Raw genomic sequence first — 56,734 nt, 5'->3', positions numbered from 1 at the left:
AGCCTTGAAGAAAAGACAAGGACACTTCAGGTGGAAGCACTCGTGCCTAATCCAGACAATGCCTTGAAGCCCGGGCTTTTTGCCCATGTAATACTCTATACAGGCGCCGAAAGAAATACTGTCCTTGTACCCATTATCTCCCTGCTTTACGAAGGCGAAGCGATAAAGGTATTTGTTGTTGATGGCGGCAGGGCAAAGGAAAGGTTTGTAAAGGTCGGACAGAAATACGGCGAGATGATGGAAATCGTAGAGGGGCTAAAAGCAGGAGAGACAGTTGTTATAGCAGGACAGCAGAACCTCTCTGAAGGGGTAAAGGTGAATGTGGCTCGCTGATACATCCATAAAACGTCCTGTATTTGCAACAATGGTAATCGCAGCCTTTGTCATATTCGGGGTTGTGAGCTATCCCGGCATAGGTGTCGATTTATTCCCGAAGGTGGATTTTCCTATAGTTAACATCACAACAACATTGAAAGGCGCGAGCCCAGAGATAATCGATATAGATGTAACGGACAAAATAGAAGAGGCCGTAAATACCATTAACGGTGTGAAGACAATAAACTCCTCAAGCACGGAGGGCGTTTCAACGGTTTCTGTGGAATTCGTTCTCGAAAGGGACATTGACCTCGCTGTTCAGGATGTGAGAGAGAAGATATCCACTATCAGGTCAAAACTACCCAGGGACATTGACGAACCCGTAATAGAAAAGGTCGATCCAGATGCCACTCCCGTACTATGGCTTGCCCTTACAGGAGAAAAATCACCGAGGGAACTTTCCACTTATGCTGACGAGGTATTGAAAGAGCAGCTTCAGAAGATAAGCGGTGTGGGCGCTATCAGGCTTGCCGGTTTAAGGTTGAGGCAGGTGAGGATATGGCTCGATTCCGACAGGCTCAGGGCATACCAGATAACGGCACACGATGTTATACGGGCGCTTCAACGGGAGAGCATTGAACTCCCAAGCGGAAGGATCGAAAGCAATACGAAAGAATATTCCATTAAGGTAAAAGGTGAGTTTCTGAGGGTTCAGGAATTTAACGACCTTATTGTTGGCTATAACAAAGGGGCACCTATAAGGTTGAGGGATGTTGGCCGCGCAGAGGATGGTATAGAAGAGAAACGCTCTATTGCAAGGTTTAATGGTCTGCCTGCTGTTGGCATGGGAATACAGAAGCAGTCAGGAACCAACACCGTTGAGGTTATAGACAGGATAAAAAAGGAGCTTGTAAATATCAAGAAATCTCTGCCTTCAGGGATGAAACTTGAAACGAGTTTCGACCAGTCCACATTCATAAAGCGCTCCATCAACGAAGTACAGCACCATCTCATATACGGCGGTGTCTTCGCTGCCCTTGCAGTTCTTTTGTTTTTAAAGAGCATAAGAATTACGCTGATAAGCGCACTTGCCATTCCAATATCCATAATAGCCACATTTGCCATAATGAAGCTCTTTAATTTTACATTCAACAACATGACCATGCTCGCGCTTTCGCTCTCGGTTGGAATCCTTATCGATGACGCAATTATTGTTATCGAGAATATCCACAGGCATATAGAGGAAGGAATGCCTCCGCGCGAGGCTGCTTCTTTTGCCACATCAGAAATAGGGCTTGCTGTTGTGGCAACAACCCTTGCAATAGTCGCCATATTTTTGCCCGTTGCTTTTATGAAAGGCCTCGTGGGCAGGTTTTTCGTGCAGTTTGCCCTCACTGTTGTTTTTGCAGTAATGGTGTCGTTGTTTGTTTCTTTTACCCTGACGCCTATGCTGGCATCACGCTACCTCAGAAGTCAGAAAACAGAACACAGAAAACAGAGAAACACTTTAATAGATAAATTTTCAGACAGCTTTGAGATTGTCTACAAAAAGACAGAATATCGTTACAGAGAACTCTTGAGGATTGCCCTCAATCACAGAGCTAAGGTATTGATAATTGCAGCGGGTATTTTTATCTTCAGCCTCTTGATCACGAAGTTTTTAGGCAAGGAATTTGTTCCTCCCGAAGACCAGAGCCATTTTATCGCAAGGCTCCAGGCACCTTCGGACTACTCTGTCGAAGAGGTGGACAGGATGTTCAAGAAGGCGGAGGATATCATAAGAAGCCTGCCAGAGGTCAGAACAGTCTTCTATGCACAGGGATTCGGACTCACAAGGGAAATAAACAAGGCATCCATGTTCATCGGGCTCAAGCCAAAGGCAGAAAGGAAAAAAAGTCAGGAGCAGATAAAGGCAGAGGTTAGAAAGAGATTGAGGAAAGATATACCGGGACTCAGGGCATCTGTAGAGGATGTGTCCCTCATCGGCGGCGGTGTGAGGAATGTCCCCATACAATACAGTATCAGGGGCAGGGACCTGTCATCGCTCCAGGCATATACGAAGCAGATCGTGAATGAATTCTCAAAACTGCCCGGGATTGTCGATGTGGATACATCCCTTGAAATCGGAAAGCCGGAACTGAGGGTGTTTATCGACAGGGATAAGGCTGCGGACCTCGGCGTTGACATTGCTACAATTGCAGAGACAGTGAATTTCCTTATCGGTGGCGAAGTGGATGTAACCAAATTCAAAGATGAGGCAAAGGGAAGAAGGTATGATGTAAGGGTAAGGCTTAATCCAGAGGACAGGACAGACCCCGGCGATATTGGAAAAATTTATGTACGCTCAAAGGACGGAAGGCTTGTTGAATTATCGAATATCGTTAAGGTGCAGGAGGCAGGAGGCCCCAGCGTTATTAATAGAGTAGACAGGCAGAGGGCCATTTTTTTATTCGCAAACCTCGAGATAAAGCCCCTCGGACAGGCAAAGGCAGAGCTCGATGCCATATCCGCAAAGACACTGCCCTCTGATTACTCGGGCATATACAAAGGCGCTGCAGAAATGATGGAGGAATCTTTCTACTTTCTTATGTTCGCCCTTCTGCTCGGCATTATACTTGCCTATATGATCCTTGCATCCCAATTTGAAAGCTTCGTTCATCCCATAACAGTCCTTCTTTCCATGCCCTTCTCCTTTATCGGCGCCTTTGGAGCATTGCTTGTTACAGGAAAGACTCTTAATATCTTCAGCTTCATTGGACTTATCCTCCTTATGGGGCTTGTGAAGAAGAACGCAATCCTTCTTGTTGACTACACAAATACGCTGAGAGCAAGGGGCATGGAAAGGAGGGAAGCTATCCTTGAAGCAGGCCCTGTGAGATTAAGGCCGATATTTATGACAACATTTGCAATGGTCTTTGGCATGATGCCCATTGCACTGGGTATCGGCGAGGGCGCCGAGACAAGGGCGCCAATGGCAATAGCTACTATAGGAGGACTGCTTACCTCGCTTTTCTTAACCCTCGTTGTTGTTCCTGTTGCTTACGATCTGTTTGATGACGTTCAGCAGAAGTTCATGAAGAAGCCAAAGGTCACGGAGGAAAAGGCATGAGTGCTATTTTCATATCCTGTGTGCTTATACTCGCAATTATTCCTTTTAACCTTTTACATGCAGAGGACAATAAAAATATCATAACCCTTTCTGAAGGACTGAAGATTGCGACGGAAAACAACAGGCTTGTAAAAATAGCATTCAGTGAAAGGGATATATCGTATGAAGACACAATTATTTCACGATCGAAACTCCTGCCGAATATCAATGCGAATATGAGCCAGACCTTCCTGTCCCGCCAGCCCGGAGCGCACATGGGTACGCAGCAGGTTTATACTTCAGAAAGGGACTACCTGTCTTACGGCATCAATGCATACCAGAGCATATTCTCATTCGGAGAAAACATATCACGATATGAGGCGTCGAAATCAATCCTCGATGCAAAAAACTCAACATAGACCTGATAAGGAACCTTGTTTCCCTAAACTTTATCATCGCATACTTCGATGTGCTGGAATCAGAAAAGATGATAGCTGTCGCTCAGAAAGAGGTTGAGCGCCTCGAATCCCATCTGAATGTTGCCCGCAATCTATTCAATGAAGGTGTTATCACAAAAAACGACCTGCTTCAGGCAGGGGTCAGGCTTTCAGATGCAAGGCAGCGTCTTTTAACTTTCAGGAACGCGAGGGCAATTAACGCATCGAGGATTAACAATATAGGGTGGATACAACTACACAGAAAACCGCTACCAGCTCCATGAGGATAACTGGTCTCTCATAATGGGCGCCAATCTTAATATCTTCAGTGGTGGAAGCACAAAGGCTGAAGTGTCAAAGGTCAGATATAAAAGAGAGAGGCTTTTCGAACAGAGAAATAAACTTGTTGATGACATAAAACTTGAGGTGGAGAAGAATTATCTCGATATGAAAAATGCTGTGGAAAAGATTCAGGTGACAAAGGATGCTGTTGGGCAGGCCGGGGAAAATCTGAGAATTAATAAAATCAGGCATGAAGAAGGTATAGGCACAGCAACCGATGTGCTCGATGCAATAACGCTTCTGACCATGGCGGAGCGAATTATTATAGGTCAATGTATGAAATGAAAAAGGCAGAGGCAGGGTTTATGTATGCCATAGGGCAGGATCTGGTTTCAGCATATAAGTGATATTCCGGAGGTTTAAATGGATGAAGTAAAAGCAACTAACAACAAAAGAAAGAAAATCGCAATCATCATTTTCAGCGCCATTGTTCTGATAGGTGCGGTAACCCTATATTTTTACCTGAGCTATAAGGCTGCACACATTACCACTGATGATGCCTTTGTTGAGGGCAATATACACACAATTGCGTCTAAGGTTCCCGGCACAGTGAAGATGATCCATGTGAAAGACAACCAGTCTGTTAAGAAAGGAGACCTTTTGTTGGAAATAGACCCGGCAGATTTTGATGTGAAAGTAAAAGAAGCTACAGCAGGACTTGATGCAGAAAAGAACAGGCTTTTGGAGACAGAAAAGAAGATAGAGGTTTCCAAGAGGAGATTATCGGAGCTGGAAGCCTCTGTTGAGACAGCAAAGGCAAACCTGCAGCTTCAGGATGCAAATCTTAAACAGGCAGAAAGAGACATAAAGAGGGCCGAAGTACTCTTCAATAAAGATGCTATTTCCAAAGAGAAGCATGAAAGGACGAAGACAGCCTATGAGGTATCTAATGCACAGCTCAAGGCTGCCAAAGAGCAGTTGAGGCAGGCAGAGAAGGCTGTCGAGACCCAGAGGACAGTGATAAGACAGGTCGAGACCGAGAGGTCAGTTTTGCAATCTTCAATACGCCAGAGGGAGGCGATACTGGAAGCAGCGCGGCTAAATTACGGATACACAAAGATTTATGCGCCTTCCGACGGCTATGTCACGAAAAAATCTGTAGAGACAGGAAACCAAATCCAGGAAGGGCAGCCATTAATGGCGGTTGTGCCCCTGAATGATTTGTGGGTAGCTGCAAACTATCGGGATAATGTTCGGGCCTATTATAGGCCCCCTCCTCAGAGGCTGGATCACAGACAACTGGTCATGGCACTGGATATTCTATATCAATGTCCCCATAGGCATAATCTCTATACTCATGACTATGTTCTTTATAACAGACCCTCCTTATATGAAGAGGATGAAGATGAAGATAGACTACTGGGGGCTTGCATTCCTCGCCATTGGCCTCGGATGTCTCCAGATAGTCCTCGATAAAGGAGAAAGGGAGAACTGGTTTCAATCAGGATTTATCGTGACGCTGGACATAATATCCGTAACTTCATTAATACTCTTTGTAATTGTAGAGATGTTCGCAGAGCATCCCATTGTAAACCTCAAGGCATTCAAAGGCATTTCATTCAGCACAGGGAATGCAGTCATGTTCTTTGCCTTTTTCAACCTCTTCGGAAGCATAGTCCTGCTTCCCATATATCTCCAGACATTAATGGGATACACGGCAACCCTCGCAGGATTGGTGCTGGGGCCCGGCGGTATTGCGACAATGGCATCCCTCGTCATTGCAGGCAGGCTGGCGAACAAGGTTAATCCAAAGGGGATTCTGGCATTCGGGATAATAATATGCGCATATTCAACCCATCTTATGTCAAAATTCAATCTTTATGCAGATTTCATCACGGTGGCATGGCCGAGGGTTGTGCTCGGCCTTGGAATGGGTTTTTATTTATCCCCCTGACAACGCTCACAATGTCAGGAATAAAAAAAGAGGATATGGGGAATGCCACTGCCATATTTAATCTTCTGAGGAACCTGGGCGGAAGCTTTGGTGTTGCCTTTGTGACCACAATACTATCAAGGCGCGCCCAGTTGCATCAATTTCATCTTGCAGAACACCTGACTCCATTTGATACAGCTTATCAGATGGCATCTCATCAGAGTGCGCAGATATTGCAATATCGGGGATTTGAAGGCTCTCTGTCAGAGTATGGGGGTCTTGCTACGCTATACAAGCAATTAATGAAGCAGGCATCAATGATGTCGTTCAACGATGCCTTTTATCTGACAAGTTTGATATTGATATGCATTGTTCCCCTTTTGCTGCTGATGAAAAGGGGAAAGACCGCACCATCGGCAGAAATGCATTGATATGGTATAATCATCCCATGAAAACTGTATGTATCGAAAAATTAAATCCAATCGTCTCGCAAAGGGTATCCCCATTTATTGATGAGATACTTAAGGGATACGGGCCGGAGCATATACATTCCATGCACATCGTCGGAAGCTCCATCACGCCTGATTTTGATAAGAAGACCTCTGATATAAATTCCGTCATTGTTCTAAATGAGATGGACATGGGCTTTGTTAAATTCATTGCGCCACTGGGGAAAAAATACAGCAAGAAGGGAATTGCCGCGCCTCTCATCATGACGCCAGAATATATACAGGGCTCCCTCGATGTCTTTCCCATAGAGTTCCTCGATATAAAATTCATTCATAAAACCGTTTATGGAGACGATATATTCGAGGGAATAGGAATCAGCAATTCCCACTTAAGGCTTCAGTGCGAGCGGGAGATAAAGACAAAGCTCATCGGCCTCAGACAGGGCTATATATCTTCCCTCGGAGATAAAAACCTCCTCGCCGGAAGGCTCGCCCAATCCATTATAGGATATATGCCCCTTTTCAGGGCGATCATTTATCTGCTCGGAAAAACTCCTCCTGTGCAGAAACACGATGTCGTTACCGCCCTTCAGGATATGACAAAGGTCGAGACAGCTATCTTCGAAAAGATGCTCTTGCTGAAAAGAAAGAAAATAACCCTATCCAGAGATGAGCTCGATACCGCCTTTGATCACTATTACAGGGCAACAGAGACCATAGGCAAGATTATAGATGAACTCCGGGCATAAGTCAGAAGTCAGAGGCCAGAAGTCAGAAGCCAGACTATTTTTGTCAATATTTTACTGCCTTTTGTCTGTCCTCTGTGTTCTGTCCTCTGTGTTCCGTTCTTTTGCCGCTACGCCTGAGCCGCCATCCACTCCTGCAAACTATGTAGTTGACCTTGCAGGAATTATAAGAGACGATGCAGAGGTAAAACTAAACGCATATCTGAGAGAGCTTGAGCAAAAGACAACGGCACAGGTTGTTGTTCTCACAATTCAAAGCCTTGATGGAGAAGACATTGCAGGATTTTCTCTGAGAATGGCCGAGAAATGGAAACTCGGACAGAAGGGGAAGGATAATGGGATTTTAATAACTGTTGCAGTGCAAGACAGGAAATACCGTTTCGAGATAGGGTACGGGTTGGAAGGCATTTTGCCTGACAGCCTCGTTGGCTCCATAGGAAGGCAGTACCTTGTCCCATATTTCAGGAAGGGCGATTACAGTACAGGTATATTTTATGCCACCATTGCTGCAACCAAGATAATCGCTGCCAATGAAGGCGTTGAGATAACAGGGATGCCTGAAATAAAGGTAAAAGGCAAGAGGGTAAAGGGGATAGGGCTTTTTGATGCTATTGTAGTCTTCGGTATTTTTGCAGTATTTGTTTTTCTATTTATAAAACATCCTCGCCTTCTCCTTCTGCTCCTGTTAAGTTCTTCCATGGGCGGCAGACGAGGCGGCTGGTCAGGAGGCGGAGGCTTTGGTGGAGGCGGTTTCGGCGGATTCGGAGGAGGCGGAGGAGGATTTGGCGGAGGAGGTGCGTCAGGGGAATGGTAAGAAGGCATAACTATAATATTCGGTAATGATACAGACAACCAATACGCCTTCAAGCTTTTTGCAATGCGATGAATTTATCAGATTACCTGTTATATTATTTAATGCAAAGGTTATACTGAAATGGCCTTTAAATGGCGTGAGGGTTCGGCACAAGGTATCGCTGCAAAATGCTTTTCAGCGCATCGGTTGTCTGTATGAGGCGTAAAAACAGCACAATTTAGATAAATATAAAAGTGAAAGGAGGTTTTTATGAGCAATGGATTAAAGATTGCATTGGCTGTTGTTGGAGCAATTGTCTTAATAGGCATTGTTTTTGTCGGTTGGGGTATCGGTCAGTACAACAGGGTCATTGGCATGGATGAACAGGTAAAGGCGCAGTGGGCGCAGGTTGAAAACCAGTTAAAGAGGAGATACGACCTGATCCCCAATCTGGTAGAGACTGTAAAAGGGTATGCAAAACACGAGAAGGAGATTTTCGAAAATATTGCAGAGGCGAGGACTAAGTATTTTCAGGCAAAGACCACAAAGGACAAGATTCAGGCATCCAATGCACTTGAAGGCGTATTGTCAAGACTGCTTGTATTAAGGGAGACATATCCCCAGTTAAAGGCCAATGAAAACTTTTTGAAACTGCAGGACAGCCTCGAGGGAACAGAGAACAGGATTTCTGTTGAGAGAAAGAGATACAACGAAGCTGTACAGACAATAAATACATACAGAAGGACTGTCTTCGGAAGGGTCTTCTCTGCAATAGCAGGTGTTGGCGAGGCAGCATATTATGAAATCCCGGCTGCTGAAAAGGAAGCGCCGAGGGTGAAATTTTAAATAAGTCGAACGATTTTATATGTCAGGCACGGCTCAAAGACGCCTCTTTTCGCCATACCTGACCTATATTCCTGGATTAGAATCGCTCAGTTTGGATTTAAATTTGCTCTAAATTTATGAGTGTTTTAATTATATGCCGAATAAAATAGACATACCTGTCACGGGAATGACATGCGCTGCATGTGCTGCTGCCATCGAAAGGGCATTGCCGAAGCTGGATGGAATAAAAAGCGCTGTAGTTAATTTCCCTGCTGAGAGGGCAACTGTAGAATTTATTGATCCGGAAAAGCCAGTCCCTTTGCAAAACATGATTGACAGCATTAAAGGCGAAGGCTATGGGGTGTCCACCATTAAAATGGACTTTGCCGTAAAGGGGATGACCTGCGCTGCATGTGTTGGAGCAGCAGAGAGGGCATTGAAGGAGCTTTACGGAGTCATCGATGTCACGGTTAATCTCGCTGCAGAAAAAGCCACTGTCGAGTATATCCCCACAATAGTTGGTTTTGAAGATTTCAAAAAGGTAGTGGCAGAGGCAGGCTATACTGCTCTACAGATAACAGAAAAATTCGTTGATAGAGAGCGCGAGCAGAGGGAAAGGGAGTTTCGGGCATTAAAAAGACAATTCATTGTTAGCGCCATGCTTGCAGCACCCATTATTATCGGAAGCATGCTCACAATTCCTGTATTATCAAACTGGTATCTGTTATTCCTCCTTGCAACGCCTGTACAGTTCTGGAGCGGAATGAGGTTTCACAAGGCTGCCCTTTCAGCCCTCAGACACCGCACGACAAATATGAATACCCTTATAAGCGTTGGAACAACATCGGCTTATGTCTATAGTCTCGCTGCCACATTTATGCCGCAGTTGTTTTTCAAAGGCGGAGTAACTCCCCATATATATTTCGATACATCTGCAACCATAATAACCCTTATCCTTCTGGGCAGAATGCTTGAGGCACGTGCAAAGGGAAAGACATCAGAGGCCATAAGAAAACTCATGGGGCTTCAGGCAAAGACAGCCACTGTTTTAAGGGATGGTATTGAAAAGGAAATACCTATAGAGGAGGTGACAGTAGGAGACATAGTGATTGTCAGGCCCGGAGAGAGGATCCCTGTTGATGGCGAGGTTGTGGAAGGATATTCGACAGTGGATGAATCTATGCTTACTGGTGAAAGCCTGCCTGTGGAAAAATCATCCGGAGATAAGATATTCGGCGGCACTGTAAATAAGGCAGGCAGCTTCAAGCTCAGGGCATTGAGGATTGGCAAAGAGACAGCCCTTGCACAGATAATAAGGCTTGTGGAGGAGGCGCAGGGAAGCAAGGCACCCATTCAGAGGCTTGCCGATAAGGTCGCCTCCATATTCGTTCCGACTGTAATAGGGATTGCAATCGTTACTTTCTTTGCATGGTTCGTCTTTGGCCCAAAGCCGTCATTTACCCTTGCATTGATGAATTTCATAGCAGTTCTGATCATAGCCTGCCCCTGTGCATTGGGTCTCGCAACACCCACGGCAATAATGGTCGGTACAGGCAAGGGGGCAGAGAAGGGGATACTTATAAGGGATGCAGAGGCTCTGGAATTATCTCATAAGATCGAGGCCGTGGTATTGGACAAAACAGGAACAATAACCAAAGGCGAGCCAGAGGTGGTTGAAGTTATAGGTGTTAATGGCACATCGCCTGATGCCATCCTCCAGATTGCCGCATCCGCTGAAAAGCTGTCAGAACATCCACTTGGTCAGGCAATAGTGAAGAAGGCAAAGGAAAATAATGTGCGTATCACAGGGCCGTCTGAATTCTCCGCGATACCCGGAGGTGGTATAAAGGCAAGAATAAGTCAGCAGTCAGAGTATATCGAAGTTTTCATCGGCAACGAAGGCATGATGCAGAGGGAAGGTATAAATGTCTCGACTGTAAAGACATTGTCTGATAAAATATCATTTGAGGCCAGAACCCCTGTCTTTATGGCTGTAAACAACGAGATTAAAGCGGTCTTCTCCATTGCCGATACAATAAAGGAAGGCTCTGTGGAGGCAATAGAATCGCTTAAATCCATGGGCATAGAGGTCGTGATGCTTACGGGTGACCACCAGAATACTGCACGGGCAATTGCACAGGAGGTTGGGATCAACAGGTTCTTTGCCGAGGTCCTGCCAGACCAGAAGGTGGAGGCTGTAAGGAAGATAAAATCAGAAGGCAAGATAACGGCAATGGTGGGTGACGGCATTAATGATGCACCGGCCCTTGCAGAGGCAGATGTGGGGATTGCCATAGGCACCGGCACTGACATAGCCATCGAGGCATCGGATGTAACCTTAATTAAAGGTAATTTAAAAAGCGTTGTTGACGCCATTAAATTAAGTAAGCTAACAATAAAAACAATTAAGCAGAATTTATTCTGGGCATTTTTTTATAATGTAGTGGGAATCCCGGTTGCAGCAGGTTTCCTTTATCCATTTGGAGGCCCGCTGCTAAACCCCATGATTGCTTCGGCAGCAATGGCGTTCAGCTCTGTTTCTGTTGTGAGTAATTCTTTGAGACTGAGGAAGAAAAATATATAATTGATCATATAATTAGGCAGGAAGGGAATCATATCAATGCAGAGAACGGTTTATGTGGCTGACGATGTTCCGACGAATATAGAGCTGATTGAAGCTGTTTTCAGAAACGATTCCAATATTGCCATCAAGAAGGCAGGGGATGGAAAGGAGCTTCTTGACTCAATACAAAAGGACGGACAACCTGACCTGATCATCCTCGACCTCATGATGCCGGTGATGGACGGTTTTGATGTCCTTAAGAAATTAAAGGATACCAGAGAAAAAAATTACTTCCCTATCATTGTTCTGTCTGCGCTTGCCGATAAGCAGAGCATTATAAATGCCCTGAACCTGGGAGCGGACGATTATGTGACAAAGCCATTTTTTGTGGAAGAACTCAAGGCAAGGGTTTATAACATGCTCAAACTGAAGGAGCGCGATGAATTCTTAAATACCTCCCTCGATATCATGGAATCAAACCTCCTCGAAAAACTCCAGATGCTGGAGCACACCCAGATCGAGATTATAATAAGACTCGGCAAGGCGTCGGAATTCAGGGACGACGAGACAGGAAGGCATATCGAAAGGATATCTGATTACGTGAATCTCATAGCCGAGGAAATCGGCATGAACCACGAACAGAGCATGATGATGAGATATGCGTCGCCAATGCACGATGTTGGAAAGATAGGCATACCCGACGGCGTGCTTCTTAAGCCTGGGAAATTGACAGATGACGAATTCAAGATAATAAAACTACATACAGTCATAGGCGGAAAGATTTTGGGAGGCACAACCCTTCCCCTCCTTGAGCTTGCCAGGGAGATTGCATTAACCCACCATGAACGGTGGGACGGCAACGGCTACCCGCTCGGCTTAAAAGGAAAGGATATTCCAATATCCGGAAGGATAGTTACTGTTACGGACGTATTCGATGCCCTCACATCTGACAGGATATACAAGGCTGCATGGCCTATTGAAAATGCGCTGGATTATATAAAAGAGCAGAGAGGAAAACAATTTGACCCGGATATTGTCGATGCATTTTTTAGTGTGGCAGACAATATAGTACAAATCAAAAAGTCAAAGGCTGATACGTCCGCTGTCAAACCTATAATTCAGCAGATCATTGACGGCGATGTCAGCATTGAAGAATTAGTGGAGCGGTGGCGGTAACCCCTCAACTTCTAATAATCCCCCTCGGAGGTCTCGAAGAGATCGGTCTGAATATGACCGTATTTCAGTGCTCAGACGACCTCATCATAGTTGACGCAGGCTTGATGTTCCCGGAAGAGGATATGCTGGGTGTGGACTTTGTTATACCTGACTTTTCCTACATCCTCGAAAACAGGGAAAAGGTAAAGGGTATAATCCTCACCCACGGTCACGAAGACCATACAGGTGCACTGCCGTTTCTCCTTAAGGAGATCAATGTGCCTGTTTACGGCACTCCACTGACCCTTGCGCTTGTTAAAGAGAAATTAAGGGAACACAATATAACAGACATTCCACTTGTTCCCATAAAGCCGAGGGATACCATCAGCCTCGGTGTATTTGATATAGAATTTATGAGGGTTACCCACAGCATTGTCGATGGTGTGGGATTGGGAATTAAAACACCACTCGGAAATATTATCCATACAGGCGACTTCAAACTCGACCCGACACCTGTTGACGGAGAGTTAATGGACTTTTATAAATTCTCGGAATACGGGGAAAAAGGGACGCTGCTTATGCTATCTGACAGCACCAATGCAGAAAAGGGAGGATTCACATTCTCGGAAAAAGAGGTGCGCCGGGCATTTGAGGACATATTCTCAAAGAAAAAGGGAAGGATAATCATTGCAACCTTTGCATCGAATATACACAGGATCCAGCAGGTAATCGATGTGGCGCTACAGTATGGAAGACGCATAATAATGTGCGGCAAAAGCATGGTAGCCAATTCACAGATTGCCCTTGACCTCGGCTATCTGAAGATGCCCGAAAACACATGGGTGAGGCTCGAAAACCTGAAAGACCTGCCTGACGATAAGGTAGTAATAATAACCACAGGCAGTCAGGGCGAGCCCATGAGCGTCCTTTCACGAATTGCCATAGATGAACATAAGCACATAAAGATAAAGGAAGGAGATACAGTCATACTCTCTGCAAAGATGATCCCGGGCAATGAGCGATCCATAGGAAGGATCATAAACCACCTCATGAGAAGGGGTGCCGATGTCATATACGAAAAGGTCTCGGAGATACACGTATCGGGACATGCCTCAAAGGAAGAGCTGAAGCTCATGATCAATCTCGTAAGACCAAAATATTTCATGCCCATACACGGAGAATACAGGCATCTCAAATACCATGCAAAATTAGCGGAGAAATCAGGCATACCTCATGAAAATATATTCGTTATGGAAGACGGAGAAATCCTCGAGATAACAGAGACAGGTGCATCAAAGAACGGAAAGATAAATTCGGGAAGGATATTTATTGACGGCAAGGGCATAGGCGGTGTGGAGGACATGGTTCTCAGGGACAGAAAGAGACTTGCGCATGATGGAATAGTCATTGTGCTTGTGGGAATAGAAAAGCTCACAAAGAAAATTGTCTCGGGTCCCGAGATAATATCGAGGGGATTTATTTTTGAGGATGCATCTCCGGATATAATAAACGAGGTCAGAGATTTGATGACGAATACGCTTACGGGTCTTGAAGACGATATAATCTCGGATATCGGCCTTATTCAGGCAAAATTAAGGTCCACGCTCAAAAAATATCTGAGAAACACAATGGACAGAAAGCCCATGATAATGCCTATAATAATGGAAGTGTAAATGAAATCTAATTTAGGAAATTTTTATATGCTGTGCGCTGCTCAAAGCCTTTAAAAAGTGTTGATTCAAGTGCGCCTGCGAGATAATAAATGCATTATCTAACAAGTATCCGATGTAGTAGATGACGGATACAAGATAGAAGTCTTTACAAGTGCGTGGTTTAAAGTCTTTTCGCAGCGCACAGCATATATTTTATTTTATAATTGCTAATTTTATTATGAGAAAGATCCCGTATCTCCACATAATTTTATTTATAGTCACCTTTCTAACAACCTTGACTGCCGGTGCATTGCAAAAAGGTATCAATATAATCAAAGAGCCTATCAGGATAGTAGAAGGACTGCCCTTTGCAGGCACATTGATGACCATACTTCTGTGCCATGAACTGTCACATTACATGGCATCAAAGAAGCATCACACAAAGGCAACCCTGCCGTATTTTATTCCTGCTCCATCGATAATAGGAACATTCGGCGCATTCATAAAGATGAAATCGCCTATAATCACGAGAAAGGCGCTTATCGATATAGGCGCATCAGGGCCGATAGCAGGGTTTATTGTTTCTGTCATAGCCTGCATTGCGGGGCTCAGCATGTCAGAGGTAGTTTCTCTGTCGAATGCCGAAGGAGCATTGAGTCTCGGAGATTCGATTTTATTTTCTTTTTTATCCAGAGTGACATTGGGCATTGCGCCTGACAATCATGACATTCTCCTTCACCCTGTCGCATTTGCCGGATGGATAGGACTTTTCGTTACATCGCTGAACCTCATCCCCATCGGACAGCTTGATGGAGGTCATGTTGCATTTGCAATCTTAGGGGAAAGGCACAGGTATATATCCATAGTCCTTGTTGTAGTCCTTGCTGTACTGGGTATCTTTTACTGGGAAGGCTGGGCATTGTGGGCCGTATTGATGCTTATCCTCAGAATCAAGCACCCGCCTGTGCTTTACTGGGAAGTCCCGCTCGATCCCAAGAGGAGATTCATAGGAATCCTCACATTTATAATCTTTGTCATCACATTCATACCTTCGCCTTTTAAAATCCTGCCTTAAAATATGAGGTGCTTCAACATACTAAATTTCAATAATATTTTCTTGTAAAATTCGAACGGTTGATTGTCTTCTCCGTGTTGGATATAATGTAATCAATTGTGGAATAAGTATAAAAATTAATGTTGGGTATATAATAGAAATGACGGCATAATATATGAAAGTTCCACAGCCAATACAATATCAAGGAAGCAAGAGGGTTCTTACTTCAACTATTCTCTGATATTTTCCTGATAAATTTTCGAGACTTGCAGAACCATTTGCTGAAACGGCTGCTATTTCAATAGCTTGCGCTGCGAGAAATAGAGCTGATTCGTATTGGATAATGGATGGCATCCCTCAACCAATGTCTTATGCAATTCCCAGTGAGATAATTGCTCCTTATATTGAGGTAATCACATTTGAAACAAAATAGACTATAGAATCAATAAGATTATTTTTTATCCCTATTAAAAATTTATAATTAAAAACCCATGAAATTCATCGAGATCACAAGCCCTGCGAATCCAATAATTAGAGAAGCCTTGAAGATAAAGGAAAAGTACGCCAGATACAGGTATGAGGCATTTCTGATAGAAGGACCGCATCTTATGGAAATGGCAGCAGCATCTCCTGATGTGGAGATAAAAAGGGTGTTTTTTACAGAGGGATTTTCAGCTAAAAGGGAAGGGCAGAGGCTTTTAAGGCAGGTAGCAAAAAAGGAAGCTCAGCTAATAGAAACATCAGGACATATCCTGTCAAAACTTACCGATACGGAGACACCGCAAGGGATTGTGGCTATTGTATCCTGTAAAATAGCGAACTTGGATAAACTCAGCTTTAAAGGAATCCCTTTTCTTGTTGTCTGCGACGGCATTCAGGATCCCGGAAACCTCGGCACAATTATCAGGGCATCCGATGCAGCAGGCGCTGATGCGGTAGTAATCCTTCCCGGGACATGCGATGCCTTCATGCCAAAGACAATAAGGTCGACTGCAGGAAGTTTATTCAATATCCCGATTGTTTACACTGAGCAAGAAAGCTTTTTTAATTATCTCGATCTTAAAAATATTACGTTATATGCAGCAGATGTTCATGCTCAGACACCTATTTATGAATTTAATTTTAAACAACCTGTTGCCATTGCCTTTGGAAATGAGGCCCATGGTGTCAGCGAGGTATTGCTCAAAAGGGCAAAGGGTTTAAAAATTCCAATTGTAGGAAAGGCAGAAAGCCTGAATGTTGCCATGGCTGCGTCTGTATGTTTGTATGAGGTTGTAAGGCAGAGGTTGGATTAGAGTTTTTCTGATTAACATTTTTCAGCGTAATTGGTTATACTAACTTATATTAAAATAGGATCGAAAGGAGAGTTTTGTATGCAGGTTATTCTTAAAGAGAATGTTAAGGATTTAGGCCACATTGGTGATGTGGTGAATGTCAAGGACGGACATGCAAGGAATTTTCTGATACCGAAGGGGCTTGCAGTTGAGGCAAACCCTAAGAATATCAAGGCGCTGGAGCACGAAAAGAGAAAGATCCATGAGCTTGCAAAAAAGGCAAAGGCATCTGCCGAGGAACTGGCGGCCAGGGTTTCTGGAACATCTGTCACAATAAAGGCCAAGGCAGGGGAAGAGGATAAGCTATTCGGTTCTGTTACGGCCATGGACATTGCCGATGCACTGAAGAAGGAAGGCATGGACATTGACAAAAAGAAGATCGTACTGGATGAGCCCATAAAGAGGCTTGGAAGTTATATGGTTAATGTGAAGATCCATTCTGGTGTTACAGCACATCTCAATGTTCAGGTAGTAAGCGAGTAAATGAGTAAATGGGTAGAAGAGTAGATGAGTAATTAAGAAAAAGTTAGCAGAAATTAATTGAAATCTCATTAACTCATATACTCATGCACCCATCAACTTCATTTGGAGGCAACATTGAGAGGGGTTGATTTAGGCTCAAGAGATATGCCAGGAGATATGATTGACAAACTGCCTCCACAGAATATAGAAGCAGAGCAGTCTGTCCTTGGCGCTATTATATTTGATAACGAAGCACTGCCAAAGGCTCTCGAAGTACTGAGTTCTGACGACTTCTACAAGGAAACCCACAGGCGTTTATACAATGCCATGCTCAGGCTTTTTGAAAAAAATGAGCCGATAGACATCGTAACCCTGACGGATTATCTGAGAAGGACTGACGAGCTTGAGGCGGTGGGCGGTATTTCGTATCTTTCGCATCTCGCAAACAGTATTCCAACATCTGCAAACATACGGTATCACGCAAAGATAGTCCGTGAGAAAGCCCTTTTGAGGTCATTGATACAGGCAGCCACGCACATTACTTCGAAGGTTTACGAGGACAGTCTCGATGCAGATGAGATGGTGGATTATGCAGAGAGGATGATATTTGACATTGCGGACAAAAGGACAAAGACCTCTTTTGTGAGCCTGAAGGATGTTATCAAAGACACCTTCAAGATGATAGAGCACCTCTATGACAAAAAGGAGGCCATTACAGGTGTTCCTTCTGGCTTTAAGGACATCGATGAACTTACATCTGGATTCCAGCCAGGAGATTTGATAATCATAGGCGGAAGGCCCGGTATGGGCAAGACCGCCTTTGCCCTTAACATAGCCCAGCATGTTGCCATTGATCTAAAAGAGCCTGTAGCGGTTTTCAGCCTTGAGATGTCAAAGGAGCAGTTGGCCATGAGGATGCTGTGTGCAGAAAGCATGGTCAATGCATCCTCTGTGAGAAAAGGGTTTATAAGCAAACAGGACTGGCCCAAACTGACAAATGCAGCAGGAAGGCTTGCTGATGCCCCCATATTCATAGACGATTCCTCTGCCATTACAGTGCTGGAGGTTCGTGCCAAGGCGAGGAGATTGAAGATGGAGCATGGAGGATTAAGCCTCGTTGTGGTTGACTATCTCCAGCTCATGAGGAGCAGGGGCAATTTTGAGCGCAGGGAGCAGGAGATATCTGAAATATCAAGGTCTTTAAAGGCCCTTGCAAAGGAGCTCAAGGTGCCTGTTGTTGCACTCAGCCAGTTAAACAGGGCGGTTGAACAGAGGGGTGAGAAGAAGCCTACGCTTGCAGACCTCAGGGAATCAGGCGCAATCGAGCAGGATGCAGATGTGATTATATTCCTTTACAGGGATGAAATCTATAATAAAAATAACCCTTCCAACAAAGGCAAGGCAGAGATTATTATTGCAAAACAGAGGAACGGACCTACCGGAACGGTCAATCTCACATACCTTGCAGACAGTACACGGTTTGTTGATTTTGCTGGTATGTCCTACGAATCAGAAGAGGAAGTTTATTAGAGCTATGCATAGGAAACCGGCAGTAGCAGGACAATTTTATTATGGCACTGCATCGAGACTAAAAAGTCAGGTAGGGCAATACATCATTGAAGATGCAGCAAAGGAAAAGGTCATAGGCCTCATATCTCCACACGCAGGATTGATGTATTCAGGGCATGTTGCAGGTGCTGTATATTCCTCGATACAATTTCCAAAGACCTTTATCCTCATAGGCCCGAATCATACAGGGCTTGGGGCGAATGTATCCATGATGGCTTCAGGGCAGTGGGAGATACCAACAGGGACATTTTCCATAGATGAAGACCTGAGTAAAAAGATATTGCAAAAAGTGGCTTATGTATCTGAGGATATGCAGGCGCACATATTTGAACACTCCCTTGAGGTGCAATTGCCTTTTATCGCTTATTTCTCGGAAACCGTTAAGATCGTCCCCATAACCGTAATGCAAGCTTCGCTTGAGGAGTGCAGAAAGATCGGGGAAGGGATTGCGGATGCTGTAAAAGAAGTCGATTACGATGTTGTGATTACTGCAAGCTCTGATATGAGCCATTATGAGCCCGATGATGTTGCGAGAAGACTCGACAGCCTTGCCATCAACGAGGCCCTCAATCTGAATCCTGAAGGCTTATATAACATCGTTCACAAGGAGAGGATCTCCATGTGCGGCTTCCTGCCTGCAACCATAATGCTCTATGCTGCAAAGGCGCTTGGTGCAAAGGAGGCTAGGCTTGTGAAATATGCCACTTCAGGCGATGTGAGCGGCGATTATGAACAGGTTGTCGGATATGCAGGGGTAATAGTTAAATGACCGGAGTTGTTTTAGCCGGAGGCAAAAATCTAAGATTTCCCACGCTGAAGAGTTTTATAAAAATCGATAACTCCACAATTATAGAGAAAAACCTTGCCTTGCTTGGAGACATCTTTGATGAAGTGTTTATCAGCACTAATATGCCGGAGAAATATTTTTATCTCGGCGTGCCGCTAATCGGCGATGTGCTTCCTTCAAGAGGGCCCATGTCAGGGATATATTCGTCGTTAATTAATGCAAAGAGTGATTGTATTTTCGTTATTGCCTGCGATATGCCCTTTGTGGAAATGGATATTGTTTCTTTTATTTGCAAAAAACACTCCCCCTTTTGCCCTGATGCTACAATACCTATTTATAATGGAGAACCGCAGCCCCTGCTTGGTGTATACTGTAAGACGGCTCTCCCTTATCTTGAAGATCGTGTGCTGAGCGAAAAGACTTCGATGAGGCGTTTGTTAAGCGAAATTAACACTAATTTTATTGGAGAGTCTGATATAATGACAATAGACCCGGATGGCAGGTCTTTTGTTAATATAAATACTACGGAAGACTATGAAAAGCTAAGGAGGTAATACATGTTCGGTCTTGGAATGCAGGAGCTGATAATTGTATTGGTGATAATCCTTATCCTGTTCGGAGCAAAGAGATTACCCGAATTAGCCGGTGGTATAGGCAAGGCGATCAAGAGCTTTAAAAAAGGGATGTCCGAGCCTGAAGAGATAGATGTGACCCCTAAAAAGCCTGCATCAGAAAGTAAGGAAGGAATAGAAGGGAAAAAGGAATAATGAACAGAGGTGCTGTTGCAGAAATAAACTTAGGTGCTATTTCCAACAACCTCAAAGTCATAAAGAACCTGTCCAAGAATAGTCCTGTCATAGCTGTTGTAAAGGCAGATGCCTATGGTCACGGAGCAATTGATGTTTCCAGAAGACTGGTCGATGATGGAGTGGAGTATCTCGCAGTGGCCTTTGCAGAAGAGGCAAAGGAATTAAGAAATGCAGGCATAAACAGTCCAATCCTTGTGCTTTTTGATCCAGATATAAATGATATTTTCACGTATAACCTCATCCCTGTAATCCGCGACAAAAAGACAGCCGCTGCATTATCAAAGGAGGCTGAAAAGAACAACCGGAGCATTAGCGTGCATATAAAGATCGATACAGGCATGGGCAGGCTTGGCTTTACAGGAGATGCAGCGAGTGAGATATCGGAGATAGCGAATCTGAAGGGCATAATTATTGATGGCGTCATGAGCCATTTCTCAGAAGCAGACCTTTTGGATACATCCTTTGCCAAGATGCAGATCGAGAGATTCAATTCCATTAAGACAGAACTGTTAAATATTGGTCTGCCCAGATCCCATAATGTACGGCTTTTTCATATAGCCAACAGCGCTGCTATTATGACACTGCCTGAATCCCATTTCGATGCAGTGAGGCCGGGTATTATGTTATATGGATACTCGCCGGTGCAGCAGTCAACAAAAACCCCTGAACTAATTCCTGCAATGACTGTTAAAACAAAGATATTAGCATTGAGGAGACTACCATCGGGCACTCCCATAAGCTATGGCAGAACATTTATTACAAAGCGCGACAGTCTTATAGGCGTTATACCTGTTGGCTATGCAGATGGTTTCAGCAGGAGATTCTCGAATAATGCAGAATTGCTTGTGAGGGGCAAAAGGGTTCCTGTAATAGGCCGTGTTTGTATGGATCTGACCATGCTTGATTTGACCGATATAGAACAAGTCGAAGAAGGGGATGAGGTTGTAATTATCGGAAGACAGGGAAATGAATCCATCGATGCAGCAGAGCTTGCTTTCAGGGCTGATACGATTCCCTATGAAATATTGACATCGCTTGGAAATATGGCTAAGAGGGTTTATAATATATAATAACTGAAATGGAAAATGGAAAGGAGGTGAAGGATCAATGGTGAGGATTCCTTTCATGAAAGAGGTTGCATGGTATCTTGTCTTTGCGGTGTTTATTATAGGTATTGCCCCAAAGGTTGAGGCAGGTTTTGCTCCGTCAGAGGCAATTGCACTCTCAAAGGTTGACAGGGCTGCTGATTTAGAAAGAATACAGAAGGTGCTCGAGACAAAGATGATCAGGGAAAGGCTTGAAAAATTGGGCTTTACCCAGGATGAGATTAATAGCCGACTTTCTCAGCTCAGCGACCAGCAGATACACCAGCTTGCCCTTCAGCTTGATGACCTGAAGGTAGGAAAGAGCGACGCCCTCGGTGTTATTATTGCCCTTCTTGTGATAGCGATACTTGTTATAATAATATTGCAGTTGACGGGTCATAGGGTTGTAGTGACGAAATAAGATTTTAGGCTATGGGCGAAAGGCGGAAGACAAAAAGAACCGGTCAAAAACTAATTGGTAATTACCTATCGCCTATAGCCTTTTGCCTTTTGCCGGTTATATTATTTTTTCTTTGCTCGTGTTCGACCGTCGATGTTCAGTTCAATTCAAAACCCATACTCATTAATAAAGTTCCATTCTATCCGCAAGACGACTATCAGTGCGGGCCTGCGTCCCTTGCAGGGGTTTTGAATTATTGGGGTGTGAGTGTTACGCCTGATGATGTGGCAAAGGATATATACAGCGCATCTGCAAGGGGAACGCTTAACATTGATATGTTGTTATATGCTAATAAAAAAGGCCTCTATGCCCTGCAATATATTGGAAGCTGGGATGATCTTAAAAAAAAGATAAATAATAAATATCCATTGATTGTCCTTGTGGACTATGGTTTTTCTGTATATCAGGCCAATCATTTTATGGTTATTGTCGGTTATAATGATGACGGCGTTGTTGTTAATTCGGGCAAGACAGAGCATATGTTTATAGACAAGGAGAAGTTTCTAAAGGCATGGAAAAGGACGAATTATTGGACATTGCTGATAAAACAGAAGACAGAAGTCAGCAGTCAGCAGTCAGAAAAATAAAAAGATTTTTTATTGTATTCTGTGCTCTGTATTCTATATTTTTAACATCATGTTCTTTGCCTCGCATAATTATCCTCGACGACCCGCTGACCCCTGAAGAGCATATAAACCTTGGCGTTGCGTATGAGAAAAAGGGAGAAGTTGATAATGCCATCGAGGAATTCAAAAAGGCATCGAAGAAACTCCCCGTTGCTTATCTCTATCTGGGCAATGCATATATGCAGAAAGGCAATCTCGATGAAGCAGAGAAATATTATAAAAAGGCAATAAAAAAACAGCCCGACCTTGCCGATGCCTATAACAACCTTGCATGGCTTTATTATAATAAGGCTAAAGGCTCAGGGCTAACGGCTGAAGATATAAATGAAATCCTTAAAGAGGCGGAAAGGCTTGCGCTGAAGGCGCTGCAACTGAACTCTTCAAATGAAAACTATAAGGATACCCTCGATAAGATCAGAGAATTAAAATCTAAAAATGGGCTATAACGTTTTACTTATAATTTTTCAAGGAGGATTTTTATATGCTTGCTGAAAGGGTAAAAAAGATTAAGCCTTCACCGACCCTTGCTATGGATGCAAAGGCAAAGGCATTGAAGGCACAGGGATTGGACATTGTGAACTTTGGCGTTGGCGAGCCTGATTTCGACACTCCTGAACATGTTAAAGAGGCAGCAATAAAGGCAATAAGAGACGGCTTTACAAAATATACTCCTGTGGGAGGAATAGATGAGCTCAAGGAGGCAATTGTCCGGAAGTTCAAGAATGACAACAATCTTGAATATTCAAAAGACGAGGTAATCGTCTCCTGCGGTGCAAAGCACAGCCTTTATAACATTGCACAGGCCCTTTATGGTCCCGGCGATGAGATAATAATCCTTTCTCCATACTGGGTATCTTATCCTGATCAGGTATTGCTGAATGACGCAACTCCTGTGTTTGTAAAGACATACGAAGAAGACAGTTTTATGTTGAGGCCCGATGTCCTTGAATCAAAGATAACAAAAAAGACAAAGGCAATAATACTCAATTCCCCATCGAATCCTACTGGTCTTACATACGATAAAAAGACCCTTCAGGCTATTGCTGAAATAGCACTTAAATATAATGTCTACATAATCTCGGACGAGATATACGAAAAGCTGGTGTATGACGGTGTTAAGCATACCAGCATCGCCTCGCTTGGCAAGGAGATAAAGGATAAGACCATTGTAATCAACGGACTCTCAAAGTCCCATGCCATGACAGGATGGAGGATTGGCTATGCAGCAGGGCCAAAGGATATTATAAAGGCCATGACCAATATACAAAGCCAGTCAACGTCAAATCCCACATCCATTGCGCAAAAGGCTGCAGTGGCAGCATTGACAGGGCCACAGGATTTCATATCCGTGATGCATGCAGAATTTGATAAGAGAAGAAAATTCCTTGTTGACGGTCTTAACTCCATAGATGGAGTAAGCTGCCTGAAGCCAACAGGTGCCTTTTATGCATTCCTCAATGTTTCAAGGCTCTACGGCAGAAAGACCGGGTCAAGGCAGATAAATTCCTCCCTTGACATGGCAATGTATCTGCTTGAGGATGCAAATGTGGCGCTGGTGCATGGAGAGGCATTCGGTGATGACAGCTATATAAGGATTTCGTATGCAACATCCATGGAGAATATAAAGAAGGGACTTGACAGGATAAAAGAAGCGGTGTCAAGACTTGCATAGCAGTTTTTGTTTATGAGAATAGTTGCTTATTCAACCGGATGAGGGGGGAATCTTCATGCCGAATGAGTTGCCGTCAGCAATCGGGTATAACAGAAGAAAGGTTGGATAATTAAGTGGCTATGTCCAATAAAAAACACAGCCGAATTTGTTTAAAGATGTCTGGACAACATCAGGTATCTTTTCGAGCCATTATCTGTTGGAACGCCTGCCGCAGGCAGGGGCTAAAATCAGCGTAAATAATAGGGTCAGCGTAAATAATAGGGTCAGCGACCGATTTCAGAAGAACAAAAAAGGACTGGCACATTATCAATTGGGCAGAGGGCTGGAGATATAGATTGTGGAGGGAACGAATTGCAATGAAAACCGATCAATGGCAGAATAATAATGAGGAATGAAGCGATGAAGGCAGAAGAACTTATAAAATCTCAAAAAGCTGTTGAAAAATGGCGTAAGACTCACAGCAATATAGACTCACTGAGAAAAGCGTATCTGGTAAGCATACCAAAACAGGTATGGGCATCAATGGCTTTTGAAGGTGAGCCGGTAAGTCTGAAAATGCTGGAGGAATATATGGAAAGCAAGGATGTTCGGAAGGATAAGAAAGGCAAGTGATGGTAAAACTTCATCCCCATGCAAAAGAAAGACTCTTGGAGCGTGGAGCGACTGAAGAAGAAGTTATTGCAACAGTGGAAAAGGGTAAGACATTTCCTGCAAAGTTCGGACGTACAGGCCTTCAGGCGAAACTTTCATTTTGGCGGAATATGGCGCAACAGACAATATGCAACGAAACAGATTGAAGCAATTGCCATAAAAGAAAACAACGATTGGATAGTTGTTACCGTAATAACAAAATATTTTTAGAGAGGAGGAATGAAAAATGAGACTAACCTATGATCCGAGATATAACATAGCTCATATAATATAAGGCTGCACGAGAAAACAACCGAGGTCGAGACAATAAAGATAGGCGATGAAATTAACATAGACATCGCTCCTGACGGCACTATTTATGGGATTGAATTACTTAACGCTAATGAACAACTAAAAAAAGAGGATGCAGGCAAGCTCTTTGTAATCAACGAGGCGACAGGGGAAAAGTCGGAACTGGCCTTGTCCTGATAATTATTACGATAATAAACTCGGAGAAGCTTTCTTGGAGGTGCGATATGAAGGAATTCAGGAGAATAACATTCAACAAAGAGATTATGGGTGGACAGGCGTGTATAAGGGGAATGAGGATACCGGTTTCTTTGATAATAAATCTTGTCGCAAACGGCATGACAACCGAAGAGATAATCAAAGAATATCCTGATCTCGAACCGGAAGACATAAAGGAAGCCCTTCAGCATGGCTCATGGCTTGCCAAAGAGGAGCTGCATCCTGCGCTTAATTAAACCGCATGAAATTTATTGCTGACATGGGGATTTCGCAAACGACGGTACAGTGGCTAAAAGAGCAGGGATTTGATGCCGTTCATGTTAGAGATATGGGCATGCACCGATCTCCAGGCCCCCATTTGACAGGGTGTTCCACCTGTGTTACACTATATTCGAAGGTCAAAGGAGGTAAAGATTATGCCTGCAAAGAATCCGAGAATAAATATAGTTGTTGAGCGTCCGCTATATACCGCTATTCATGACATGGCGGAAGACAGCGGTATTTCTATGGCGATGGTGGTGCGGGATCTGATCAAAGAGGCTTTGGAATTGAAAGAAGACGCAGCCCTCGCGGCGTTTGCTGATGAGCGGATGAAGTCATTTAACAGGAAAAAGGCATTATCGCACGATGAAGTGTGGGGCTAAATGCCTTATACCCTTAAATATCATCAGGCCGTCAGAACTGATGATATTCCGCTTCTAAATGCTGATATCAAATCACGTATCAGGACTGCGATAGAAACGCGCTTATCTGTAGTTCCTTATGAATATGGAGAACCGCTCAGGAAAACACTTAAAGGATACTGGAAGCTGCGAGTTGGCGACTATAGGGTGGTATTTTTAATAGAGGAACAGAATGTGCTAATCATCGGCATCCGGCATAGAAAAGAAGTCTACAGGTTGATGAAGAAACGTATTGAGGAAAACAGGTAAGATATTAAATCATGCAATCTGAAAAATTTCGTTCAGGTTATGTTTCTTTAACGGGCAGGCCTAATGTGGGCAAGTCTACCTTGCTCAACACTATTTTAGGCGAAAAGGTCGCCATTGTCTCGCCCAAGCCCCAGACCACGAGAAACAGAATAATTGGCGTAAAGACGCTGCCTGATGCCCAGATAGTATTCATAGACACGCCGGGCATTCATAAGCCGAAGCATAAGCTGGGAGAGCTTATGGTCAAACAGGCTAAGGAATCTGTGAAGGAAGTGGATGTCATCCTCTTTATGGTCGAGCCTGAAGAGCCTGGCAGCGGAGATAAATTTATAATCGATATTTTGAAGGATATGGGGAAGCCCGTATTCCTGCTGATAAACAAGGTAGATACCATAAAAAAACCTTTGGTGCTTCCTGTTATTGAGGTATATAGCAAGCTCTACCCATTTAAAGAAATTATTCCTATATCGGCACTCGCCGGAGACGGAATTGATGCATTGATTAAGACTATCGTGAATTACCTGCCTGAGGGTCCTAAATATTACCCCGATGATGTTCTGGCCGACCAGCTTGAGCGCTTCATGGTCTCTGAGATAATCAGGGAAAAGATTATCCAGCAGACAGAGGATGAGATACCTTATTCTGTTGCGATAGAGATAAACCAGTGGTCTGAGAGAGAGGACGGAGTGGTTTTCATACAAGCGAATATTTATGTTGAAAGAGAGGGGCAGAAGGGTATTATAATAGGGAAAGGCGGTGCGAGGTTGAAAACCATCGGAACGAATGCAAGACTCGAAATAGAAAAACTCCTCGGGACAAAGGTCTTTCTGGAGTTGTGGGTAAAGATAAAGAAGGATTGGCGCAGCAGCGAGCGCATCCTGAAGGAATTGGGGTTTCGGTAATGCTCATACAGATGAAGGTTGAAGGCCTATTGTTCGATCCGAGAAGCGGCATGTATATCCTGCTTTTGCATCAGATAGACGGCAACGAGACGCTCCCCATATGGATAGGCAAGCCAGAGGCGGATGCCATTGCCCTTGCCCTCGGAAAGGTGCTTACACCGAGACCACTCACCCATGACCTCATAAAGAATGTATTCGATGGATTTAATGTCAAGGTCACGAGGATAGTTATCACAGAGATAGTCGACAACACCTACTATGCCCTTATCTATGTAAACGACGGAAAGAGGGAGATAACCATTGACTCAAGGCCTTCTGATGCGGTTGCAGTAGCGCTCAGGGTAAGTGCACCCATTTTTGTGGAGGAAGGCGTCCTTGAGGTGAAGATGGCCGATGAGCTTGAAGAATGGCTTAAAAACCTCAAGCCAGAAGACTTTGGGAATATTATGTAGATGTTAAAGAGAACGGAAGGGATTGTTTTAAAGAGTTCTCCATTTGGAGAGGCTGACCTCATAGTTACCTATCTCACCCGCGATTACGGGTTATTAAAGGTATTTGCAAAAAGTCCAAGAAAGATAAAGAGCAGGTTCGGGAGCAGTCTCGAACCGCTCACGTATTCCAGAATCTCATTTGTCGGCAAAGAGGATGCAAACCTTCCCAGATTAACCCAGTCGGATATCATAAAGGCATTTCACTTATTGAGGGATGAGTTGAAATGCTTCCTCGGTGTTTCCGAGATGCTCGAACTCAGCATCAGGTTTCTTCCAGAGAAGGAGCCTAATTTTAAGGCCTTCAAGCTGCTCCTTGATACTCTGCTGAGACTTGAGTCCGATTGCAGTAATAAGCTGTATTATCTCTATTACAAGATAAGATTCCTTGAGATCACAGGCTATTCGCCGAGGTTCGATGCATGCGGCAGATGCGGTGCGAACGGAAATGGGCATCATCACTTCTACGTCTCCCACGGATCCATAATGTGTGAAAGATGTATTGGCGACAGGGAAGGCTCCATAAGGATGACAGACGGTACGCTCAAGTTTTACAAAAGTCTTCTTAAATGGAGTCTATCGAATATAAACAGGGTAAGGGCCCCTGAATACTTCCTTTCGGAAGTGAACAATGTCATAAATTCCCATATTGCATATATTTTAGGTTTGCCGAAATCTTTTAGATTCCTGCCAAGTTCCAGCAATATGCCTTGACATAAGGGCATGAGTTAATTTATAAAAATCTGTTTATGGTTGACAGGTCGGGAGCCGGATAGGGAGGTTGGACAGGGATGGAAAAATGGGATCCCTTTTCGCTAAGGGAAAGGATAAACAAACTCTTTGAGGTTTCTCAGATGAGCAAGGGGCTGACTGATTCACCCACATGGGCGCCTGTTGTCGACATTTATGAAACATCAGAAGATTTTGTGGTAAAGGCAGAACTGCCTGAAGTCTCCGAATCCAGCCTTAATATCACGGTTGAAGGAAATGTCCTCAGGATAAGCGGTGAGAGGAAATTTCATTGCGAGGGAAGGATCTATTATCAGGTGGAGCGGGCTTACGGTGTATTTTCGAGGTCATTCCACCTGCCTTCGGATGCGGATCAGGAGAATATAAGAGCAGTTCTTAATGACGGCATTCTTAAGATAGTCCTTCCCAAGAAGGTTAAGGACTTGCCGAGGCATATAGAGATAAAATAATTTAGGAGATTGCAATACTATGGGACAAGATAATACGGGCCAAAGAAATACAGGGAGGATACGAATTGCGATTGCCGGCGTAGGTAATTGCGCAAGCTCCCTGATTCAGGGGATAGCCTATTACAAGGCATTAACAGAAGACAATACTGGCAAGTCCCCCGAAATATCCAATGGACTGATGCATTACAGTCTCGGCGGATACCTGCCGGGAGATATAGAAGTGGTGGCTGCCTTTGATGTGGATGTCAGAAAGGTAAATAAGCCTCTGAAGGAGGCTATTTTTGCAAAACCCAATTGCACAAAGGTTTTTTTCCCCGGTCTTCCCGATTATCCTGTTACTGTCCGGATGGCTGAAGTCCTCGATGGCATATCGCCTCATATGGACGATTATCCTGATGACAGGAGGTTTATTGCATCTGACGAAAACCCGTGCGATGTCGTGAAGGTTTTGAAGGACAGCGGCGCAGATATGCTCATCAACTACCTGCCCGTAGGGTCGGAAAACGCTACAAGGTATTATGCAAATGCCTGCCTTGAAGCTGGTGTCGCTTTTATTAACTGCATCCCTGTTTTTGTGGCATCCGAAGACGGATGGATAAAACGTTTTGAGGAGCGAGGCATACCCATAATCGGAGATGATATAAAATCACAGATAGGCGCAACCATCATTCACAGGACTCTGGCAAAGCTCTTCATGGACAGGGGGGTAAAGATAAACCATACGTATCAGTTGAATGTGGGAGGCAATACGGATTTTCTCAACATGCTCAACCACAGCAGGCTTAAGTCAAAAAAGATATCAAAGACAGAGGCAGTACAGTCGCAGGTTACGCACCGGTTAACCGACGATGATATACACATAGGCCCCTCGGATTATGTGCCGTGGATGAATGATAACAAGGTATGCTTTTTGAGGATGGAGGGACAGGGCTTTGGCAACATCCCGATGCATGTGGAGCTGAGATTATCGGTTGAGGACTCTCCCAACAGTGCGGGAGTCGTGATAGATGCCATACGGTGCTGCAAGATCGCAAAGGACAGGGGTGTAGGGGGTCTCCTCATTTCCCCCTCAGCCTATTTTATGAAGCATCCGAGGACCCAGTTTTCGGATGAAGAAGCACGGGAAATGGTGGAGGAATTTATAACAGGTAAGAGGGAGAGATAGCGTGATAAGTGCTAAACTGGGGCATTTCCTCGATAAACCCCTTGCACCTATAGCAAAGAAAATATCCATAAGTCCAAATATCCTTACCATACTCGGTTTCCTGATTACAGCAGCCGCTGCCGTCAGCATACCATTTAACCCTCTGACCGGCGGGCTTTTAATACTCCTCGGCGGCTTTTTTGACATGCTCGACGGCATCGTTGCCCGCACAAACGGAAAGAGCACCAAATTCGGTGCGCTTTTAGACTCAACCCTCGATAGATACTCCGATTCCTTTATTTTTATTGCTGTTGCATGGTACTTTTTCGATATGGACGATCTTGCAGGCGTGATATTTACTGCGGGCAGCCTCGTGGGGGCATTGCTCATAAGCTATGTAAGGGCAAGGGCAGAAGGCATTGGGGTTGAATGCACCACCGGGCTCATGGAAAGGCCTGAAAGGGTGGTGCTCTTAGCCTTCGGCTGTATAGCAGGATGGTTATTCCCGGTAATTGTCGCTCTGTTTTTCTTCAGCCATGCCACTGCAATCCAGAGAATCCTCCATGTATATAAGATGACACGCCTGAGTAAATGAGTAAATGAGTAAATGAGTATATAGGTCTACGAGTTAAAAATATTTTCTCATTCACCCATTTACCCATCCACTCATTTGCCTGCATATTTTTTATTGCTTTTTGTTAAGAATGGTAAAATTTATAATTATTTTTAATGGGAAGGTCTTATATGCAGAAATTGGATATAGATGAGGTAAAGCCCTCCATGGTACTTGCTGCAACAGTAAAAGACAAAGACGGCAATATCCTGTTTCTTAAGGGAGTGGAACTTACCGAAAGGCATATTATCATATTGAATAACAGGGACATAAAGAAGGTGGTTGTGGAAGGATGCCCGGTAAAGAGGGAAACCGGTGCGGCTGAAAGCTCTTTTAAGGAGATAGACAGGCGGTTCAGTACCGCAGGCTCACACCCGATGGTCTTAAAAATAAAGGACATCATAAAGGAACTCCTGTTTTGAATACGGTCGGTATGCGGACTAACTCGGCAATATAGCTGGGATATAATCAAAAAAAGTAATACGGTCGGTATGCGGACTAACACACATTCATCAATTAACGATAGACTCTTTAACATAAAAGACCTTCCCACCATTCCTGCAATTCACAGCAGGATACTGAAAATAACGGAGGATATAAACTACTCTGTCGACGATGTGAGCAAACATATCGAGAAGGATCAGGTGTTATCCAGCAAGGTATTGAAACTGGTTAATTCTCCCTTCTACGGGCTTTACAGCGACGTGGCAACCATCAGGAGGGCCGTAATACTGCTCGGTTCAAACCTCATCAGAGGCATAATATTAAGCACATCGCTTTTTGATGTTGCGGACAAGACGCTTCCGGGGCTATGGGATCATTCGTACTGTTGCTCCACTGTCGCCGGTTTTTTAGCAAAGAGATTTAACCTTATAACCATCGAGGAAATAATGACAGGGGCGCTGCTCCACGATATAGGCAAGGTCTTGATGAAAAAACAACTGCCGGAGGAGTCAAAGGAGATAGAGGCAGCGGTAAAGAATAGCGGGATAACCACGCTGGATGCTGAGAAAGCAGTTATTAAAATATTACCCATGACGATGCCGGATTATGGCTTGCCGAGACATGGAACCTGCCGGGGATAATAAAGGATATCATTGCATACCACCATAAGCCTGGTATGTGCGGTGGACATGCACGGGAGACGGCCATTGTGCATCTTTCCGATATCATTGTAAAAGGTATAGGGGTTTCTTACAGCGGAGACCTATTTGTTCCCATGCTCGACGAGGCCGGATGGAATATCCTCTCATTGTCTGAGAGCGATCTTGTTGATATATATTGTGGAAGTTATGGACATCATACAGGCGGACAAGACATTTTCCAGATATATACACGGTGGAAAAGATGGGAAATAAAAAAATACACGAGGCGTTTTTCAGAATGTCCGAGATCTTTGCCGATTCAAAGGGCATGGACGAGATGTGCAACGCCATTGCCAATATGATTACATCCTTTCAGGGCTTCCATAGATGCATAATTATCATGAAAGGGGAGCATAGCGAATTTAAAATAGTCGGAATATCCGAAACTGGAAGGGACAGGGTTCTCGAATTCATGAATGCAAGGTGTACCGGCGATGGCGCATCGTTTATCAGGCAAATCTTGAAAAATAAAGACACTGTAACAGTCTGCGGCATACCCAAGGAACTCGGTGTATCATCGGTGCAGGCAAAGGCCATTGTATGCCCCTTAATCTACAGGGGAGAGGGCAATGGCATTTTGATAGCGGAAGCGGATGATTTCGATGATGCTGATGTCAAATTGATAGATGCAATATCCCGATATGCTTCCATCGGGACAGAAAACCAGATGCTGCATATGGAGGGATTGGAGAGTCGCGTAGGGCTGGTTCACGAAATAGAGACCCTCCACCTGATGTATGAAATAGGCAAGGAGATATTGTCTAATCTTAAGACCGATGAAATAGTAGAAACAGTTGTTCAGATGATAAGGAGGATAATTCCTTGCGATGGCGCCACAGTCGCCCTTTTTGACAGCGACAGAAATGTTTTCCATGTCGGCACGTCATGGGGTACGGGCATCGATAAAGAGAAGGAGATTGGAAAAGACGACAGTCCTTTTTATTCGTCTCTGAAGAGCGGCAGGCCGTTCTACCAGCATGATATAACCCTTGACTTTCAGGCATATCCGGGGCAGGCAGAGTGGGCTTCGGAGAAAAATGTCTTTTCTTATTTCTGTGCGCCTTTAAGCGTTAAGTCGAATTTTCTGGGAGTGCTTATATTGTCCAGCGTAAGGCCTGCATGGTTTACCAGCGATCACATAAAAGCTGCAGAAAAGATCGCCACGCAGGTAAGCATAGCCCTGGAGAATGCACGGTTAATGGAGGATATAGAGGAAATATTTTTAGGTACTGTTACTTCCCTTGTATCGGCTATCGATGCAAAGTCCAGATGGACAAAGGGACATTCCCTGCGTGTAGCAGACTATGCCATGAAACTCGGAAGCAGGGTTGGACTTAAAAAGGACACCCTTGAGAAGCTCCAGTTGGCAGCAATACTGCACGATATCGGAAAGATAGGTACATACGAGGCAATACTTGATAAGCCAGGCGATCTGACATCGGAAGAAGTTGAGTTGATCTACAAACATCCATCGCAGGGGGCTGAAATTCTTATGCCCCTGAAATCGCTCAGGGGTATAATACCGATTATGAAGCATCACCATGAACGATATGACGGCTCAGGATACCCTGACGGCCTTGCAGGTGATGATATCCCGCTCGAGGCGCGTATTTTGGCCGTGGCTGATGTATATGATGCCATAACAGCAGACAGACCTTATAGGGCCGCAATGACCCGCGAGACAGCCATAGGGGAACTTAAATCCGGAGCCGGAATTCAGTTTGACCCTACGCTGGTGAGATTATTCGTAGACATATTAAATGGATAGCGAGCTTACCCGCAGCTTGTGCGGTTTAGCGAGCGAATAGTAAAAACAATAATTCCTTGCATTAAAATTACATGCAACTTGCTGCATGTAATTTTCAATCAGGGCTAAATTATGATATACTTTTCTTAAAAAGGAGGCAGGATGAACAGCCAGTCATGGATACTGATTATGAGCGTAGGCTTTTTCATAATGACGCTCGGCTTTATCGCTGCCATCGGTTTTCTTATCTATGCCTCTCTGGAGATAAGGAGGGCGGCACAGACATTCAAAGAATTTCTGAAAAATACCGAGGAAAGGATTAATCCTGTACTTGAGGAGACGGAACAGACCCTAAAAAGCCTCAGAAAGGTGAGCGATGATGTGGGAACAGTTACAGAGAATGCAAGGAATTTTTCAGGGGCACTGTATGAAATTGTGGATAATCTCAGGGCGCTCAGCAGTATTGTACATGATGTAAGAGAAGGGATGTCATTAAGGGTTCTGGGTGTAAAGGCGGGCATTAAAACAGCCCTGAATGTTCTAATTAAAGAGTTAATGAGCAAATGAGTAAATGGGTAGAGGAGTTATGAGTAATGTTTCACTCATTAACCCATTCACCCATTAACTCATTTACTAAAGAAAGGAGGACAACATGAGACACGAAGAAGGCGGTTTCAGTGCGGGTTCTGTATTGCTGTCATTTCTTTTGGGCGGTATGGTGGGCGCTGGCCTGGCGCTGCTTCTTGCGCCGCAGTCTGGTGTGGAAACAAGGAAAAGAATCCGGGAATTTACAGATGATGTAAGGGAGAAGGTAACCGAATATGTCGGTCAGACCAAGGAAAAGGTTGTTTCAACAGTGGAAAAAGGCAAACATCTTGTCGAAGAGAAAAAATCTGCTTTAACGGCAGCATTTGAGGCAGGTAAAGAGGCTTACGAGAAGGAAGTGCATAAGTAGGAAATGCACGAAGTTTACATTGCCGAAAGCATTCTTGAAACAGCCATATGGAAATGTAGAGATAACGGTTTCGGCCAGATAAAAAATATAAAAGTGAAGATTGGAAAGGCCTCGGCAGTATCAACCGAGGCCTTAATTTTTGTTTTTGACGCACTAAAGACAGGAAGCATTGCAAGCGAAGCATCCCTGATAATCGAAGAAATACCTACAACCGGATGCTGTAAGACCTGTAATGGCGAGTTCAGCGTGGATAGAGACTTCATCTTTCAATGTCCATGCTGCGGAAGTGATTCGGTTATAATAAAAGCCGGCAATGGTGTGGAGTTAGCGGAACTGGAAGTGGAGAGTTAACTGACAAAATGGCTTCAGATATTGATTTCATGAGGTTTGCCTTGAAGGAGGCAGAAAAGGCATTTAATGAAGATGAAGTCCCTGTCGGCGCCGTCCTTGTCATAAAAGGTGAAATAATTGCACGTGCCCACAACAAAAGGGAATCGGCTTTTGACCCGACTGCCCATGCAGAAGTAATCGTCTTGAGAGAAGCCGCACAGAAGATTAAAAACTGGAGACTGACTGGTGCAGCCCTTTATGTGACGAAAGAGCCTTGCATAATGTGTGCAGGCGCTATGGTGAATGCCCGATTGGGAAGGCTCGTGTATGGCTGCGGGGACACAAGGGCCGGAGCGGTGCAGAGCCTTTATCAGCTTCTTTCGGACAAAAGGTTGAACCATCAGGTGGAAGTTGTGGCTGGTGTGTTGGAAGAGGAGTGCGCTGCGCTCTTAAAGAAGTTTTTCAAAGGATGCAGATAATCATGTCAAAGCAGGCACGGCTTCAAAGCCAGATTATTCATAAACTTTGTTATGCTGGAAGACAAAGTATTTCCGCTTCATTCTCGGAAGGCATTCAGCCTTCCTCCGAAGCAAAGACAGCCCGCTCCACCATCCATGGTTACGCTTGGGCTGTCTAAGTCGCTCCAATACTTTGTCTTCCGCTTTGGCTATTGTAATTTATGAATAATATGGGCAAAGCCTTTATCAATGATGTATCGCTGATAAATGCTTTTCAGCCATGCCTGCTTTGCCTTTATAAAGACATGACTTGAATATGGTATTCCTTATTTGTATTGTTTTGATTTAAACTAATAGCTGATTACTGTTTGCCGAGGGCTGGCGTTTTTGGAGGGGTGCCAGAGTGGTTGAATGGGACGGTCTCGAAAATCGTTGTGGGGGCAACTCCACCGAGGGTTCGAATCCCTCCCCCTCCGCCAGAGCTTTTCTGTCGGCCCATTTTATGCTATAGTTCTTTATAAAAATTCCGATAAAAATTGATATGAAAAAAATAAATGCATTAATCTTTGCTTTTCTATTTTCATTCCTATTGCCTGCAGCATTTGCCGTAGATAAAGTTTCCACCCCTCCCGTTCAGACTCAACAGGCAAAAAACGGGGTCCCCGAAAAGTCTGCGACTTTTCGGGGTGGTAGTGAAGGATATGACATAGTGATCTTAATGGACTGTTCGGGGAGCATGAAAAAAACAGACCCGGAAAGTTACAGGAAGCCGGCGGCGAGACTTTTTATATCTCTTCTTGGAGAGGATGACCGCATAGGTATTATAAGCTTTGGAGATTCTGCAAAGGTATTGGCTCCTCTTACCGAAAATACAAAGAAGAACCGTGAAAGGCTTTTCGGCGCCATCAACAAAATAACATCAAAGGAATTTTCCACAAACATCACCGATGCTGTAAAGAAGGGATTCGATGGACTTAAAGCATCCAGCAGGAAGAACAGAGTTCTTATTCTCATGTCCGACGGAAAGCTCGCTCTGGGCTCAAAGGAAAAGGACGAAGCAGCCTTTGCAGAATTGACAGGGCTGCTGCCCGAAGTGGCAAAGTCCGGCATAAGGCTTTATTCCATAGCCTTTACAGAGATGTCTGACATGAAGCTCCTTGAAGACATGGCAAAGGCAACAGGAGGCTTTTTCAGGCTCGCAAAGGCCGATAAAGACTTCCATGTTATTTTTGCATCCATATTCGAAAAGATTAAGTCCCCGGATACAATACCATTGGAAGACGATACCTTCAATATCGACAAGGACATAAGCGAGGCAATACTGCTCATCAGCAAGCAGCCGGGTACATCCACTACACTCATAGATCCGACAAAGGGGAAACATACGCCGACGAAGTACGGCAAGAACATCCAGTGGTATGAGACAAAGGTATTCGATATGATTACCATTAAAGAGCCTGCTGTGGGCAAATGGAAGGTAAAGCTGAGCACAAAGGAAGGCAATAAGGTATTTGTCATAACGGACCTCGGTCTTAAGACGTCCTTTGATAAGGGCTTTGTAAATAAAGGCGACTCCATAAAAATTGATGCCTGGCTGCAAAGAGAAGGGGTCGCCATCACGGAAAAGGATTTCCTTGAGCAGGTGTTATTCTCTGCCGAAGCCACTGCCCCTGACGGCAAGGCTACAAAACTCGATCTTCTGGATAGCGGGAAGTCCGGTGACGACAAGCAGGGCGATGGAAAATACTCCGCTATATTTGCAGTCAATGCTGCCGGCGAGTATAGCATCAAAATAGTTGCAGAAGGCAAGACATTCAAGAGGGAGAAGGTTTTGCAATTCAAGGCAGCGGAAGCCCCTCTGCAGAAGATCGAGAAAAAAGCGCCTGCGGGCAAAGAGATAAAAAAGAAGGATTCGTCATGGGGTGTTGTGCTCATGAAATTCGGTATTATAAATTTGTCACTGGCAAGTGCAGTTGTTATAATTCTCCTTGTGAGAAAGGTAGCTGCAAAATCCAGGACGGGAGTGAAAAAGAAAGGAAGTAAAAAATGACGATAACTATCGATGCCCTCTATCTTTTGCTGCTCGGCGAGGTTTCGTTAGTACTGCTGATAACAGCAATGTATCTCTTTGCAAGAAACAGGAAGCATAAAAGACTGTACCAGAAGGCCCTCAAAGAACTGTCAGATATGAGAAGCAGCATGGAAGGACAGGATATCCAGAAGGCAGGGCCTCAGCCGGTACAAGAAGTACAAGAAGTGAAGGAAGTGCCGCTGAAAATGCCTGAAGAACAGCCTGTAGCAGCGGAGATGTTTGAAGTGCCGCAGCCTCCTGCGGCTGTGGACGAGACCGCAGATGAGAGTTCTCTGATAGGCAAGATCAATAAGCTGCAGCGCATAATAAATTTCCAGAAGGGCAAGATCATTGACCTGATGTGCTACAAAGACATACTCGAAGGCGCCCAGCGGAAGCTTAATGTTGTTCAGGATGGATATCAGGGTTTGAAAGACAGGTTTGTTAAACTGCTGGGAGAATCTGCGGAAAACAAGGTGCTTGCAGAAGCCCTAGAGGCGTTTGAGAATAATAATAATGAACTGAGCTCTTATATAGAAATACTCGGAAAAGAGAACGAATCCCTTGCCGAGAAATTCAGGCTATGGGAAGACGAATTAAAGCAGGTATGGGAGGAGGCCGAGAAGAGCGAGGTAATAGATGAAGGCCTGTATGATGAAAAATTAGGCGAGATAATGCATGAAAAAGAGGAGTTAACCACAAGGCTAAAGGAGCTTGAGGATAAATTACAGGAAAAGACCAAAGTGTTTGAAGATATGCAGAAACAGTACGAGGACCTCGAAAAGGAATACATGATTCTATACAGGCAGCAGCAGCAACAACAACAGCAGCAGGGCTAACACCTGCCTGTCACGTGTCTTATTCCGTCAATCCTGCATATGCATAATAAAATGCCGCTATCGAAAAGAATAGGGATGTGAGCCAGACGAGCAGAAAGTATAGCGCCCTCGGCATATTTTTATTCTTGAAGTGAAATAACATCTTTGGGGTGAGGGTGACTGTCCCGAATAACAGCATCAGCCCTATGAGTATCTGTGTAACGATTCTAACCATGCAATATTTTATTTCACCGGCAGGAATATTGTAAACGTAGTCCCCTTGCCGACTTCGCTTTCCACTGTAATGTAGCCGCTGTGGTTTTTAATGGTATTGTATGCTATGGAAAGTCCAAGACCTGTGTGATGGAGAAGCCCCTTTGTCGTAAAGAATGGCTCGAATATCCTGTTCTTCGTCGCTTCATCCATTCCCTGCCCTGTGTCGCTTATCCTGATTACAACATATTTGCCGGGATGCTGTAATACGTGCTCTGGCTTCACAATATCCTTATTAAATGTTTCTATCTTTAACGTGCCGCCTTCGGGCATGGCATCCCGTGCATTCAGGCAGATATTCAGGATGGACTGATGGATCTTACCTTTGTCGGCAATGACCCTATAGAGGTCATCCTGAAGCTGCGACTCTATAGAAATGAATTTTGTGAATATAGGTTTTGTCATGTTAATCATATCTGTGACAATATCGTTAATGTTTATCTCCTCTGTCCTGAATTCCGCCTTTTTCGAGAATGTGGCAAGATGCCTTATGAGCTCCGAGGCCTTGTTTGCAGAGCCTTCGATAGTGTCCACATATTTTAATAATTCGTTTATATCCTCGTGGTCTATGGAGGATAACTTTATCCTCAGCAGCCCTGCATATCCTACGACTCCCACAAGGATGTTGTTAAGATTGTGGGAGAGTCCTGTCACGAGGGTGGCTATTGACTGGAGCCTCTGCGACTCCATGAGGTGTTTTTCGAGGATCTCTTTTTCCGTAATATCGATGCCTGTTGCAATGACATATTTAACTTCACCGTTTCCATCTGTAATGACTACATTATTTGCTATAGCGATTTTCTCTCTGCCGTCCTTTGTCAATAGTTTTATTTTAAAGGTTGTTGGAGCTTTATATACGAGCATCTCCTCAAACATCATTTTTGCCAGATGGGCAGAATCCGGCGGCATAAAGTCCCACACATATTTCCCCTTGACCTCGTCTTCCACATATCCCCTCATGTCTTCCCATGCCCTGTTTACCTTTACGAATTTCCCATCTCTGTCAAGCACTGCTATTGTCGCTCCAATGGTGGATAAGAGTTTCTCCATGAACCCTTTTTCCTGCTGTAGTTCTGCAAGGGCATTGTTCAGCCTTTCTGTCCTGAGGTTTACGACATGTTCGAGGTTTTTTGTGTAGTTTTCCATCTCTGCCTTTGCTGATTTAAGGTTTTCCACCATGTAATTAAAGTTCTCAGCAAGAATTCCTAATTCATCCTTTGATTTCACAGGCACAGACACGGAGAGATCGCCGTCAGCAATCCTCTTTGTCGCATCAGTGATGGCTGTTAATGGTTTTGTGAGGTTTCTCGACAGAGTTATTCCAATTGCGATAAAGACCAGCGCCATGATGCCGGTCAGAGTCATGAAGAGGTTTCGCCTCTTTGCAATATACTGCGGCAGATAATCGGCATTATATCCCATGTACAAAAAACCGACTACTTCCTTGTTTTCCAATATTGGCTCGAAATGCATGAACTTATAGCCATCCCACAGATGCAGCATGGATTTTGACTGTATTGCCTCTTTTATCTTTTTGTCGGAGGGCAATTCCCTTTTTAAGCCGTTTTTATCCACAATCAAATATCCTTCGTTGTCGTATATCTGAATATCTGATAGATATTTGACGGCAGAAGTGTAATCTATTATACGTTTATGCATTATCTGGAGTTCGTTTTTCAGGATATGATGGGCAAAGTGTGGGGCTTCGAGCCTTGACATCGCCATGACATGTTTTTCGATGTGTTCGATTTCATCCTTTTTATAATGGTCTCTGAATATGAAATTGAGTGTGAGGCTTGTAATAAGGACGGCAGTGATTATGAGAAGGCCGATTTTGTAACTAAGATTAAATTTTATTTTCCATCTTTTCATAGGGATTGTTATCCGTTCATATTACATGCGAGGGTATAAACATTTCTGTGACTTAGGTCATACTTTATCTTATAAAAAGTCCTTGTAAATAATCTGTAAAAGCGAATCAGAGAGAACATTTGCTCAGGGACTTCTCATTCCCCTTTTAAGCTCTTCGATCTCTCTCTTAAGGGCTGAGATCCTTTCCATGGAGTCGTGCTGAATGCCTGCTATCATCTCGGAGCCTATTTTTTCTATCTCTTGTTCGTGTGCCTTTATCTGACAGAGGATTTCACGGTCGCTTATCATTCTCTGAAACCGTGCAGTGATCTCGGCGATGGAAAAGGGTTTGTTTATAAAGTCGGTGGCTCCTGCATTTATGGACTCCTCATAGTAATGCTCATCGGTGAACCCTGTTATAACCATAACCGGAAGGGAAGGGTCATTCTTCGATAGTTCTCTGGTGAGTGTGATGCCGTCCATATTGGGCATGACTATGTCGGTGATTACAGCATCGAACTTTTCTGTGCTGGCTTTATCCAGCGCTTCGACTCCGTCTGATGCTGTTACGCATGTATGACCTTTTGAGGATAGTATGGAGGAGACGAGATCTCTCGTCATGGGCTTGTCATCGACTATAAGGACTTTGTATTTGCATAATGTGGCCATATTCTAATATATTCGTAAGCGTGATCTTTTTCAACACCTAAATTGACAAAATATTTACATAGAAAATATAATTGGTGAATCGTACATGGGTGAATGAGTAAATGAGTGGATGGGTAAATGGGTAGATGAGTAACTCATGCACTCATTAACGCATTAACTCATTAACTAAAATAGGAGGATTTTATGGCAGAAGGCATTGTTGAGCTTACGACTGCTGCGTGGGATAAGGAGGTTTTACAGGCCAATGGTCTGGTTATGGTAGATTTCTGGGCAGCATGGTGCGGACCCTGCAGAATGATTGCACCGACAGTTGAGGAACTGTCAAAGGAGTATGCGGGCAAGGTAAAGGTCGGAAAGCTGAATACGGATGAAAATCCCGATATTGCGAGCAAATACAAGATAATGGGTATACCGACCATTATGTTCTTTAAAGACGGGCAGAAGGTGGACCAGATTGTCGGAGCAGTTCCAAAGTCCCAGCTTAAGGCAAAAATAGATGCGCTTTTACAGGGCTAAGGAGTAATGGAATAGAGTAATGTTTGAGAGTTTAAGCGATAAACTGGATTCCATATTTAAAAAATTAAAGGGCAGGGGACTGCTTAAGGAAGATGATGTGGATGTTGCCCTTAAGGAGATAAGGCTTGCCCTCCTCGAGGCTGACGTAAACTTCAAGGTTGTAAAGGACTTTGTCCAGCGTGTCAGGGAAAGGGCAGTGGGCAAAGAAGTTCTGGAGAGCCTTTCCCCGGGACAGCAGGTTGTAAAGATAGTGCATGATGAGCTGTGCGAACTTCTTGGCACTACAAACCAGAGGATACAGCTTGCGCCGAATCCTCCCACGGTCATAATGATGGTCGGTCTTCAGGGATCGGGCAAGACCACCACATCTTCAAAGCTGGCAAGATTTTTCAAAAAAGAGGGCAGAAGGCCGATGCTCGTGGCAGCAGACCTCAAAAGGCCTGCCGCAATCGACCAGCTCATAACCCTCGGCAAACAGATAGACATACCTGTTTTTTATTCAAAAGAGACGCAGGACCCTGTTGCACTCTGCGAGAACGCTGTGAAGCAGGCAAGGATGGAAGGCAGGGACATAGTAATTATCGATACTGCCGGAAGACTCCATATTGACGAAGAACTGATGAACGAGCTTTTGGCCGTAAAGACAAAGGTAAATCCCAGGGAAGTCCTGCTCGTTGCCGATGCCATGACAGGTCAGGATGCGGTTAATATGGCAAAGAGCTTTAATGAGCAGATAGGTCTTGACGGTATTATCCTCACAAAGATGGACGGAGATGCAAGGGGCGGCGCTGCCCTTTCAATAAGGGATGTTACAGGCAAGCCCATAAAATTCATAGGAATCGGCGAAAAGATAGACATGCTGGAGCCCTTCTATCCCGACAGGATTGCCAACAGGATACTGGGCATGGGCGATGTTCTCACCTTAATCGAGCAGGCGCAGAAGTCTTTTGACCAGAAAGAGGCGGAAAAGCTCCATAAGAGGATAATGGAGGAGAGCTTCACCTTCGAGGATCTAAGGGATCAGTTGAAGAAGCTCAGAAGTATGGGCCCGCTTGAAAATCTCCTCGGCATGATACCCGGCATGGGCAAGGCAATGAAAGACATAAAGGTGGATGAGAAGGAGTTTGTGAAGATAGAGGCCATTATCAACTCAATGACAAAAGATGAGAGAAGGAACCACAACATAATAAACGGCAGCAGACGTAAGAGGATCGCTATTGGAAGCGGCACAACAGTAACCGATGTGAACAGGCTTATTAAGCAGTATCTGGAAATGAAGAAGATGATGAAGATGTTTAAGGGCGGAATGGGCAAGAAGGGGCTCAGGCTTCCGAAGATCATGCCGTTTTAAATCAGGCAATATCTTTTCTCCTGTTGCCTATGGCCTATTGCCTAATTTGCTGCAAATATATTAAAATTTAACTCCTTTGGAATTTATCGTAGGAGGTGATTGTTTGGTAAAGATTAGATTGACACGAATGGGCGCCCACAAGAAGCCGTTTTACAGGATTATTGTGGCGGATTCACGGGCACGGAGGGATGGCCCGTTCATAGAGATTATAGGAACATACGACCCCAAGAAGGAACCATCTGAGATAAAGGTCGATTCAGAAAGGGCGAAATACTGGATTGAGCGTGGTGCGCAGCCTACAGACACTGTTAAGAAGCTTCTGCAAAAGGCAGGAACGCAGTAGCTTTCCAAACCACAATCCTAAATTCTAAACCCTATGGAGGTGGAAAGATGAAGGCATTGATCGAGGCGATGGCTAAGTCACTTGTTGATAGGCCTGATGATGTGAAGGTTACCGAGGTTGAAGGGGAGAGGACAACGGTTTACGAGCTCAGGGTATCTCAGGGCGACCTCGGAAAGGTTATCGGCAAGGAGGGGAAAACTGCCCGTGCAATGAGGACCATACTCGGCGCTGCAGGCACAAAGGTTGGCAAGCGCTGTGTACTTGAGATATTGGAATAAAAGCAGGCAAAATAAAAATTTTCGAAAGGGCGTTTTTCGGAACGCCCTTTGTTTTTCTGATGTTAAGTAATTAGATTTGAAGTCACCAGTAATTTTGCTTCAAGTCAGCGCCTTCAAATCATCGTTAATATGAGCAAGGAAGACGAATCCTTTGTTACAATCGGGCGGGTACTGAGAGAGTGGGGCTTGAAGGGAGAGGTGATAGTGCTGCCGTTGACCTTCGATCCCGAAAGATTTTCAAAACTCAAGGAAGTAGCTGTTCAGGTTCAGGATAGAATCGAGCATAAAAAATTAAAGTCTGTAAGACCCCATCGGAACAACCTCCTGATAGGTTTTGAGGGGTGCGAAACACCGGAGGACGCCAGAAGATACCGCGGTGCATTGATAAAGATCAAAGAATCAGAAAGTCCGAAATTGGCTGACGGTGTTTATTATCACTACCAGATAATCGGACTGAGTGTTTATACAATCGATGGCGACTATCTCGGAAAGATAATGTCCATATTCGAGACAGGAAGCAATGACGTATACGTTGTGAGGGGAGAAGAAAGAGAATACCTCATCCCTGCAATAAAGGATGTTATTCGAGAGATAGATTTAGAGGCAAAGAAGATGATAGTGAAGCTTATGGAAGCTGAAGAGGAATGAAGAATATCGGTTTTGACATAATCACCATCTTTCCTGAGATATTTCATGCCTATCTCGGTGAGAGCATTCTCAAAAGGGCATTGCAGAAAAAACTGCTTGATGTAAAGGTTTACAATCTCAGGGATTTCACAACAGATAAGCACAGGACGGTTGATGACTATCCATACGGCGGCGGCCCTGGTATGGTGATGAAGATAGAGCCCATATACAATGCAGTTCAGGCGATAAAGGCAGCCGATTATAAAAATGGGACGGAAAGATTGACTGTGATGTTAAGTCCGCAGGGCAAAGCATACAATCAAGGGATGGCAGAAGACCTCTCAAAGGAAAAGAGGAGAATTCTCTTTATCTGCGGCAGATACGAGGGTATAGATGAAAGGGTCAGGGAATCCCTTGTGGATGAAGAAATTTCCATTGGAGATTATGTAATGACTGGCGGAGAACTGGCTGCTTTGGTTATAATAGACAGCATTGCCCGGTTGGTACCGGGTGTACTGGGCGATGAGGAATCTGCAAAGGAAGAGTCTTTTGCCCGGGGGCTTCTCGATTATCCCCACTATACAAGACCTCCTGAGTTTATGGGAATGAAGGTTCCTGAAGTCTTGCTCTCCGGCAACCACAGGGAGATATCGCGGTGGAGGAGAAGGGAAGCAATAAAGAGGACTTTGCAGAGAAGGCCGGACCTCCTTAAAATGGCTGAGTTAAACGAAGAAGATAAAGAGATATTAGAAGATATTAATCGCGGGCTTTGCTCGGAAAAAATACATAAAATAGAGAAATAAAAGTCTGGAGGAAATGTATGAATATGATACAAACAATAGAAGAGGGTTACAAGAAAGAGATACCCGGCTTTAATGTGGGAGATACCGTCAAAATATATGTGAAGGTTATCGAGGGAGACAAAGAAAGGCTTCAGCCCTTCGAAGGAGTCGTGATCTCCCGCAGAGGAAGCGGCGTACGTGAGACGTTTATCGTAAGGAAGATTTCCTTTGGTGTGGGCGTTGAGAGAATATTCCCTGTGCATTCGCCTTCCATTGACAAAATAGAGGTGGTAAAGCAGGGTGATGTGAGGAGGGCAAAGCTTTACTACCTCAGAGGCAAGAAGGGCAAAGAGTCAAAGGTAAAAGAAAAGGCAAGAGAAACAGTAGCCAGCGCATAACTATGCGGAACAGGTCTCTAATCCGACACGAGAAATTTCCATCAGGAAATTTCTCGGGAGACCTTTATGAATATGACGAATCCATCAGGAAAAATGGATTCAGCATGATTGCGGGGATTGATGAGGCCGGCAGAGGAGCTGTGGCAGGGCCAGTTGTAGCGGCTGCTGTAATCCTGCCCGATAATATCAGAATTGAGGGCATAAGGGACTCAAAGAAGATACCTGAAAAAGAGAGGGAAGATCTCTTCTGGGCCATACTGCTCAATGCATTGGACATAGGCATCGGTATCATTGATTCCGTGGAAATTGACAGTATTAATATACTGAGGGCCACAAGACAGGCAATGCACAATGCAGTGATGGATTTAACAAATAATTCCGGCAAGCCCGATATAATCCTCATAGATGCCCTTACCATCCCGTCCATAAAAATAAAACAGATGCCTATTATTAAGGGCGATGCAAAAAGCGCCTCCATTGCCGCTGCATCCATTATTGCGAAGGTTGTGAGGGACGGCATCATGATCAAGTATCACTCCATCTATCCGCAATACGGGTTTGATAAACATAAGGGCTATGCAACCAAAGCACATCTTGATAAAATAGAAAAATACGGCCCATGTCCTATACACAGGAAGAGTTTTCAAAAGGTTATGGATTTACCATTACCGTTTTAAGGAGGTGTGATGGAAAAGGAGAGGATTGACGAAGCACTGGAGCTTTTGTGGGAATTGAGCGAGGAAGGAGTCTCTGGCATAAAGAGGTTTAAATTAAGTTCTGATGACTCTGATGTTGATTCCTTGATTCAATTACTGATCCATGAAGGACTGGTCACTGTCGATGACAATAATATAAGGCTTACTGATAAAGGCAATGAGCTGTCAAAAGGGCTCATAAGAAGGCACAGGCTTGCAGAGAGGCTTTTTACCGATGTGTTTGACCTTTCAGGAGACGTTGTTCATGAAGATGCCTGCAAGATGGAGCATATACTCAGCGAAGAACTCACGGACAGTGTATGCACATTTTTGGGACATCCTCCTACATGCCCTCATGGAAAGCCCATTCCGAGGGGAGAGTGCTGCAAGAAATGCAGGGTGGATGTACAGCCTGTTGTTGTAAGGCTTGCTGATTTTGAGGTCGGGCACAGGGGAAAGATATTATTCATCACGCCATCAGAGGCTGCGAGGATAGGACGTTTAAGCTCCATTGGAATTATCCCGGGAACGGTAATAAAGTTGATACAGAAGAGGCCGTCCATCGTCCTTCAGGTGGATGAGACCACCATTGCCATAGACCCTGAACTTGCAAAGGAGATATTTGTTAAAAAGGTTACATGAGCCGTTTTCGCATATCGATTAAAGGCATTGTTCAGGGCGTGGGCTTCAGGCCCTTTATTTATAATCTCGCAAAAAGTCTTAATCTCAAGGGGCATGTAAAAAATACATCCGATGGCGTCATCATCGAGGCTGAAGGAGAATCTCTCAATGAATTTCTTCAATCCATCCAGAATAAGTGCCCTCCGATTGCCAGAATAGACAGCATTAAGACAGAGGAGCTGCCTCTTAACGGCTATGAGGATTTTATGATCATTGAGAGTATCGATGCCGGGAGATTTACGCTTATCTCGCCGGATATTTCCATTTGCGATGACTGTCTGAAAGAACTGCTCGACCCTTCTGACAGACGCCATCTTTATCCATTCATAAATTGCACAAACTGCGGGCCGCGATATTCGATAACGCAGCGGGTTCCGTATGACAGACCCAACACAACAATGTCTGTATTTGATATGTGTCCTCAATGCCTTTCGGAATACAATGACCCTCTTAATCGCAGATTCCATGCGCAGCCCAATGCATGTCATGAATGCGGGCCACAACTATTTGAATTTCAAATTTCAAATTTCAAATTTCAAATTGACGAGACTTCGGATCCGATAGAGGCAGCGATAGAATTATTAAAGCAGGGAGCGATTATTGCAATTAAAGGCCTCGGAGGTTTTCATCTCTGCTGCGATGCTGAGAATGAAGATGCTGTCAGGAGATTAAGGGAGAAGAAGAGACGCAGCAATAAACCTTTTGCCCTTATGTCTCCTGATACGGAAGCCGTCAGACAATTCTGCGAGGTTTCTGATGAAGAGGAAAAACTGCTTGCAGATAGACGCAGGCCGATAGTGCTTTTAAAGAAAAGGGTCAAGGGTCAAAGGCTAAAGGTCAAGGAACTGCCTGACGAAATTGCTCCGAATAACAAATATCTTGGTTTCATGCTTCCCTATACACCTTTACATTATCTTTTGTTTTATTATCCTTTAACTTGTCACTTGTCACCTGTCACTCGTCACTGTTTTGATGCCCTTGTTATGACAAGCGGCAACCTGTCAGAGGAGCCGATAATTATAAGCAATGACGAGGCGGTATCAAAACTCTCAGATATTGCAGATGCATTTCTCCTGCATAACAGGGATATTTTCATGAGGGTGGATGATTCAGTGATTAAACCTCGCCAGTTTATAAGGAGGGCGAGGGGTTATGTGCCGGAGCCGATTCAACTGAATGATGACGGCCCTGATGTTTTTGGTTGTGGCGCTGATATTAAAAACACATTTACAATCACAAGAGGTAGTTATGCCATTGTAAGCCAGCATATCGGTGATATGGAAAATCTTGAGACACTGATTTTTTTTGAGGAAACCCTGAATAATCTTAAACAGGTTTACAGGGCAAATCCTGTTGCCATTGCCTATGACCTGCATCCCAATTATTTATCCACGCAGTGGGTGCTGTTGCAATCTCAAATCTCAAATCTCAAATCTCAAACAAATCACAAATCCCAAATCTTAAATTTCCAATACCCATCACCCATCACCCATCGCCCATTGCCTGTTTTTTACGGCATTCAGCACCATTATGCGCATATAGCGTCTGTTATGGCAGAAAAAGGCTTGAAGGATAAGGTCATAGGGGTTGCCCTTGACGGTACAGGATACGGCACGGATAAAAATCTCTGGGGTGGAGAATTCCTTATCTGTGATTTAAAGGGGTTTGAGAGGGCTGCCCATTTTAAATACATTCCGCTGCCCGGCGGCGATAGGGCTATAAAGGAGTGCTGGAGAACAGCGATAAGTTATATTGCAAAAGCAGTCAGCAGTCAGCAGTCAGCAGTCAGGAGTGTTTGGGATTGGCTCGACTTTATAGGTTTTCTTGAAAAGTACGGAAAAGACAAAATTGAAAACATCTTAAAGCTTCTCGGCAACAAACAATTTTCTCCTCTCTCGTCAGGCGCAGGCAGGCTGTTTGATGCAGTATCTGCAATTGCAGGGATATGCGATAAAAATACCTTTGAAGGCGAGGCTGCAATAGCGTTGGAAAGCATTATACAAAATTCGAAATTCGAGATTCGAAATTCGAATTTGCAGGAAGCATATCCTTTTGAATTTTTAGACATGAATGCCCATTCACCCATTCACCCATCTACTCATTCACCGATAATTGTGGATTTTTCGAAGATGATTTTGCAGATAATTGAAGATGTAAAACTCAAGGAGGACAAAGGTCTCATTGCTACCAAATTCCATAATACAATGATCAACGTAATAACAGAAGCTGTCAATCGCATAAGCAAAAAATACGGGATAAAAGAAGTTGCACTAAGCGGCGGCGTTTTTCAGAACGAATATCTTTTGGAAGGCACGGTTAGTCAGCTTTCAGCCCTCGGATTCAATGTCCATACCAATGAGAAGGTTCCCTGCAATGACGCAGGCATATCCCTTGGACAGGCGTATATAGCGAGGGAAAGGATAAAGGCTGAAGTGTTGGAGTGATGGAGTATTGGAGCTACTCCAATTCCATTGTTATGTTCCCAAATACCACTCTGTTGATTCCTTTTAGTGATCTTATCGGTGATCTAAATGTAATGGAATTGTCTGCTATTTCGGTGATAATTCCCAATGCCATCGTGTCCTCATTGTGATTCAGGCCGATTATTGTGCCTTCCTCAAAATCCCTGTCTTTGAGCCCGAAGGGTTTATTGTTATAAAAGAACTCGGCATCCCTTGTATTTAATGAAAACTCAGAAATTTTTGTTTTGGCGAAATAATCGGCAAACTTCTTCTTTCTGTATCTGATACGATATTCCCTGCTTCTGACTTTTGCCATGCGTGATGCTGCAATGCGATGAATGGATACGTTTTCAATCAAGTTCAATATATGTTCAAGCTCGTCATCCCGTTGGACTGCAATTATATGGTCAGGCTTTACAGCCTTTATCTTGCCGATCTTCAATGCCTTTCCAAGTCCGCCTGAAATAAGACCTGTTGTGTCTATGATGACTACTTCAGACCTCTTTTTAGAGATTTCCACCATCCTCTTTGTCCCGTGGATCATTAGATGGAATTTTGCTGCAGGATTAGAGGAGCCTATGAAAATCATCCGCTCAAACCTGAAATCTTCAACATCTTTTTGACCGCAGAAAATCTTCATACTTATAGCCCCGGGCAGGCCGAGGGATGATTGTCCGACATCAGAGTCAACAAGAGAGACCTTGATGTTTTCCGATACCAGCCTCTTTATCAGGTATTTTGCGAGGGTGGATTTGCCTGAATCAGTGGCGCCGATTAACATGGAAGTGCCCATGTGTCTTATCAGCTTTTCGAGCAGTCTTTCCCATTGAGGTTCCGGGACGATGTCCATGAGGGATTATAGCAAAAGATGTTGGAAATTAATTTCTAATTAGCAGGTGCAATACTATTTAAAAATTACACTGCCGGAAATTTCTTGACAATCGGCATATCATGCCCTAAACTTTTTTCAAAATAAAAATTCCTTGAGGGGAGGGGTTTTATGCAGGACGATAATCTGTTTGATGGTCTTTCGCGACGAGGGGTATCGAGAAGGGACTTTATGAAATTCTGCACTGCCATCGAGCTTTGTGTCGCAGATAGCAGAAGCCCTCGAAAAGAAACAGAAACCATACCTTGTCTGGCTTGAATATCAGGACTGCGCAGGCGATACCGAGGCCCTGCTCAAGGCAAACAAGCCTACGATTGCGGAGATAGTACTGGATATTTTATCCGTGGATTATCATGAAACCATAATGGCTGCGGCAGGAAAGCAGGCCGAGAAATCCCTGATGGATGTGGTTAAGAATCATAAGGGTAAATACTTTGTTGTTGTGGAGGGTTCTATTCCCTTAAAAGACGGCGGCGTGTACTGCTGTGTTGGAGGCAAGGCAGCCATCGATATTGCAAAGGAGGTTTGCGGCAATGCCCTCGCAACGATTGCGGTTGGAACGTGTGCGGCTTATGGAGGCATCCCTGCTGCAAATCCCAATCCCACAGGTGCGGTTGGCGTAAAAGAGGCTGTGGGCGGAACAGTCGTCAATCTTCCGGGATGTCCTGTGAATGTGGAGAATATAACGGCAACTATAGTCCATTATCTTACATTCGGCTCTTTGCCCACCCTCGATGGTCTTGGCCGTCCATACTTCGGCTTTGGCAAGAGGATCCATGACAATTGCGAAAGGCGCTCCCATTTTTTGATGCAGGGCAATTTGTGAGACAGTGGGGAGACGAGGGCCACAGGCTCGGATGGTGCCTGTATGAAATGGGATGCAAAGGCCCGGCAGCTTATCAGAATTGCCCAACGATGAAATACAATGAAAAGACGAGCTGGCCTGTACAGGCAGGGCATGGCTGCATAGGATGTGCAACACCCAATTTCTGGGATACAATGACGCCGTTTTACAGAAGGCTCCCGAAGGTTCCGGGCTTTGGTGTTGAGACGACTGCCGATAAGATCGGTCTCGGCATAGCAGCGGCAGCAGCAGCCGGCGTGGCAGCACACGCTATAGCAAGCTCTGCAAAGAAAAAGGAAAGCGGCGAGAGTAAATGAAAATAACGAGGAGGGTTTTTTATTGCAAAAATAGCAATTGACCCTATCACGAGGATTGAAGGTCATCTGAGGATCGAGGCACAGGTAGAAGGCGGCAAGGTGGTGGATGCATGGTCATCCAGCACCATGTTCAGGGGAATAGAGATTATCCTTAAGGGCAGGGACCCGAGAGATGCATGGGCATTTACCCAGCGAATATGAGGCGTCTGAACAACGGTTCACGCCACCAGCTCCGTGAGAGCGGTAGAAAGTGCATTGGGGATTGTAATACCAGATAATGCGAGGATAATCAGGAACCTTATTACAGGCATACAATATGTTCAGGATCATGTAATCCATTTTTACCACCTTCATGCCCTTGACTGGCTTGATATTGTGAGCGCCCTTAAGGCTGACCCTGTAAAGACATCATCGCTTGCACAGTCGATTTCGGATTGGCCCAAGTCATCTGCATCCTATTTCAAAGGCATTCAGACTAAAGTAAAGGCCCTTGTGGACAGCGGACAGCTCGGCCCATTTGCGAATGCTTACTGGGGGCATCCTGCATATAAACTCCCGCCTGAGGCAAACCTCATGGCAGTGGCCCATTATCCCGAGGCCCTTGACTGGCAGAGGGATGTGATAAAGATTCAGGCACTGCTGGGTGCAAAGAATCCCCATGCACAGACATACCTTGTCGGCGGCATGTCTATACCCATTGACCCAAACAGCCAGAATGCCTTAAATGCAGACAGCATTGCATTCATGTCAGGGCTGGCAAAGAAGGCCCTTGAGTTTGTCGAGAATGTATATATTCCTGATCTGTTGGCTGTTGCCTCATTCTATAAAGAGTGGGCAAATTACGGCGGCGGTGTCGGGAACTTCCTTGCCTGTGGCGAATTCCCTAATGATAATGCGATTGATACTAAAAATCTCTGGCTTCCGAGGGGAATTATAAAGAACAAGGATTTAAGCAAGGTCCATCCTGTTGACCACACAAAGATTATGGAGTATGTGACCCATTCATGGTATGAATACAAAGAGGGAGATGCAAAGGCAAAGCACCCATGGGAAGGAGAAACAAGTTTTAAATACACGGGACCAAAGCCCCCTTACGAGTTTCTCGACACAAACAAAAAATATAGCTGGCTTAAGGCGCCGAGATACGAGGATATGCCCATGGAAGTCGGACCACTTGCGAGGATGCTTGTTGCCTATGCATCCGGACACAAGAGGGTAAAGGAGGTTGTGGACAGCGTACTGAAAAAGCTGGGAGTAGGCGCTGAGGCGTTATTCTCGACCCTCGGACGTGTTGCTGCAAGGGGTATCGAGACTCTGGTTACGGCAGAGATGATGTCTACATGGCTCGACCAGCTTACTGCAAATATGAAGAAAGGGGATTATCGCATACATAATGGAGACAAATGGGATCCGTCTTCATGGCCCAAAGAAGCCAGGGGATATGGCTTCCATGAAGCGCCGAGAGGCGCCCTCGGACACTGGGTATTAATCAAAGACGGAAAGATCGCAAATTACCAGTGTGTTGTGCCGAGTACATGGAACGGCTCGCCGAGGGATGCAAAAGGCCAGAAAGGGCCTTATGAGGCATCACTGATAGGCACGCCTGTTGCGGACCCTGATAAGCCGGTAGAGATACTGAGGACCGTTCATTCTTTTGACCCGTGCATGGCGTGTGCTGTTCATGTGGTTGATGCGGCAGGCAGAGAAGTGACAAAAATCAAAGTTATTTAAGGGGTGGCCATGTTAAAGAGGGTTTATGTCTGGGAGTTTCCTGTAAGGCTGACTCACTGGATAAATGTTCTCAGTATAGCCTCTCTGTCAATCACAGGATATTACATCGGCAATCCATTTATCCATGCCGTCTCCACCGACCAGTACATAATGGGATGGATGAGGTTCATACATTTTGTTGCTGCGTATCTTTTTGCAGTGAGCTTTCTGATAAGGATATACTGGTCGCTGGCGGGGAATAAGTATGCAAGCTGGAGGGTCTTTAATCCCTTCAGTGCAGGCAAGTTTAAGGGGTTAATCGAAATAACAAAGTTCTATCTGTTTTTGAAAAAGGAGCCGCCTAAGGCGGTGGGGCACACTGCTTGCGCCACTTATATGTATCTCGGATTATTCATCCTGTTCATTGCGGAGATTCTTACTGGATTTGCCCTTTACTCACAGAGCCATGTTGGCTTTTTCTGGAAGCTTATGGGTGGCTGGATGCTGTCGCTGTTCAGTGCTCAGACTTTAAGGCTCTATCACCACCTCGTAATGTGGCTGATAATCGCCTTTTCCATTGCCCATGTTTATATGGGATGGCTGCTTGACAGGGCAGAGAGGAGCGGTGTTATGAGCTCTATATTCAGCGGGTATAAGACAGTGGAGGAGGAATAATGGTTTTATGAAGGATAGGCGATTTTATATATGTCAGGCACGGCTCAAAGACTTTAAAAAGTGTTAGTTCAAATGTATATAAAGAATTATAAACGCATCACCAAACAAGTATCCAATGTTGTAGAATACGGATACAAGATAGATGTCTTTACAAGTGCGGAGTTTAAAGTCTTTTCGCCGCACCTGACATATATTTCTAACTGTAGAATAGCTCAATTTTGGTTTTAAGAAAGAGGGTCAGGTATTGAATATAGCACTTATTGGTCTTGGTAATATCCTTTTGAGGGACGAGGGCGTCGGGGTTCATGCAGCAAACACCATAAAACAAAGGTATGCCTTTTCTCCCTATGTGGAGATAATTGATGGTGGAACCATGGGCCTCGATCTTCTACCAATATTTGAAGGACGCGATAAAGTCCTGATTATTGATGCAGTTGATTTTGGAAGAGAGCCCGGCCATATCGGGATGATCGAAAATGACGATATCCCATCCGTCCTGAACTCAAAACTCTCTGTCCATCATATAAATCTTTCGGATGTCCTTTTTGCCGCAAAACTGATGGATATATCTCCGTCAGAAATATGCCTTATCGGGATACAACCTCAATCCCTCGATGTCGGCCTTGACATGACAGGTGAGATTAAAGGGAAAATAGAGACATTGATAGATGCGGTTATCAGAAAGCTGAAGGAGTGGAATGTAAAATGTGTCTTGCTGTCCCATCAAGAATTGTCGAAATAAATAATCTCCTCGCCACTGTAGATGTTTACGGAGCACGAAAAGAGATAAGCCTTCTGCTTCTTCCTGAAGATGCAAAGATAGGTGACTACGTCCTTGTCCATGCAGGCTTTGCAATCCAGAAGGTGGACGAAGATGCTGCAAAAGATGCCCTCAATCTTTTAAAAGAGATTGCAGAAGCCGTGGAAGAATGAGACTGTCTCCTCTGAAAATCGCTATAATCTATGCCTTCATAGGCGGACTATGGATACTATATTTCGGACAATCTGCTTTCCATAATAGTTGAAGACACCTTAACGCTCACCAAACTGCAGACCTTCAAGGGATGGTTCTATGTCATGGTAACTGCGCTGATGCTTTATCTGTTAATTCATCGCTATACCTATGAACAAAAACAAGCTGAAGACGAGATTGAAAATTATCGTAGAAGGCTTGAAAGTATTATTAGTTCATCAAATGACATTATATTCCTAAAGGACAAAGACTTCAGGTATTTGATTGCTAATAAAGCCCATGAGAAACTTTTCAATGTTAAGGTGACAGACATCATTGGCAAAACAGATTTTGATTTTATGCCAAAGGATGTAGCTGAGGAATGCAGAAGAAGTGATGAGGAAACATTGAAGTACGGGAGCATCAAGAGGAAAGAATATTCTGGAAGCAGGTATTTTCATGTTATTAAACATAGAGTTGTGGACACGTCAGGGAATGTAGGCATAGTAGGCGTAATAAGAGATATAACGGATTACAGACATGCAATGATGAAGATTACATGTCAGCAAACAAAATCAGAACAGACTATTGATGATATTACTACCAGATAAATAAACCTTTCTTGCCTGCAAAAGTCTGTTTATGATATTTTACAACTACTTCTCAGCAGGGGGTATTATGGTTAAAAACGACAGATGGATAAGGGAGATGGCTCAAAAGGGAATGATCGAGCCGTTTAATAAAAAGCAGGTGAGAAAGGGTGTTATTTCATACGGCGTCAGCTCTTACGGCTATGATATGAGGATCGGGGATGAATTCAAGATATTCACCAATATAAATAACACGGTTGTTGACCCAAAGAACTTTGACCCCAAGGGCTTTGTTGATTACAAGGGCGATGTCTGCATCATCCCTCCAAATTCCTTTGTCCTTGCCAGCTCCCTCGAATATTTCAGGATTCCGAGGGATGTGCTGGTTATATGCCTTGGCAAATCAACATATGCGAGATGCGGTCTTGTTGTGAATGTCACCCCGCTTGAGCCTGAATGGGAAGGCCATGTAACAATAGAGATTTCGAATACTACTCCCCTGCCGGCAAAGATATACGCAAATGAAGGCATAGCACAGCTTTTATTTTTACAGGCTGCTGAGATTTGCGAGGTTTCTTACAAAGACAAGGCAGGAAAGTATCAGGCGCAGAAGGGGATAACCCTGCCGAGGATGTGATATGTCGTGGAAGGAAAAATTAATAATTGCCCTTGATGTTTCGGATGCAAAACAGGCGCTGAGCATCGTGGATATGCTCGGTGATTATGCAGGCGTATTCAAGGTCGGCTTCGAGCTTTTTGTTTCTGCAGGGCCAAAGGTGGTTGAGGATATTCATAACAAGGGCAAAAAGGTATTCCTTGATCTGAAGTTCCATGACATTCCAAACACCGTCACAAAGGCAGCACTTGCAGCATCGAGGCTCGGCGTATACATGTTCAATGTCCACACATCGGGCGGACTCGATATGATGAAGCGGTGCAGGGATTCGGTTGCTGAGTTATGCCTTAAGGAAAATATTCAAAGACCGAAGATTATCGGGGTTACTGTACTGACGAGCCTCGATAACGGGGTTTTAAAGAATGAACTTTCTGTTTCCCATGGAATCAAGACCCATGTAAAGCACTTAGCATTGCTGGCGCAAAAGGCAGGGCTCGATGGCGTTGTTGCATCTCCCCATGAGATTTCCATGATAAAGCAGCACTGCGGCAAGGGCTTCCTTGTAGTTACACCTGGTATCAGGCCTTCGTGGGTTCCTCCTGATGACCAGAAAAGGACGGCAACACCAAAAGAGGCCCTGAAAAACGGTGCGGATTATATTGTCATGGGAAGGGGAATACTAAAGCAGGAAGACCCTATCAAGGCACTGGAGCTTATCTCTTTAGAAATACTTACAGCATAAACCTATGGCAGCAGGTGTGCATCAAAGCCGCACCTTTTTCAGCACACCTGCTGCCATATGCTAAGCAATAACTTGCGTATTACACATGAAGTTAAATATAAATAAAAGAGATTTCTTAGATTCAGTCAAAAATGGCAATATTCCTCCACTCTATATCGAGATCCCTTATTTTGAACCTTACATTGTTTACGAATCCCTCGGCTGCAGCGCAAACTCCATCCTTCTTGAGAGTGTAAAAGGACCTTACAAGATAGCCTGCTATTCTTTCATTGCCTTTGATCCATATCTTATATTCAGGGTTAAAGATGGGAAGATAAGTATAGGGTCAAGGGTCAACCCCGTTAGAAGCGACGCTTCTAACGGGGTCAAGGGTCAAGGGTCAAAGTTTAAAGAAACAGTCTCTTCAAGACCACCGCT

General features: G+C 44.4%; 67 protein-coding genes, 1 tRNA gene and 4 pseudogenes (1 of these 72 running past the window's edge). 68 read left to right on the top strand and 4 right to left on the bottom strand.

Annotated features, from left to right (window positions below; translation table 11 throughout):
* From V7L97_RS00595 to V7L97_RS00360, 49 genes and pseudogenes are all read left to right on the top strand, one after another.
* A protein-coding gene (locus V7L97_RS00595; RefSeq protein WP_333652250.1) for an efflux RND transporter periplasmic adaptor subunit crosses the window boundary here: on the top strand, window positions 1-333 show its final stretch. Its footprint begins 759 nt before the window's first position; 333 of the gene's 1,092 nt are visible here — the last part of the coding sequence; its start codon lies beyond the left edge, outside the window; it ends in the stop codon at window positions 331-333.
* Complete coding sequence (locus V7L97_RS00590; RefSeq protein WP_333652247.1) at window positions 320-3,424, top strand: efflux RND transporter permease subunit; 3,105 nt, start codon at window positions 320-322, stop codon at window positions 3,422-3,424. Before V7L97_RS00595 ends, V7L97_RS00590 begins: the two co-directional genes overlap by 14 nt.
* Complete coding sequence (locus V7L97_RS00585) at window positions 3,421-3,822, top strand: TolC family protein (RefSeq protein ID WP_333652244.1); 402 nt, start codon at window positions 3,421-3,423, stop codon at window positions 3,820-3,822. Before V7L97_RS00590 ends, V7L97_RS00585 begins: the two co-directional genes overlap by 4 nt.
* 50 nt (window positions 3,823-3,872) lie before the next feature.
* Window positions 3,873-4,124: a TolC family protein gene (locus V7L97_RS00580; RefSeq protein WP_333652242.1), complete on the top strand. Its 252-nt coding sequence runs from the start codon at window positions 3,873-3,875 to the stop codon at window positions 4,122-4,124.
* A 19-nt stretch (window positions 4,125-4,143) separates the two neighbouring features.
* Entirely contained in the window at window positions 4,144-4,467 is a 324-nt protein-coding gene (locus V7L97_RS00575) for a TolC family protein (protein ID WP_333652240.1), read from the top strand.
* A gap of 78 nt (window positions 4,468-4,545) precedes the next feature.
* A pseudogene (locus tag V7L97_RS00570) lies at window positions 4,546-5,349 on the top strand (HlyD family secretion protein); the annotation flags it as partial.
* Between the two features lie 22 nt (window positions 5,350-5,371).
* Complete coding sequence (locus V7L97_RS00565) at window positions 5,372-6,076, top strand: DHA2 family efflux MFS transporter permease subunit (RefSeq protein ID WP_333652238.1); 705 nt, start codon at window positions 5,372-5,374, stop codon at window positions 6,074-6,076.
* 11 nt (window positions 6,077-6,087) lie between these two features.
* Complete coding sequence (locus V7L97_RS00560) at window positions 6,088-6,486, top strand: hypothetical protein (RefSeq protein ID WP_333652236.1); 399 nt, start codon at window positions 6,088-6,090, stop codon at window positions 6,484-6,486.
* Window positions 6,420-7,253, top strand: a complete 834-nt coding sequence (locus tag V7L97_RS00555) for a hypothetical protein (protein WP_333652232.1) — start codon at window positions 6,420-6,422, stop codon at window positions 7,251-7,253. The genes V7L97_RS00560 and V7L97_RS00555 overlap by 67 nt, the downstream gene beginning before the upstream one ends.
* Complete coding sequence (locus V7L97_RS00550) at window positions 7,237-8,064, top strand: TPM domain-containing protein (RefSeq protein WP_333652230.1); 828 nt, start codon at window positions 7,237-7,239, stop codon at window positions 8,062-8,064. The genes V7L97_RS00555 and V7L97_RS00550 overlap by 17 nt, the downstream gene beginning before the upstream one ends.
* 249 nt (window positions 8,065-8,313) lie before the next feature.
* Window positions 8,314-8,889: a LemA family protein gene (locus tag V7L97_RS00545; RefSeq protein ID WP_333652228.1), complete on the top strand. Its 576-nt coding sequence runs from the start codon at window positions 8,314-8,316 to the stop codon at window positions 8,887-8,889.
* A gap of 133 nt (window positions 8,890-9,022) precedes the next feature.
* Window positions 9,023-11,452 (top strand): heavy metal translocating P-type ATPase, encoded by a 2,430-nt coding sequence (locus V7L97_RS00540; protein ID WP_333652226.1) that lies wholly within the window; start codon window positions 9,023-9,025, stop codon window positions 11,450-11,452.
* Between the two features lie 36 nt (window positions 11,453-11,488).
* Entirely contained in the window at window positions 11,489-12,607 is a 1,119-nt protein-coding gene (locus V7L97_RS00535) for an HD-GYP domain-containing protein (RefSeq protein WP_333652223.1), read from the top strand.
* Window positions 12,598-14,259, top strand: coding sequence for a ribonuclease J (locus V7L97_RS00530; protein WP_333652221.1), 1,662 nt, complete (start codon window positions 12,598-12,600; stop codon window positions 14,257-14,259). The genes V7L97_RS00535 and V7L97_RS00530 overlap by 10 nt, the downstream gene beginning before the upstream one ends.
* 217 nt (window positions 14,260-14,476) lie before the next feature.
* Window positions 14,477-15,313 carry a site-2 protease family protein gene (locus V7L97_RS00525; RefSeq protein ID WP_333652219.1) on the top strand — a complete coding sequence of 279 codons (837 nt, stop codon included), beginning with the start codon at window positions 14,477-14,479 and terminating at the stop codon, window positions 15,311-15,313.
* A gap of 470 nt (window positions 15,314-15,783) precedes the next feature.
* Complete coding sequence (locus tag V7L97_RS00520) at window positions 15,784-16,587, top strand: TrmH family RNA methyltransferase (RefSeq protein ID WP_442891711.1); 804 nt, start codon at window positions 15,784-15,786, stop codon at window positions 16,585-16,587.
* A 78-nt stretch (window positions 16,588-16,665) separates the two neighbouring features.
* On the top strand, window positions 16,666-17,109 hold the full coding sequence (gene rplI, locus V7L97_RS00515) for a 50S ribosomal protein L9 (RefSeq protein ID WP_333652214.1): 444 nt from the start codon (window positions 16,666-16,668) through the stop codon (window positions 17,107-17,109).
* A 114-nt stretch (window positions 17,110-17,223) separates the two neighbouring features.
* Entirely contained in the window at window positions 17,224-18,618 is a 1,395-nt protein-coding gene (gene dnaB / locus V7L97_RS00510; protein ID WP_333652212.1) for a replicative DNA helicase, read from the top strand.
* Between the two features lie 4 nt (window positions 18,619-18,622).
* Window positions 18,623-19,426 carry an AmmeMemoRadiSam system protein B gene (gene amrB / locus V7L97_RS00505; protein ID WP_333652210.1) on the top strand — a complete coding sequence of 268 codons (804 nt, stop codon included), beginning with the start codon at window positions 18,623-18,625 and terminating at the stop codon, window positions 19,424-19,426.
* Window positions 19,423-19,998 carry a molybdenum cofactor guanylyltransferase gene (gene mobA / locus V7L97_RS00500; RefSeq protein WP_333652208.1) on the top strand — a complete coding sequence of 192 codons (576 nt, stop codon included), beginning with the start codon at window positions 19,423-19,425 and terminating at the stop codon, window positions 19,996-19,998. The genes amrB and mobA overlap by 4 nt, the downstream gene beginning before the upstream one ends.
* Window positions 19,999-20,001: 3 nt before the next feature.
* Window positions 20,002-20,211, top strand: a complete 210-nt coding sequence (gene tatA, locus V7L97_RS00495; RefSeq protein ID WP_333652205.1) for a twin-arginine translocase TatA/TatE family subunit — start codon at window positions 20,002-20,004, stop codon at window positions 20,209-20,211.
* Complete coding sequence (gene alr, locus V7L97_RS00490; RefSeq protein ID WP_333652202.1) at window positions 20,211-21,323, top strand: alanine racemase; 1,113 nt, start codon at window positions 20,211-20,213, stop codon at window positions 21,321-21,323. Before tatA ends, alr begins: the two co-directional genes overlap by 1 nt.
* A 37-nt stretch (window positions 21,324-21,360) precedes the next feature.
* Window positions 21,361-21,759, top strand: coding sequence for a PA2779 family protein (locus tag V7L97_RS00485; RefSeq protein ID WP_333652199.1), 399 nt, complete (start codon window positions 21,361-21,363; stop codon window positions 21,757-21,759).
* An 89-nt stretch (window positions 21,760-21,848) separates the two neighbouring features.
* Window positions 21,849-22,385: a C39 family peptidase gene (locus V7L97_RS00480; RefSeq protein WP_333652196.1), complete on the top strand. Its 537-nt coding sequence runs from the start codon at window positions 21,849-21,851 to the stop codon at window positions 22,383-22,385.
* Window positions 22,310-22,870 carry a tetratricopeptide repeat protein gene (locus V7L97_RS00475; protein WP_333652193.1) on the top strand — a complete coding sequence of 187 codons (561 nt, stop codon included), beginning with the start codon at window positions 22,310-22,312 and terminating at the stop codon, window positions 22,868-22,870. The genes V7L97_RS00480 and V7L97_RS00475 overlap by 76 nt, the downstream gene beginning before the upstream one ends.
* Before the next feature lie 35 nt (window positions 22,871-22,905).
* Window positions 22,906-24,096 (top strand): pyridoxal phosphate-dependent aminotransferase, encoded by a 1,191-nt coding sequence (locus V7L97_RS00470; RefSeq protein ID WP_333652190.1) that lies wholly within the window; start codon window positions 22,906-22,908, stop codon window positions 24,094-24,096.
* A 384-nt stretch (window positions 24,097-24,480) separates the two neighbouring features.
* Complete coding sequence (locus tag V7L97_RS00465) at window positions 24,481-24,708, top strand: hypothetical protein (protein ID WP_333652188.1); 228 nt, start codon at window positions 24,481-24,483, stop codon at window positions 24,706-24,708.
* Window positions 24,705-24,893 carry a hypothetical protein gene (locus tag V7L97_RS00460; protein ID WP_333652186.1) on the top strand — a complete coding sequence of 63 codons (189 nt, stop codon included), beginning with the start codon at window positions 24,705-24,707 and terminating at the stop codon, window positions 24,891-24,893. The genes V7L97_RS00465 and V7L97_RS00460 overlap by 4 nt, the downstream gene beginning before the upstream one ends.
* A 124-nt stretch (window positions 24,894-25,017) precedes the next feature.
* The gene (locus tag V7L97_RS00455; RefSeq protein WP_333652313.1) at window positions 25,018-25,215 is read left to right on the top strand and encodes a DUF2283 domain-containing protein; all 198 of its coding nucleotides are present in this window, start codon (window positions 25,018-25,020) and stop codon (window positions 25,213-25,215) included.
* A gap of 47 nt (window positions 25,216-25,262) precedes the next feature.
* Window positions 25,263-25,490, top strand: coding sequence for a DUF433 domain-containing protein (locus V7L97_RS00450; RefSeq protein ID WP_333652184.1), 228 nt, complete (start codon window positions 25,263-25,265; stop codon window positions 25,488-25,490).
* 5 nt (window positions 25,491-25,495) lie between these two features.
* A complete protein-coding gene (locus V7L97_RS12800) occupies window positions 25,496-25,708 on the top strand; it encodes a DUF5615 family PIN-like protein (RefSeq protein WP_442891710.1) in 213 nt (70 codons plus the stop codon).
* On the top strand, window positions 25,671-25,898 hold the full coding sequence (locus V7L97_RS00445; protein ID WP_333652182.1) for a hypothetical protein: 228 nt from the start codon (window positions 25,671-25,673) through the stop codon (window positions 25,896-25,898). The genes V7L97_RS12800 and V7L97_RS00445 overlap by 38 nt, the downstream gene beginning before the upstream one ends.
* Window positions 25,899-26,186 (top strand): type II toxin-antitoxin system RelE family toxin, encoded by a 288-nt coding sequence (locus tag V7L97_RS00440; protein WP_333652179.1) that lies wholly within the window; start codon window positions 25,899-25,901, stop codon window positions 26,184-26,186. It begins immediately after the preceding gene.
* A gap of 11 nt (window positions 26,187-26,197) precedes the next feature.
* A complete protein-coding gene (era, locus tag V7L97_RS00435; protein ID WP_333652176.1) occupies window positions 26,198-27,088 on the top strand; it encodes a GTPase Era in 891 nt (296 codons plus the stop codon).
* Window positions 27,088-27,540 (top strand): bifunctional nuclease family protein, encoded by a 453-nt coding sequence (locus tag V7L97_RS00430; protein ID WP_333652173.1) that lies wholly within the window; start codon window positions 27,088-27,090, stop codon window positions 27,538-27,540. The genes era and V7L97_RS00430 overlap by 1 nt, the downstream gene beginning before the upstream one ends.
* Window positions 27,541-28,290, top strand: coding sequence for a DNA repair protein RecO (gene recO / locus V7L97_RS00425; RefSeq protein WP_333652171.1), 750 nt, complete (start codon window positions 27,541-27,543; stop codon window positions 28,288-28,290).
* 77 nt (window positions 28,291-28,367) lie between these two features.
* Entirely contained in the window at window positions 28,368-28,775 is a 408-nt protein-coding gene (locus tag V7L97_RS00420) for an Hsp20/alpha crystallin family protein (protein ID WP_333652169.1), read from the top strand.
* A gap of 19 nt (window positions 28,776-28,794) precedes the next feature.
* Window positions 28,795-29,940, top strand: a complete 1,146-nt coding sequence (locus V7L97_RS00415; protein ID WP_333652166.1) for an inositol-3-phosphate synthase — start codon at window positions 28,795-28,797, stop codon at window positions 29,938-29,940.
* A 1-nt stretch (window position 29,941) separates the two neighbouring features.
* Window positions 29,942-30,514, top strand: a complete 573-nt coding sequence (locus V7L97_RS00410) for a CDP-alcohol phosphatidyltransferase family protein (RefSeq protein ID WP_333652163.1) — start codon at window positions 29,942-29,944, stop codon at window positions 30,512-30,514.
* A 149-nt stretch (window positions 30,515-30,663) separates the two neighbouring features.
* A complete protein-coding gene (locus V7L97_RS00405) occupies window positions 30,664-30,954 on the top strand; it encodes a hypothetical protein (RefSeq protein ID WP_333652161.1) in 291 nt (96 codons plus the stop codon).
* A gap of 69 nt (window positions 30,955-31,023) precedes the next feature.
* Entirely contained in the window at window positions 31,024-31,617 is a 594-nt protein-coding gene (locus V7L97_RS00400) for an HDOD domain-containing protein (protein WP_333652158.1), read from the top strand.
* A gap of 262 nt (window positions 31,618-31,879) precedes the next feature.
* Window positions 31,880-33,445 carry an HD domain-containing phosphohydrolase gene (locus V7L97_RS00395; protein WP_333652156.1) on the top strand — a complete coding sequence of 522 codons (1,566 nt, stop codon included), beginning with the start codon at window positions 31,880-31,882 and terminating at the stop codon, window positions 33,443-33,445.
* A 141-nt stretch (window positions 33,446-33,586) separates the two neighbouring features.
* Window positions 33,587-33,991 (top strand): DUF948 domain-containing protein, encoded by a 405-nt coding sequence (locus V7L97_RS00390; protein ID WP_333652154.1) that lies wholly within the window; start codon window positions 33,587-33,589, stop codon window positions 33,989-33,991.
* A gap of 85 nt (window positions 33,992-34,076) precedes the next feature.
* Window positions 34,077-34,379, top strand: a complete 303-nt coding sequence (locus tag V7L97_RS00385; RefSeq protein ID WP_333652151.1) for a YtxH domain-containing protein — start codon at window positions 34,077-34,079, stop codon at window positions 34,377-34,379.
* A gap of 3 nt (window positions 34,380-34,382) precedes the next feature.
* Complete coding sequence (hypA, locus tag V7L97_RS00380; protein WP_333652149.1) at window positions 34,383-34,730, top strand: hydrogenase maturation nickel metallochaperone HypA; 348 nt, start codon at window positions 34,383-34,385, stop codon at window positions 34,728-34,730.
* An 8-nt stretch (window positions 34,731-34,738) separates the two neighbouring features.
* Window positions 34,739-35,188: a tRNA adenosine(34) deaminase TadA gene (gene tadA, locus V7L97_RS00375; RefSeq protein WP_333652147.1), complete on the top strand. Its 450-nt coding sequence runs from the start codon at window positions 34,739-34,741 to the stop codon at window positions 35,186-35,188.
* 368 nt (window positions 35,189-35,556) lie between these two features.
* Window positions 35,557-35,646, top strand: a tRNA-Ser gene (locus tag V7L97_RS00370).
* A gap of 62 nt (window positions 35,647-35,708) precedes the next feature.
* A complete protein-coding gene (locus tag V7L97_RS00365) occupies window positions 35,709-37,217 on the top strand; it encodes a VWA domain-containing protein (protein WP_333652145.1) in 1,509 nt (502 codons plus the stop codon).
* Entirely contained in the window at window positions 37,214-38,077 is an 864-nt protein-coding gene (locus V7L97_RS00360) for a hypothetical protein (protein WP_333652143.1), read from the top strand. Before V7L97_RS00365 ends, V7L97_RS00360 begins: the two co-directional genes overlap by 4 nt.
* Before the next feature lie 19 nt (window positions 38,078-38,096).
* Here the strand turns inward: V7L97_RS00360 and V7L97_RS00355 are convergent, their stop codons facing one another.
* From V7L97_RS00355 to V7L97_RS00345, 3 genes are all read right to left on the bottom strand, one after another.
* The gene (locus V7L97_RS00355) at window positions 38,097-38,291 is read right to left on the bottom strand and encodes a hypothetical protein (protein WP_333652140.1); all 195 of its coding nucleotides are present in this window, start codon (window positions 38,289-38,291) and stop codon (window positions 38,097-38,099) included.
* A gap of 8 nt (window positions 38,292-38,299) precedes the next feature.
* Window positions 38,300-40,201, bottom strand: coding sequence for a PAS domain S-box protein (locus V7L97_RS00350; protein ID WP_333652137.1), 1,902 nt, complete (start codon window positions 40,199-40,201; stop codon window positions 38,300-38,302).
* A 123-nt stretch (window positions 40,202-40,324) separates the two neighbouring features.
* The gene (locus V7L97_RS00345; RefSeq protein ID WP_333652135.1) at window positions 40,325-40,849 is read right to left on the bottom strand and encodes a response regulator; all 525 of its coding nucleotides are present in this window, start codon (window positions 40,847-40,849) and stop codon (window positions 40,325-40,327) included.
* Window positions 40,850-41,032: 183 nt separating this feature from the next.
* On the opposite strand from V7L97_RS00345, the gene trxA reads away from it, so the two are divergent.
* From trxA to hypF, 10 genes are all read left to right on the top strand, one after another.
* On the top strand, window positions 41,033-41,365 hold the full coding sequence (gene trxA, locus V7L97_RS00340; RefSeq protein ID WP_333652132.1) for a thioredoxin: 333 nt from the start codon (window positions 41,033-41,035) through the stop codon (window positions 41,363-41,365).
* A 19-nt stretch (window positions 41,366-41,384) separates the two neighbouring features.
* Window positions 41,385-42,716 (top strand): signal recognition particle protein, encoded by a 1,332-nt coding sequence (gene ffh / locus V7L97_RS00335; RefSeq protein ID WP_333652130.1) that lies wholly within the window; start codon window positions 41,385-41,387, stop codon window positions 42,714-42,716.
* 103 nt (window positions 42,717-42,819) lie between these two features.
* The gene (rpsP, locus tag V7L97_RS00330; RefSeq protein ID WP_333652128.1) at window positions 42,820-43,059 is read left to right on the top strand and encodes a 30S ribosomal protein S16; all 240 of its coding nucleotides are present in this window, start codon (window positions 42,820-42,822) and stop codon (window positions 43,057-43,059) included.
* Window positions 43,060-43,106: 47 nt separating this feature from the next.
* The gene (locus V7L97_RS00325; RefSeq protein ID WP_333652125.1) at window positions 43,107-43,337 is read left to right on the top strand and encodes a KH domain-containing protein; all 231 of its coding nucleotides are present in this window, start codon (window positions 43,107-43,109) and stop codon (window positions 43,335-43,337) included.
* A gap of 129 nt (window positions 43,338-43,466) precedes the next feature.
* Window positions 43,467-43,985, top strand: a complete 519-nt coding sequence (gene rimM / locus V7L97_RS00320; protein ID WP_333652123.1) for a ribosome maturation factor RimM — start codon at window positions 43,467-43,469, stop codon at window positions 43,983-43,985.
* Window positions 43,982-44,767, top strand: coding sequence for a tRNA (guanosine(37)-N1)-methyltransferase TrmD (trmD, locus tag V7L97_RS00315; protein WP_333652121.1), 786 nt, complete (start codon window positions 43,982-43,984; stop codon window positions 44,765-44,767). Before rimM ends, trmD begins: the two co-directional genes overlap by 4 nt.
* 17 nt (window positions 44,768-44,784) lie before the next feature.
* Window positions 44,785-45,144 (top strand): 50S ribosomal protein L19, encoded by a 360-nt coding sequence (gene rplS / locus V7L97_RS00310; RefSeq protein WP_333652119.1) that lies wholly within the window; start codon window positions 44,785-44,787, stop codon window positions 45,142-45,144.
* 2 nt (window positions 45,145-45,146) lie between these two features.
* A complete protein-coding gene (locus V7L97_RS00305; protein WP_333652117.1) occupies window positions 45,147-45,821 on the top strand; it encodes a ribonuclease HII in 675 nt (224 codons plus the stop codon).
* Between the two features lie 9 nt (window positions 45,822-45,830).
* Window positions 45,831-46,481, top strand: coding sequence for a metal-dependent transcriptional regulator (locus V7L97_RS00300; RefSeq protein WP_333652114.1), 651 nt, complete (start codon window positions 45,831-45,833; stop codon window positions 46,479-46,481).
* Complete coding sequence (gene hypF / locus V7L97_RS00295) at window positions 46,478-48,964, top strand: carbamoyltransferase HypF (RefSeq protein ID WP_333652112.1); 2,487 nt, start codon at window positions 46,478-46,480, stop codon at window positions 48,962-48,964. Before V7L97_RS00300 ends, hypF begins: the two co-directional genes overlap by 4 nt.
* Window positions 48,965-48,977: 13 nt before the next feature.
* On the opposite strand, the gene V7L97_RS00290 is transcribed toward hypF, so the two are convergent.
* Window positions 48,978-49,832, bottom strand: coding sequence for a Clp1/GlmU family protein (locus V7L97_RS00290; protein ID WP_333652110.1), 855 nt, complete (start codon window positions 49,830-49,832; stop codon window positions 48,978-48,980).
* A 150-nt stretch (window positions 49,833-49,982) separates the two neighbouring features.
* On the opposite strand from V7L97_RS00290, the pseudogene V7L97_RS12795 reads away from it, so the two are divergent.
* From V7L97_RS12795 to V7L97_RS00240, 9 genes and pseudogenes are all read left to right on the top strand, one after another.
* A pseudogene (locus V7L97_RS12795) lies at window positions 49,983-51,032 on the top strand (hydrogenase small subunit).
* Window positions 51,033-51,053: 21 nt separating this feature from the next.
* A pseudogene (locus V7L97_RS00275) lies at window positions 51,054-52,763 on the top strand (nickel-dependent hydrogenase large subunit).
* 9 nt (window positions 52,764-52,772) lie between these two features.
* A complete protein-coding gene (gene cybH / locus V7L97_RS00270) occupies window positions 52,773-53,417 on the top strand; it encodes a Ni/Fe-hydrogenase, b-type cytochrome subunit (RefSeq protein ID WP_333652104.1) in 645 nt (214 codons plus the stop codon).
* A 244-nt stretch (window positions 53,418-53,661) separates the two neighbouring features.
* Window positions 53,662-54,159 (top strand): HyaD/HybD family hydrogenase maturation endopeptidase, encoded by a 498-nt coding sequence (locus tag V7L97_RS00265; RefSeq protein WP_333652102.1) that lies wholly within the window; start codon window positions 53,662-53,664, stop codon window positions 54,157-54,159.
* The gene (locus V7L97_RS00260) at window positions 54,123-54,350 is read left to right on the top strand and encodes a HypC/HybG/HupF family hydrogenase formation chaperone (protein WP_333652100.1); all 228 of its coding nucleotides are present in this window, start codon (window positions 54,123-54,125) and stop codon (window positions 54,348-54,350) included. The genes V7L97_RS00265 and V7L97_RS00260 overlap by 37 nt, the downstream gene beginning before the upstream one ends.
* A 144-nt stretch (window positions 54,351-54,494) precedes the next feature.
* The gene (locus V7L97_RS00255; RefSeq protein ID WP_333652098.1) at window positions 54,495-54,980 is read left to right on the top strand and encodes a PAS domain-containing protein; all 486 of its coding nucleotides are present in this window, start codon (window positions 54,495-54,497) and stop codon (window positions 54,978-54,980) included.
* Between the two features lie 67 nt (window positions 54,981-55,047).
* Window positions 55,048-55,596, top strand: a complete 549-nt coding sequence (dcd, locus tag V7L97_RS00250) for a dCTP deaminase (protein WP_442891708.1) — start codon at window positions 55,048-55,050, stop codon at window positions 55,594-55,596.
* A 1-nt stretch (window position 55,597) separates the two neighbouring features.
* Window positions 55,598-56,317, top strand: a complete 720-nt coding sequence (pyrF, locus tag V7L97_RS00245; RefSeq protein ID WP_333652096.1) for an orotidine-5'-phosphate decarboxylase — start codon at window positions 55,598-55,600, stop codon at window positions 56,315-56,317.
* Between the two features lie 85 nt (window positions 56,318-56,402).
* Window positions 56,403-56,734: pseudogene (locus V7L97_RS00240) on the top strand (hypothetical protein); the annotation flags it as partial.

This window comes from Dissulfurispira sp., assembly GCF_036745535.1.
Classification (GTDB): domain Bacteria; phylum Nitrospirota; class Thermodesulfovibrionia; order Thermodesulfovibrionales; family Dissulfurispiraceae; genus Dissulfurispira.
The sequence above is the reverse complement of the archived record's forward strand: the minus strand, read 5'-3'. Positions and strand labels throughout refer to the sequence as shown.

Coding starts and splice junctions, on each gene's coding strand:
- V7L97_RS00590 (WP_333652247.1), top strand. CDS start 320: ATGTGGCTCGCTGATACATCCATAAAACGTCCTGTATTTGCAACAATG.
- V7L97_RS00585 (WP_333652244.1), top strand. CDS start 3,421: ATGAGTGCTATTTTCATATCCTGTGTGCTTATACTCGCAATTATTCCT.
- V7L97_RS00575 (WP_333652240.1), top strand. CDS start 4,144: ATGGGCGCCAATCTTAATATCTTCAGTGGTGGAAGCACAAAGGCTGAA.
- V7L97_RS00565 (WP_333652238.1), top strand. CDS start 5,372: ATGTTCGGGCCTATTATAGGCCCCCTCCTCAGAGGCTGGATCACAGAC.
- V7L97_RS00560 (WP_333652236.1), top strand. CDS start 6,088: ATGTCAGGAATAAAAAAAGAGGATATGGGGAATGCCACTGCCATATTT.
- V7L97_RS00555 (WP_333652232.1), top strand. CDS start 6,420: ATGCATTGTTCCCCTTTTGCTGCTGATGAAAAGGGGAAAGACCGCACC.
- V7L97_RS00550 (WP_333652230.1), top strand. CDS start 7,237: ATGAACTCCGGGCATAAGTCAGAAGTCAGAGGCCAGAAGTCAGAAGCC.
- V7L97_RS00545 (WP_333652228.1), top strand. CDS start 8,314: ATGAGCAATGGATTAAAGATTGCATTGGCTGTTGTTGGAGCAATTGTC.
- V7L97_RS00540 (WP_333652226.1), top strand. CDS start 9,023: ATGCCGAATAAAATAGACATACCTGTCACGGGAATGACATGCGCTGCA.
- V7L97_RS00535 (WP_333652223.1), top strand. CDS start 11,489: ATGCAGAGAACGGTTTATGTGGCTGACGATGTTCCGACGAATATAGAG.
- V7L97_RS00525 (WP_333652219.1), top strand. CDS start 14,477: ATGAGAAAGATCCCGTATCTCCACATAATTTTATTTATAGTCACCTTT.
- V7L97_RS00520 (WP_442891711.1), top strand. CDS start 15,784: ATGAAATTCATCGAGATCACAAGCCCTGCGAATCCAATAATTAGAGAA.
- rplI (WP_333652214.1), top strand. CDS start 16,666: ATGCAGGTTATTCTTAAAGAGAATGTTAAGGATTTAGGCCACATTGGT.
- amrB (WP_333652210.1), top strand. CDS start 18,623: ATGCATAGGAAACCGGCAGTAGCAGGACAATTTTATTATGGCACTGCA.
- mobA (WP_333652208.1), top strand. CDS start 19,423: ATGACCGGAGTTGTTTTAGCCGGAGGCAAAAATCTAAGATTTCCCACG.
- tatA (WP_333652205.1), top strand. CDS start 20,002: ATGTTCGGTCTTGGAATGCAGGAGCTGATAATTGTATTGGTGATAATC.
- alr (WP_333652202.1), top strand. CDS start 20,211: ATGAACAGAGGTGCTGTTGCAGAAATAAACTTAGGTGCTATTTCCAAC.
- V7L97_RS00485 (WP_333652199.1), top strand. CDS start 21,361: ATGGTGAGGATTCCTTTCATGAAAGAGGTTGCATGGTATCTTGTCTTT.
- V7L97_RS00475 (WP_333652193.1), top strand. CDS start 22,310: ATGGAAAAGGACGAATTATTGGACATTGCTGATAAAACAGAAGACAGA.
- V7L97_RS00470 (WP_333652190.1), top strand. CDS start 22,906: ATGCTTGCTGAAAGGGTAAAAAAGATTAAGCCTTCACCGACCCTTGCT.
- V7L97_RS00465 (WP_333652188.1), top strand. CDS start 24,481: ATGAGGAATGAAGCGATGAAGGCAGAAGAACTTATAAAATCTCAAAAA.
- V7L97_RS00450 (WP_333652184.1), top strand. CDS start 25,263: ATGAAGGAATTCAGGAGAATAACATTCAACAAAGAGATTATGGGTGGA.
- V7L97_RS12800 (WP_442891710.1), top strand. CDS start 25,496: ATGAAATTTATTGCTGACATGGGGATTTCGCAAACGACGGTACAGTGG.
- V7L97_RS00445 (WP_333652182.1), top strand. CDS start 25,671: ATGCCTGCAAAGAATCCGAGAATAAATATAGTTGTTGAGCGTCCGCTA.
- V7L97_RS00440 (WP_333652179.1), top strand. CDS start 25,899: ATGCCTTATACCCTTAAATATCATCAGGCCGTCAGAACTGATGATATT.
- era (WP_333652176.1), top strand. CDS start 26,198: ATGCAATCTGAAAAATTTCGTTCAGGTTATGTTTCTTTAACGGGCAGG.
- V7L97_RS00430 (WP_333652173.1), top strand. CDS start 27,088: ATGCTCATACAGATGAAGGTTGAAGGCCTATTGTTCGATCCGAGAAGC.
- recO (WP_333652171.1), top strand. CDS start 27,541: ATGTTAAAGAGAACGGAAGGGATTGTTTTAAAGAGTTCTCCATTTGGA.
- V7L97_RS00420 (WP_333652169.1), top strand. CDS start 28,368: ATGGAAAAATGGGATCCCTTTTCGCTAAGGGAAAGGATAAACAAACTC.
- V7L97_RS00415 (WP_333652166.1), top strand. CDS start 28,795: ATGGGACAAGATAATACGGGCCAAAGAAATACAGGGAGGATACGAATT.
- V7L97_RS00405 (WP_333652161.1), top strand. CDS start 30,664: ATGCAGAAATTGGATATAGATGAGGTAAAGCCCTCCATGGTACTTGCT.
- V7L97_RS00400 (WP_333652158.1), top strand. CDS start 31,024: ATGCGGACTAACACACATTCATCAATTAACGATAGACTCTTTAACATA.
- V7L97_RS00395 (WP_333652156.1), top strand. CDS start 31,880: ATGGGAAATAAAAAAATACACGAGGCGTTTTTCAGAATGTCCGAGATC.
- V7L97_RS00390 (WP_333652154.1), top strand. CDS start 33,587: ATGAACAGCCAGTCATGGATACTGATTATGAGCGTAGGCTTTTTCATA.
- V7L97_RS00385 (WP_333652151.1), top strand. CDS start 34,077: ATGAGACACGAAGAAGGCGGTTTCAGTGCGGGTTCTGTATTGCTGTCA.
- hypA (WP_333652149.1), top strand. CDS start 34,383: ATGCACGAAGTTTACATTGCCGAAAGCATTCTTGAAACAGCCATATGG.
- tadA (WP_333652147.1), top strand. CDS start 34,739: ATGGCTTCAGATATTGATTTCATGAGGTTTGCCTTGAAGGAGGCAGAA.
- V7L97_RS00365 (WP_333652145.1), top strand. CDS start 35,709: ATGAAAAAAATAAATGCATTAATCTTTGCTTTTCTATTTTCATTCCTA.
- V7L97_RS00360 (WP_333652143.1), top strand. CDS start 37,214: ATGACGATAACTATCGATGCCCTCTATCTTTTGCTGCTCGGCGAGGTT.
- V7L97_RS00355 (WP_333652140.1), bottom strand. CDS start 38,291: ATGGTTAGAATCGTTACACAGATACTCATAGGGCTGATGCTGTTATTC.
- V7L97_RS00350 (WP_333652137.1), bottom strand. CDS start 40,201: ATGAAAAGATGGAAAATAAAATTTAATCTTAGTTACAAAATCGGCCTT.
- V7L97_RS00345 (WP_333652135.1), bottom strand. CDS start 40,849: ATGGCCACATTATGCAAATACAAAGTCCTTATAGTCGATGACAAGCCC.
- trxA (WP_333652132.1), top strand. CDS start 41,033: ATGGCAGAAGGCATTGTTGAGCTTACGACTGCTGCGTGGGATAAGGAG.
- ffh (WP_333652130.1), top strand. CDS start 41,385: ATGTTTGAGAGTTTAAGCGATAAACTGGATTCCATATTTAAAAAATTA.
- V7L97_RS00325 (WP_333652125.1), top strand. CDS start 43,107: ATGAAGGCATTGATCGAGGCGATGGCTAAGTCACTTGTTGATAGGCCT.
- rimM (WP_333652123.1), top strand. CDS start 43,467: ATGAGCAAGGAAGACGAATCCTTTGTTACAATCGGGCGGGTACTGAGA.
- trmD (WP_333652121.1), top strand. CDS start 43,982: ATGAAGAATATCGGTTTTGACATAATCACCATCTTTCCTGAGATATTT.
- rplS (WP_333652119.1), top strand. CDS start 44,785: ATGAATATGATACAAACAATAGAAGAGGGTTACAAGAAAGAGATACCC.
- V7L97_RS00305 (WP_333652117.1), top strand. CDS start 45,147: ATGCGGAACAGGTCTCTAATCCGACACGAGAAATTTCCATCAGGAAAT.
- V7L97_RS00300 (WP_333652114.1), top strand. CDS start 45,831: ATGGAAAAGGAGAGGATTGACGAAGCACTGGAGCTTTTGTGGGAATTG.
- hypF (WP_333652112.1), top strand. CDS start 46,478: ATGAGCCGTTTTCGCATATCGATTAAAGGCATTGTTCAGGGCGTGGGC.
- V7L97_RS00290 (WP_333652110.1), bottom strand. CDS start 49,832: ATGGACATCGTCCCGGAACCTCAATGGGAAAGACTGCTCGAAAAGCTG.
- cybH (WP_333652104.1), top strand. CDS start 52,773: ATGTTAAAGAGGGTTTATGTCTGGGAGTTTCCTGTAAGGCTGACTCAC.
- V7L97_RS00260 (WP_333652100.1), top strand. CDS start 54,123: ATGTGTCTTGCTGTCCCATCAAGAATTGTCGAAATAAATAATCTCCTC.
- V7L97_RS00255 (WP_333652098.1), top strand. CDS start 54,495: ATGGTAACTGCGCTGATGCTTTATCTGTTAATTCATCGCTATACCTAT.
- dcd (WP_442891708.1), top strand. CDS start 55,048: ATGGTTAAAAACGACAGATGGATAAGGGAGATGGCTCAAAAGGGAATG.
- pyrF (WP_333652096.1), top strand. CDS start 55,598: ATGTCGTGGAAGGAAAAATTAATAATTGCCCTTGATGTTTCGGATGCA.